We start from the raw sequence: 55,793 nt of genomic DNA, 5'->3' as shown, positions 1-55,793 counted from the left end.
TTGGCCTAATAGGTTGGGTGAGAAGCTAGAAAAAGGGACATGAGGAGAGGTACTCTTCGGTTTGTCCTAATCATCTGTTCACACCCGAAAAGGAGTGATTTGAAGTGGCGAAAGTTCTTGTGATCGATTCAAAGATGTCGAAAATAAAACCGGACTGGCTAGGGCCTGGCTATGAAGTTGTCCAACCCAAAGGCTATGAGGACGCGGATATACTACGCGAGCTTTCAGGGATTGCCGGCTTCTTTACTGCGTTTCGACCGGTGCCTGCAGAACTGATTGAGGCGGCCCCTGATCTCAAGGTGGTGGCGAGACCCGGCGCGGGAGTGGACAATATTGATATTAATGCGGCCACCCGCTGCGGGGTCATGGTCTGCAACGTCACTGGCGTTAGAGGCCGCTCGCTGGCCGAGCACGCTTTTTTCATGATGCTCTACATCTCGCGAAATGCCTGGATGAAGGATGACCAGGAAACTTGGCTAGCGACGCCGCCTATTCAGCTCACCGGCAAAACGCTGGGCGTCGTCGGCCTTGGCGACATCGGCGGGAACATCGTGAAGATAGGCCATGGTTTCGGGATGAATATTCTGGTCAATACAAGAACGCCCGATCCGGGGCGGGTGCCGGGTGTTGATGTCGAATTCGTTTCGTTCGATGAGATGTGTCCTCGTGCCGATTTCATTGTGCTGGCGATGCCGCTTGTACCCGAGACGGAGGGGCTTGTTCGGAGCGAGACGCTTGGAAAAATGAAAAAGAGTGCCGTTGTCGTCAACCTCTCTCGGGGGCAGGCTATCGTCACCGACGATCTGCTTGAGGCCATTCAGGCAGGGCGAATTGCCGGGGCGGGTCTCGATGTAACCGACCCCGAGCCCCTGCCCGATGGGCATCCTTTATTTTCGATTCCCCAGGTGCTCATCAGCCCGCACAACGGCTCAAGAACCTCCGAGACCACGGCTGCGGCCATGGGGCGGTCAGCCGACAACATCCGAAAAGCGATAGAGGGCTTGAGACCAATGGGCTTGGTCAACACCGAGGTGCTTGGCTAGTGGCGCCCGATGCCATTCGAAGGACACCCTGGTTCGCCTATTTCCCTGATCATTACGCCTGGTCGTTCCATATTGCCATCACGCTCTCGCGCGTGGCGGCGGGTGCAGCGGACACCGCCGAGGTGTTCGAGGTCTGCCGCCGGGTGTCGAGAAGGGTGGGTGATAACAAGCTTTGGTTCCGTGAATGGGGTGCGGATGGGGGATCGTCTCCGTGCGATGGCGTTTAGCGATGCGCGGCGGGCAGTGTCCGAACCGCTGCCACGGGCGATCAACTCGCCTGGGTGTTTAACGAGAAAACCCCCAAGGCGATTATCGACTGGACCCATTGGTGTGGGCTCTCAAAGGCCGAGGATGTTTGAAAAATGCTTGAAATATTTTCGAATCTTCTCTGTGATTTAGCCATGTAGCACAAGGTCAGACGAGGGGCTCCTAATCCCATCTTGGGCAAGGAAAAGCGGTTTTTGCCCGAATGGAAAAGACTTTATCGAAGATTTTTCGGGTCGCTTTATCGCGGGGATTGACGCCGATGGCCGACCTCGTAGCATAGAGGGATGTGATCGGCGCGTGAAGAAACTCCGCCGTGCGCTTGGGAGTCTTTCGCCCGCCGCCGCCCGAAAAGTTGCCACCGGAAATTTTCGCCGTCTTATAAAAGTGGGTCTTAATAAACGATCTGTTCCTTAAGTATACTCCGGTTTGAGTTTGTTCCTCGCGTTACTCTCCTTTCAATCTGCCGCCTGTTTAGATTTCCCCCGAAACCGGATAAAATTCCGTATACATACCAACATTGAAATTTGATTTGGAATTTTGATCAGATGATCTGAGAGATGGCAATGCTAGAGACAATACACCCCAACCTCCTGGCGTTGACCGGGGCATTGTGCTCGGCTATTGCCCGCATGTTCTACAAAAGCGCCCTGAGTCATCTGAGCCCGACATTTGTCACCGTTTTGGTGAATTTTATCTCCGTCTTGTTCGCGGCCCTTTTCTATTTTCTCGGAGACGGCGTCTCAGATTGGCCCATCGAGGGGCTCCTTTGGTTTGCTTTTGTGGGGCTCGTCGGCAGTCTCTTCGGGCGCTATATGAGTTTACTGTCGATACGCCTGACGGGCGTAGCCCGGGCAACGATCGTGATGCAAACGGTGCTCATTTGGTCGACAGCCATCGCCATCATCTTTCTTGGAGAACGCTTGAGCGTCGGGGTGGCTGCCGGGTCCTTGTTGATCATGTTTGGGGGCGTTCTCCTCGTTTATGAAAAAGAAGAGGTGCGAAAGAGGATTCCCCTGGTCTACTATCTGGCGCCGCTGCTGGCCGCTTTTAGTTTGGCGTTCACTTTCTTGCTCCGCCGTTACGGGCTGCTCCTGATTCCCTCCTCCCCCTTGGGGATGGGAGTATCCAACTTGACGGCTCTCGTCGCTTTGTCCGCTGCCCTTCCGTTCACCGATGGGGGTATGCCGGACACCCGGGAGACGCGGGGATTTCTCATCGCGGCCCTGGGCGGCGTTTTTAACGCCGGGGCCGTACTGTGTTTCTGGACGGCGGTGCAGACGGGCAAGGTGGTGGAGGTGGTTCCCATCAATCGCCTGTCCGTTCTTTTCGTGATTCTTTTTTCGTGGCTTTTTTTTCAGCGGCAGGAGCTTATCTCACTGCGCGTGGTACTTGGCGGGCTTCTCTCCGTGGCGGGAGCTTATGTTATCGTCGTGGGACATTAAGCCGGGCCGGTTTAGAATAGCGGTGATGAAACTTTTCCTATCGGACAATCGCTATCGCCCGTTAGCCCGGTATTTACGGAATCCGGATAAAAGACTGAATTCATTATGATAACGGAGATTCGATATGGATGCTGAACTGGAGGGAAAAGCTTGTCTCGTAACGGGCGCGAGCCGGGGCATTGGGCGCGCCTGCGCAATTTTTCTTGCGAGGCAGGGATGCCCGGTGGCGGTGAATTACCGCGAGCGCGAGAAGGAGGCTGAGGAAACCTGCAGGACAATCGAGTCAGAGGGGGGGCGGGCACTTCCGTTTCAGGCCGATGTTTCTCAAACGGAGGAGGTCGAGGCCCTCGTTGCGAGTGTGAGGGATAAGTTTGGGCCCGTTTACGTCCTAGTTAACAATGCTGGAATTGCCCCGATGCGCGCGCCCGATGAACTGACTGAGGAAATCTGGGACGAGACGATAGCCGTGAATTTGAAATCCACCTTTCTCGTGACGCAGGCGGCCCTTCCCAATATGCGCAAGGCCAAATGGGGTCGGGTCATAAACGTATCCTCGAACGCCGCTTTCACAGGCGGGCGAGTGGGGCCGCACTATGCCTCGTCCAAGGCGGGAATGAACGGTCTCACCCACTCCTATTCGAGTTTTTATGCCAAAGAGGGTATTACGTTTAACTCGCTCGCCCCGGCGGGCATCTGGACCGATATGATTGAAAACGACTTGAAAATAAAGGAGCCCTATGCCCCGGTGCGCCGATTCGGGCACGTGGACGAGGTGGCCGAGGCCGCCGTGATGTTCGCCCGGTGCGGCTTCATCACGGGCCAAACCCTCCTCATCAACGGCGGAGTTCACATGTCCTGAGTTTCCATGCGTTGCGGTTTAGTCAGGGGCAAAGAGCACAGAATTGAACTGGAGAATCGGCCAGGTTCTAATGAGAAAACGACTAGCTGACTTGCTGATAAAATCGGTGAATGTTCGCGAGGATGAGGTTCGCGCGCTACTCCTCTCGTTCGCGTATTTCTTCTGCCTTCTTTGCGGCTACTATATTTTGCGGCCGCTCAGGGAGGAGATGGGTGTCGCCGGTGGAGTTCGCAATCTACCTTGGCTCTTTACGGGAACCTTCCTCGTCATGCTGGCGGCGATTCCGGCTTTCGGGTCGGCGGTGGCGCGCTTTCCGAGGCGAAAGCTTGTCCCGTTTATTTACCGATTTTTCATCGTCAACATTCTACTCTTCTATCTGTTGTTCTCCCTTGGTGCGGGGCGGGTCTATCTGGCGCGCGCGTTTTTCATTTGGGTGAGTGTCTATAACCTGTTCGTGGTCTCGGTTTTCTGGAGTTTTATGGCCGATATTTTCGAGAGCACGCAGGGAAAGCGCCTCTTTGGCTTCATTGCGGCGGGCGGCACCGTTGGCGCGCTCCTGGGCCCAGCGATCACAACTTTTCTTGCCGTGCCGCTCGGGCCGATTAATCTTTTGCCCATTTCGGCGCTCTTCCTTGAGTTGGCCGTGCAGTGCATTCGGCGGCTTCTTCAATCGCCAGGGGTGAAGAATAGCGCCGCCGCCCCAGTTGAGAATGCAATTGGCGGGGGTGTTTTCGCCGGGGCGATAGGGGTATTTCGCTCGCCCTATCTCCTGGGAATTTGCGTATATATCTTGCTGTTCACAACAACCTCGACCTTCGTCTACTTTCAGCAGGCCCATATCGTCTCGGCGGCGTTCGATTCTCCGGCCGAGCGCACACGTGTGTTCGCCCTGATCAATCTCATTGTCGGTTTGCTCACGCTTGGGGTGCAATGGTTCGTCACTGGCCGGTTTATGGCTCGCTTCGGGGTCGGTCGGTCGGCGGCGTTTTTGCCGTTGGTGGTGGCGGCAGGATTCCTTGCTCTTGCGGTATCGCCTGTGCTCGCCGTTCTCATCGCGTTTCAGTCGATTCGCCGGGCCTCGAACTTCGCTATCTCAAAGCCCGCGCGGGAGGTGCTCTTCACGGTGGTTGGACGCGAGGAAAAATACAAGTCCAAAAATTTCATTGATACTGTGGTCTATCGGGGCGGGGACGCGGTTAGCGGCTGGGCCTATGCCGCCCTCTCGGGCCTCGGTCTGGGATTGTCTGGTATCGCCGTGGTAAGTGTGCCGCTGGCGCTCGGGTGGGCCTGGGTGGCGCTGGCGCTCGGGAAAAAACAGGAAAAGCTGGCCGATAGCGGCTAGAATTTAATTGTTCAACTTCGCCGTCAATCATGGGAGAGTGGACTCTATGAAAAAAGACAATTCGCTGGGACTGAATTTCACACGTGGTGAATTTTTCCGTCTGGCCGCCGGGGCGGGTGCAGCGTTGGCTCTGGGCACGGATGCCGGGGCGGCGGGGCCCCAACTGATGCGGACGATTCCGTCGAGCGGGGAGAAAATCCCCGCCGTCGGGCTGGGGACAGCCCACACCTTTAACGTTGAGCGCGATGCGTCACTTGTTAATCCCCGACGAGAGGTTGTTCGCCTCTTTTTTCGCGAGGGCGGCAAGGTGATCGATACCTCGCCCTCCTATGGTGCCTCCGAGGCGCTGGCGGGTGATTTGGTTCGAGATGCCGGGGCGGGGGATCGCGCATTCGTTGCCACCAAAATTTCAACCTGGGGCGGGCGTGAGGCAGGCGTCGAGCAAGTAAACGAATCCATGAAACGATTTCGCCGAAAAAAGATTGACCTTGAGCAGGTTCATAATCTCAAGGACACCGCGATACACCTCAAAACGCTCCGCAAATTGAAGGATGCGGGCCGCGTGCGCTACATCGGCGTTACCAACCACCGCCCCTCGTCCTTTGGGGACATCGCGGCCCTCATCAAAAAAGAGCCTATCGATTTCGTACAGATTCAATACAACATCCAGGTGCGAGTCGCCGAGAAAATGCTGCTTCCTCTCTGCGCGGACAAAGGGGTGGCGGTGATGGTGAATCTTCCCTACGCACGGGCCCGGCTGTTCCGAGCCGTCAAAGGAAAGGGGAAGCCCGAGTGGCTTAAAGAGTTTGGCGCCGATAGCTGGGGCCAGTTCTTTTTAAAATACATCCTTTCGAACCCGGCTGTGACGGTGATTATCCCGGCCACCCGGAAGCCCAAGCACCTGCTCGACAATATGGGGGCGGGGCGCGGGCCTCTTCCCGATGCCGCCGGGAGGGCGAAAATGCTCAAGCACTGGAAGCAAATCACAGCCTAAAGGAGATGAAGATGGGAGATAAGCGGAGCCTGACCCGTGCAGAATTTTTCCGCTTGGCTGCGGGTGTGGGTGCATCGCTGGCGCTAGGTGCGGATGCCGAGGCGGCGGGACCACAGCTTTGGCGGAAAATTCCATCGAGCGGAGAGAAAATTCCCGCCCTCGGGCTGGGGACGGCGCGCACTTTCGATGTGAGACTCTCCCCGGCCCTGCTCGCGCCAAGAAGAGAGGTGGTTCGCCTATTCTTTAAGGAGGGAGGCACGCTCATCGACTCATCGCCCATGTATGGCGAGGCCGAGCGCGTGACGGGCCACTTGCTCTCGGAGCTTGGTCTTCATTCAAAGTCATTTCTCGCCACGAAAGTGTGGACTAAGGGAAGGGAGGCCGGGGCCGCCCAGATGCGCGAATCGATGCGCCTATTGGGTGCCAAGAAGATTGATCTCATGCAGGTGCATAACCTCTCGGACACCGCGACCCAGCTTCGCACCCTGCGCGAATGGAAAAGTAAGGGCCTCATTCGCTACATCGGCATTACCCACTACGGCACGCACGCATTTGATGAGATGAGTGAATGGATAAAACGCGGGTCTATCGATTTTGTTCAGTTTCCCTTTTCCATTGCCGTGAGAGACGCCGAAAAACGGTTCATGCCTTTTTGCGCGGACAATGGGGTGGCCACCCTGGTGAACCGACCTTATGAGAAGGGTGGTCTTTTCCGCGCCGTGAGGGGCCGAAAATTGCCGAAGTGGGCCAGCGAATTTGGCGCTGCGAGTTGGGGGCAGTTCTTTCTTAAGTACATTTTATCAAATCCGGCGACGACCAGCGTCATTCCAGCCACGCGAAAACCTAAGCACCTGCTCGACAACATGGGTGCAGGAAGGGGGGCGCTGCCCGATGCACGAATGCGGCAAAAGATGGTGCGTCTATGGAAGAATGTTTAGGGAAGGGCTTTCGATGAATAACTTGTTGGGGGCTTAATCCCGAAACTGACCGTCTCTTCCGACCTCCGGAAATGCTGCTTTTAGCGCCTCTTTGAAACTCGATTGAAAATTTGGCGGCACTTCGAGAGACATTCCGGTCGTCCAGGTGGGAGTTTCTTCGTCATTTTCCTCCACGCGCACCACGGTCATTCGGCAACTCTCGAATACATTGTTCAGGATATCAACTTCGCAATCGATGACCTCGCCTAAATCTGGTTTATCGTGAAGCAGGACGCTGAAGCCGCCCAGGCTGACATCCATCGGCTCAAGCAGCACTTCTGAATGTGTGGGCGCATCAATCAGAACCACGAAAGCGGCGTTGGGCTGGCGGGATGAAATTCGTTTGTTCGAACTATCTACCATGACAGTTCCTGTATGATTAAGAGACTCTCAATAATCTGAAATTATAACAAAAATGAAAGCAAGAAAGCACTCTTTTCCTGTTTATTTAGGATAAATACATCTGTTTTTGTTCGCTTTTACAGATGAGATTTTTTATTAAGATTGCTTGTATTTACGGTAGGGGCTCTAGGTGGTTTTCACCACGCCTGAGTCGAGAAGGGCTTTAATTTTGTCGTCTTCATAGCCCAGAATATTTTTTAATATCTCCTCAGTGTGCTCGCCCAGGGTAGGCGGAGGAGCTGGGTCCGGGTTTCGCGGCAGCGTAAGGTCGCGTATGGGGTTGCCGACGACGCGCACCCTTCCTGAGCCCGGGTAGTCGAACTCGCGGATCATCTCGCGAGCCTCGACCTGCTCGTTTTCAAGCGCACGGTCGAGTTTGTTTACGGGTGCGGCGGGGATGCCCGCCTCATCGAAGATGACGAGCCAGTCTTCAGCAGATTTTTCGAGTAAAACTTTTTCCATCACCGGAAGCAGCACATCCTTATTTTCGTGGCGAAGCTTGTTGGTGAGAAAACGCGGGTCCTCGCCATACTCGGGAATTCCCATTGCATCGCACATGCTCTTATAAAATCGGTCCTCGCGCGGGGAAAGAACAATGTAGCCCGTCGCGGTGGGGAAGGCCTGATAGGGGACCATGTATTCGTGTGCGTTGCCCGGTGGCTCCGGGAGGTCGCCCTTGTTGAGATACATGGTCGAGATGTAGCCGAGCATGACAAGCTGCACGTCGAACATGGGCACTTCGAGGTGGACGGGGCTGTGTCCTTTGGCCTTTGCCAGAAGGCCCACCATGCAGGCGATGGCCTGATAAAGCGCAGATGAAATGTCGGCCGCAGGGGTGCCTGCCCGTGCGGGGGGACGCCCCGGCTCACCGGTGATGGACATATGTCCGCTCATCGCCACCTCGACCAGGTCGAAAGCCGGTTTGTCGCGCCAAGGACCCTCATTGCCGTAGCCGCTCGATTCAACGTAGACGATCTCGGGGTTGTGCTCCTTCATCTGCTCGATGCCGAGGCCCAGCCGATCCATTGCACCGGGGCGAAAGTTTGTCAGTACGGCGTCAGATACTTTCACAAGTTCGAAAAATATTTTTTTCCCCTCTTCCGACTTGAGATCAATCGAAAGACTTTTCTTGCCTCGATTAAATGTAAGATGAATGCTAGACACATCACCGACACCGGCAATACTGGGGTTGCGGCCCAGGTCGCCGTTTGGAGATTCTATTTTGATGACTTCGGCACCCATGTCGGCGAGAATCAGGCCGCCGATGGTGCCGGCGATGACTTGTCCCAGGTCCAGTATGCGATAGCCTTCGAGCATGTGAGTCTCTTTCCTGAAATTATAAGGCCGGCGCCGCTATGGCGTGGCTTTTAATAAGTGTATCGCCGTTCTGGGAGAGGGCCTCTGCCTCAATTTCGACGAGCCGCTCGCCTCCCTCCTCAAATTGGCGGACAACTTTTGCCGTACAATTCACCATGTCGCCAGGCCAGGCTTGTGCCGAGAAGCGAATTCGAAAAGTGCGGAGCGCTCCGGGGCCTACCCATTCGGAAATTACGCGGCCCAAATAGCCTCCCTGGAGCATACCGGGGGCAAATATTTTGTCGAAGCCCGCGCGAATGGCGTAAATTTCATCGTGATGATTCGGGTTGAAGTCGCCGTTCGCCCCGGCGAAGCGGACAAAATCTGTCCGGGTGAGTGGGCCGATTGTCACCTTGCGCTCGGCCCCCTCGGCAAGATCTTCCCATTTCGCGTAAGCAAAAAGCTCCGGCACTTTACTCTCCTAGTCTTTCGGTGGTGCGGCGGTTTCGATGAGCGTGCGTCGAGCCACCTGAACAAGCTCTCCTGTCTTGTCCGTGAACCTGGTCTCTATCACAACGAAGGTCATTTTTCCGCCGCGCCGACCTTCCTTCTCCTTGGTCGAGATTATGACATTTCGACCTCTGATGGTCATTCCGGCGACTAGTGGCTTGTGGTACTCGAACTCTTGCTCGCCGTGTAGCCGCCTCTTGGGGTCATAGCCCAAGTGGGGCATCGGATCATTTCCATCATTTTCGTGCCAGAACTGGCGGGTGAACGTGGGCGGGGCCAGTAGATCGCTGTAGCCCGCCGCTTGCGCTGCCTCAACGTTCGTGTGCACCGGGTCATTATAGCCCAGCACCATGGCAAATTCGCGGATCTTGCTGCGATCAACCTCGATCTCAAACTCGGGAAACTCTCTTTTAAGAACCGCTGGATCAAGGGGCATTCATCGTTCTCCCGTGAGGAACCACCCTCGATGCACTCGCGGGTGATATGTTCAGGTGGCTTACTAGTTATCCGATCCGGCTGGAGATATCAATCGTCCGGGGCTTGTAGCGTGAATACAGGAATTTCATTATGACGCGAATCATCAATGCAAATGAGGTGGCCAGGGGTCTTCGGTTCAAATCCGAAATCAAAAAGGATATTCGCCTGCCGCGCTATCCGGGATGGCTACTCGTTGTGATGCGGCTTCGCTACTACGTCCCGGCGCTGGTTGCCTGGTTGTCCGTCGGTGCGATTTTCGGTGCGGGGCCGCTGTGGTGGGCGGTGCTCATGGCGATTTTCGTCCTCCACTGGGCGGCGCACCGCGCTGTTCGGCGGAAAGCGTATCATGGGGAACTGGGAAAGCTTCGGGAGATATGCGGCACCGGCAGGGCTCCGATCGAATCCTATTATCGCCGCGAGCGCGAGGAGGCCCCGATCGTGAACCCGGTGCCGGATCGTGAACGATCTTTTGGAGATCATCTGGTTTCCGAGACCGATCCCATACACCAAATGCGCAAAATACATGCGCGCAGGATTTTAAAAGAGCTCGTCCGCCCAAACGCCCGCTCCGCCGATGTAGGCTGCCTGGCCGGGGATATCAGTGAGGAGCATATCCAAGCGGGCTGCACGGCCTTTTTGTTTGATCTGGATCTGGAATCCCTGCACCTGGCGCAATCAAGAACCGGCCGCCCGGCGGCACGGGCCGATGTGGGCAGATTCCCTTCCCGCCCCGGTGCGTTTGATTTCATTTCTCTATTCGAGGTGATCGAACATGTGGCCGACCCAATGGCGGCCATCCGCGAGTTGGCGGATGCACTCGCTCCCGGCGGGCGCATGGTGTTGAGCACCGACAACGCGGGGTTCCTCTTGGGGGTCCATCTTCTGAACCCGCTGATACTGCTCGAGCGCATAGCCGGGCTGTATCTTCCCTCACTCCTTCCGCCCCGGAACCTGGTGAAGACGGATTTGCCAATGGGCAAGGAGTATCCCCACGTAAGTTTCACCTCGGCGCATATCCGCTCGCTGATCGGTGAGGCGGGGCTGAAGATTATTTGGATGAAAAGCTACTATTTTCTGCCGGGGATGCACCGCCCGGCGGCGCGGCTATTTCCTTCATGGACGGACGCCGATTACGCGCGTTTCGCGTTGCCTCTCGAATTCGCCCTTCAGAAGATCCCGATTATCTCCTGCCTGGGGACGCACTGGGTTGTCGCCTGCGAGAAACCGAAAGAGAAATCGAAGATAAGTCCGGGGTCGGGGCCCTAGAGCCCGAGCGCCTTGGCGATGATATTGCGCTGAATTTCGCTCGTGCCCGCGCCGATGGTGGCGAGCCTGGCATCGCGGTAGTGGCGCTCCATCGGAAACTCCGCGCTGTAGCCGTAGGCGCCCATTACCTGAACGCCCAGATCGGACACCTTTTTATACGCCTCGCCAGCAAAAAGTTTGAGTGTGGCGGCCTCGATGCGGCCATGCTTGCCTTGAGAGACCAGCCACGCGAAGCGGTAGACCTGAAGCCGTGCCGTATCCACAAGGGTGTGCATTTCGGTGAGCATGTGGCTCACCGCCTGGAATTTTCCGATGGGGCGGCCAAATTGTATGCGCTCCTTGGCGTGGTCGAGGGCGAGCTTGAGCGCCGCCGCCGCTGCCCCGGTCCGCGCGGCCGAGAGGCAGAGCCGCTCGGTCGTGATGTATTCCATGAGCCCCTGCCAGCCCTCGCCAATCGGGCCCAGGGCTTCTGTCTCGCTTGCCTCGACGCCGTCGTAATGGACCTCGCAGGTGCCCATGGCCCGATGCCCGAGGAGAGGCAGTTTTTTCCATTGAATCCCCTCGCGGTCGGCGGGAACGATGAAGTTGGTGATGCCCTCGTGCTTGTCACCTGAGTTGTCGGTGCGCACGGCGACGAGGATGTGTGTCGCAATTGGCATGCCCGAGGTGAAATTTTTTGTGCCCGTGATGCGGAAGGTGTCGCCCTCGCGGTCGGCTCCGCCCTCGCGGTCGGCGCGGGTGATGATGGCCGCCGCGTCCGAGCCTGCGTCGGGTTCGGTGAGGCTAAAGGCGAAAAAGGCATCCCCGCGCACCGCCGCCGGGACGAATTCTTTTTTTTGTGCCTCTGTGCCGCTCATCAAAATGGCCTCGCAGCCGTAGCAAACGTTGCGGAAGATCATGGTGGCCAGATCGAGATAGTGCATCCCAGCCGTTTCGAGGACGACGGCGAGGTCGAGCGCGTCGCCTCCCATGCCCCCGTATTCTTCGGGAACGGAAACGCCGATCCAGCCATCTTTCGCCATTGCCGCGTAGGCCTCGACCGGCGCCTCGCCCTTTGCGTCGCATTCCATCGCGTACTCTGGCGGGCAAACACGGCTTAAAAGCTCGTGAAGGGTGCTGCGCATTAATTCCTGTTTTTCCGAGAAGGCAAAATCCATTTTTTTCTCCGGCTATTTCAAAACTTCGGGGTTGATAACGTCAATCGGGTTTCCTTCGGCGAAGGCCACGACCCGGTCGAAGGCGCCGCCGACATATTGCTCCATCGACTCATTGGAGACATAGCCAAGATGGGGCGAGCAAAGACAGTTGTCCAGCTTAAGCAGGGGGTGGTTCCCGTTAAGGACGGGCTCATCCTCGTAGACATCGACCGCCGCGCTTCCTGGGCGCCCGGCCTTGAGGGCGGCCTCAAGCGCACCCTCCTCGACGAGACCCGCCCGGCTCGTGTTGACGAAAAGGGCGGAGGGCTTCATTCGGCCCAAGTCACCTGCGGTGATGATCCCCCGTGCGTCGGGCAGGAGGGGGATGTGGATGCTCACGACGTCGGAGGTCTCGAAAAACGCCTCGCGGCTGGCCGCCATTTTAAATCCATCGGCCTCGGCGCGCTCCCGGCTGCCCTCTCTGCCCCAGGCCAAGATATTCATTCCGAAAGCGGCGCCGACCTTGGCGACGATGTTGCCGATGCCGCCGTAGGCGTAGATGCCAAGTGTCTTACCGGTGAGGCGGGTGCCGTAGGTGGTCTGCCAGCGGCCCTCTTTCATGTTCTGCACCTCGGTGGGGATGTTCCGCGAGGCGGCGAGAATCAGCCCCCAGCAGAGCTCGGCGGTGACGTTTTTGTTTCCTCCGCCCGCAGCGACGACGATACCCCGGCGCGTGCAGGCCTCAAGGGGGATATGTCTCGCCCCGCGTGCTGTCTGGGCAATTAGTTTCAGGTTGGGGAGTTTTTCCAAAATCTCATCGGAAATAGGCGTTCGCTCCCGGATAAGAACCACGGCCTCGGCGTCTTTATAGCGCTCGGCGATGGCGTCCACCCCCTTCACCGTGTCGTTGTGAATGGTGACATCGTGGCCAGCCATCTTCGAGAAACACGCAAGGCCTCTTATGCCGTCCTGATAATCGTCGGATATGACTACTTTCATCGAAGTATCCTTCTAATTAGGTTGAATGGCGTAAATTTTTACCCTTATAGGGGTATTTTCCGCCTCTGCGGTGCAAATTGATGTTGTTTCAGGCACCCAATATGAACCCGCTCGGCGGTGGTTTCAAGCATGGGGAAGTGTTTTGCACACGTCTTTAAAGCCAAAGCCCATCCATGGTATAAGCCGGTTGGGAGTTTCGTATTCATGGCTCCTTCGGGGAGCAAGGGAGATAACAGTGGCTACTAGTTCAGAGAACAAGGTTCTGCTGACCAGCCTGGTTAAGGCGGGCGGCTGAGGCTCGAAACTGGGTCCGGAGGACCTGCGAGAGGCATTGAGCGGTTTTGAGCCGTTCACCGATCCCAATCTACTCTATGGCACGAATGCCGGGGACGACACGGGCGTTTATAAGCTGCGCGAGGATTTGGCCCTCGTCCAGACGGTGGATTTCTTCACGCCGATTGTGGACGACCCGTATGACTTTGGTCGCATTGCGGCGGCAAACGCGCTGAGCGATTGCTTCACGATGGGGGCCAAGCCTGTTACGGCGCTCAATCTGGTGGCTTTTCCATGCGACCTGGGGCTCGATGTCCTGGGCCGAGTGATGGCGGGCGGGGCCGATGTTGTGCGTGAGGCAGGCGCAGTCATCATCGGCGGGCACAGCGTGGACGACCCCGAGCCCAAGTACGGCCTCTCCGTCACGGGCACGGTCGATCCGCGTGAAATGATCACCAACCAGGGCGCCAAGGTGGGCGACAAGATCATCCTCACCAAAAAAATTGGCACCGGAATCGTCACCAACGTCACCAAGGCGGTAAACCCGATTGTTCAGGCGGCGAGAAGTATTTTTGGCAACAGCGGCAAGCTTAAAGAAGGCGTATATGAGGAGGCGATTGCCTCGATGTGTTTCCTCAACCGTGCGGCAGGCGAAATCATGGCGCGCGGGGGGGCACATGCCTCAACCGATATCACGGGTTTTGGCTTGGTCGGTCACCTTCACAATGTCATGGAGGCGAGCGGGGTGCGGGCAAATGTTCGTTTCGGGGATGTGCCCCAGTTCGAGGATTTGCTGCCGCACGCGATGGTGGGAACGGCAGGTGGCGGGGATCGCAACCGTGAGTGGACGAAGGGTTTCGTCGAGCCCGGCCCGGGTGTGAGTGAGGAGATGGTCGCGATTCTGAACGACGCGCAGACCTCGGGTGGTATTTTGATGACGGTGGCGGCTGATCGGGCTGAGGGGATTCTTGGAGAATTGCACGCAGCAGGCGTCACGGCGGCGGGAATCATTGGCGAGGTCATCGACGGCCCCTCCGGCACCGTCGAGGTGGTTGCCTGAGTAAAATATTTTTCACGAGTAGAATTTCACGCAAATAAAATGCCCACTCGGTTTTTTGAGAAACTCGGGTGGGCGTTTTTTATCTGGACACCTTCGTTTGGCTTAGCTCCCTTGCTTTCTTTGGGCCGCTAATTCGGTGCTGAGAATGGGCTGATAAACCTCGTAGAGATATCCCGTCTCCTCGCTGAGGAGAAGGACGTTGTGCGGGACGCCGGGCTCGACGTAAATCACATCGCCTGGGCCGACGCGGCGGGTTTCATCGCCCGCCGTCATTTCCCACTCACCCTCCTGAATGAGAAAGAACTGCTCTAATTCGGGGTGATCGTGGAGCGGGGCCGGATCGCCGCCAGGCTCAACGGTGAGGCGCTGGACCTGGACATTTTTTCCGAACAGGCGGCGGTGGGTGACGCCGGGGCGGTTTGCCTCGGCAGGTACCTCGTCCCAGTTAGTGAATGTCATCACGTGCCTCCATCGCTGCACTTTTCTTTGAGCATACCCACCGACCAACTGCGGCGGTCTAGCGGACGCATTTCCCCACAGAGCCTTTTTTGCATTTTTTGCCGTCTATCCAGGTGGCGTCTCGAAGGCGGGCGCTGCGGAGCTTGGCTTTTTTCATTTTCGCACCCTGGAGCTTGCTGCTCACCATCATGGCCCTGCGGAGGTTTGCGCCGCGGAATTGAGCGCCCTGCATGTCGGCGAAGCGAAGAACGGCGCGCCGCAAGTCGGCGCCGGTGAAATTGACCTTTTTAAGGTTCGCATAGCGGAAGTTGGTTTCAAGAAGAAGGGCGTCCGTGAGGTTTGCTCCCTCAAGATTGGCGCGCCAGAAAACAGCCTTTTGAAGATCTGCGCCAGATAGATTCGCCCCCCTGAGGTCTGCCTTGTAGAAGCTTGCTTTTTTGCCGCGCAGTTTGACGCCGCTCAAGTCACAATTTGGGCATTTTTTCGTTTTCTTGAAGCGCTCAAAATCCGCTTCGTTGTATGCCGATGCAGAAGTGGCCAGAGCCAGTGTGGCTATTAGCGTGGCGGCGAGTATGGGAATTATTGTTTTCATGATTGCTCCCCCTATGACGACAGCGGCTTTTCCCGATTCATCTTATAGGTTATTTTAGCCCCGGTTCCTGATAATTGCACCTTGTGGCAACAAGCTCGGCGGGCTTCCCGGAGCGGGGCCCCCGGAGCGGCAGCGCGATTTTGGAAAAAAGTCCTGATTCCCTTATTAAAAGGAGATAGAAATGAGTGCATTCGTGGTAGTCCATGTAACGGTAAAGGATCCGGAAAAATTCAAAGCCTATGGCCAGGGGGCCCAGCCCACGGTTGCGGCCCATGGCGGCGAGTTCATTCTGCGCGGCAAGGTGGCCGACGTGTTCCAGGGGGAGCATGCCTATAAGCAGGCTGTGGTTATCAAGTTTCCCGATCAGGCCGCAGCGAAGGGTTGGTACAATTCGCCCGAATATCAGGCACAGATACCGAACCGCAATGAGGCGGCCGACATGGTGTTCATCAGCTTTGATGAGCCCCCTGCGTAGGTCCTGTAGATAATAAAGTAATTCCCCCTTCGCCGGGATGCACTCCCGGTTGGAGGGGCTTTTTTTATCCGGCCCAGAGGATGGCCATACCCCCCGAGAGGGTAATGATGGCCCCAATGACGACACGCCAGGTGATCGTGTCCTGCTTGCCCATGAAAAGCCATGAGAAGAGCACCACCAGAAGCACCGAGACCCGGCGGATAGGCACCACCTCGATCACCTCGCCGAGCCGGAGCGACACCCAGAAGGTCATCGCGGCTGCAGCATTCATCACCCCGCCTACGATACAGAGGAGCACGGGGCCGAACTTCATCTTGTATTCAGTCTTGCGCTCGGTGATGGGCATGATCGCGGCTTGAAGAAACGAGGCTACAAAACAAGCGACGGCGAGACCGAAAGTGGCCGAGGGAATAAAAGTGAAGGCGTGTTTGCGCATGGAGGGCGCTGTCGCCATGACAAACGCCGCTAAGATTGGAAGAAGGTAATAGATGAACTTTACATTGGAGTCCGCCTTTTTGCGTTCTCCCATAATGAGTATTGCGCCGCCGACGATAAGCAAAGTTCCCGCTCCGACTTCCAGGGTGGGGCGCTCGCCCAGAAATGAGATGGCCACAAGAGCAGACCACAGCGGGGAGAATTGAAAGAGCACCTGGGTGCGCGAGAGGCCAATGAGTTGGATTGCCAGGTACATCAAGTAGCGGGCGGCGAAGTTCGCAGTTACGCCTGATATGGCGAACAGGATGACAGCGTAGAGGGGCCACTCGTCCACCCCGCTTCCCAGGAAATAGAAGATGGTGGCGACGATGGTAATCACGATGTTGGCGATGAGGGCCACCATCCCGGGGCTGAGCCGACCAATGGATTTGCCCAAAAGGGTCTGAGCCGTGGCTGTGAAGACTGCGGAGATGAGTGCTATATAGTTGGGATGCAGGGATTCGAGCAATCGACCACCGTTTGATGTTAAGGGGATAGTTACAGAATAATTACCTTATTATGGCACGCAGGCCCCTCTTAAGTCATGTAGAGCGGCTGCCGAAGTGGGTCTGCGAGATTGCTGGATGGCCTCCAGGCGGATATGATTTACCCAACCAGAGAAAAACTGAGATGGCCTTCAGCTGGAAGGTGATCCCTGTACGATTAACTGAAATATTCTTCCACTCATTAGGATAGGAGGCAGAAACATGGAAAAAAGAATGCTTGGAAATACGGGACTCGAAGTAACGGTTATTGGTTTTGGCGCGATGACCATCGGCGGCGCCTTTGGCCCGGTGGATAATGATGAGAGCAACCGGGCTCTCCACGCAGCCATCGATGGCGGCATGAATTTCATCGATACCTCGGATGCCTATGGCGCGGGGCTGAGCGAGAATGTTATCGGTAAATTCTTAAAGGAGCGATCTGATCGCCACGACATCATCATCTTCACCAAGGGCGGCAACAACATGACTACGGGCGATCGAGATTTCACGCCCGAGTACATCTCGAATGCCCTTGAGAACAGCCTGAAGCGCCTTGAGGTTGAGGCCGTTGACCTCTATCTGCTCCACAATCCGAAGCTCGACAACATGCAGGCCGAGGATAGCTACGCCGTGCTCGAAAAGGCCAAGGATGACGGCAAGCTCAAGAACTGGGGCGTTTCGGTCAACACGGACGAGGAGTGTGACTACGCCGTTTCGCAGAGCCGCCCCTCGGTCATGCAGATGGAGTACAACATCCTCAGCCAGAGCCCGGCGGATTCTTTTGCCCGAGCAAAGGGGGCGGGCATGGGTGTTATCTCGCGTGTTCCGCTCAAAAGAGGTTTTCTCAGCGGCAAGATTGATGAAACTTTCGAGTTCGCCGAGGGCGACCGGCGGAAGAACGCTCTCTCGCCCGAGAACATCAGAAAATTCCAGGACCAGTTGAACCGGGTGCGTGATGTGGCGGGCCAGCTCAACATCAGCCCCGCAGCGGCAGCTCTTCGTTTCTGTGTCTCGAACACGGATGTCTCCTGCGTCATCCCCGGCATTCGTACCGCAGAGCAATCGACCCAGAACGCGGCCTGCGGCGAGGCATTGCCAGCCGAGGCTGTTGCCCGGCTCAGGGCGCTTTAAAAAGAAAGCCCTGTCATGCCAATGACAAGGTGTGTGTAGCTGGAGGTTGAGCAGCAACTAATAATGGTTTTCGGGCGGCCGTCTTCGCATTTGTGGAGGCGGTCGTCTTTGTTCTTAGAAAAAGTTCGGCCCCTGGTTGGGGCGGGAGGCCTTTTGGGGGTGATTTTTTGGTCTGGCACTGGGTCTCAGGTCTTATTTAAGGCCATAGCGGGGGTGTTCATGCTCAAAAATAGGGATAGTATGCAAACGTAGACCTTTCGAAATTACTACCAACGCCATTATTTAAAAAGGGGAGAAAAATCATGGACAACGGAAACAAGAGGTACAACTTCCTGCTCGTTCAGCCTTTTCATGTGCCGGACGACAGCCGCTACTACGATCGTAAGATGAGCGGGACAAAAGAAGAGAGCCTGATGAACTACGAGATGGTCAAGCACCATCTTGATGATGTGAACTGGGAGTTTAACAAGGGGACCCTCGCCACCTATGGTGACTGGGCGGTTGAGAATCGCGAAGAGTTCGGCCTGGTGTCGGGCGGGCGGCTAACTATCGTGCGCGAGGCCTGCGAGAGTGGCCAGTACAACGGCATTATTCTTCTCGGCGGCGGGGAGCCCGGCTTTTTCGAGTGCCGCGAGATAACGCGTAAATATGGCGTCGTCGTCACAGCCAACGCGTTCGCTCAGATGTACTTCGCCACCATGCTCGGAAATAAGTTCAGCGTCATCGATTTTGCCGAGACCCACAACATGTATTACCGGAACCTCGTTTTTCAGCATCGCCTTGAGCACCGCTGCGCATCGATCCGCAATTTTGGCTACTATCATCCCCGGCCCGGCTTCGAGGGCGAGGCCTCGCTGCACGATGAGCGGTTAAAGGCGCTGCGCGGGGAGCCCTCAGAGGCCGTCAACCGCGCCATCGAGGAGGCCGAGGCAGCGATTGAGGAAGACGGCGCCGAGGTCATCACCTTTGGCTGCTCGGGTTGTTTCTGGCTCAAGCCCTTCGTCGAGGCGGGCTTGAAGGAGCGAGGCTGGGAGGTGCCCGTCATCGAGGGCTATGGCGCCTCGATCGAACTCGCCAAGATGATGATTAACATGGGCGTTAATGCGAGTGGTGTTACCTTTCCGGTGGATCGGCCAAAGCGCCGCCCAAGGCGGGTGACGTTCTAGGGATTAGCTCAAAAAAATCAATAATAAAGCCGCCCTCGGGAAGCCGGGGGCGGCTTTTTTTGTTCGATCCCGCCCAGGCAAGGGGGAGAATCCACTTTAGTTTAGGCGTATTGGGCCGATAAGAAGTGTATTGGAACGGGAATCTCTGGTGAGGTTCCCAAGCGTCTTTGAATCGCCCTTGCACCAGGAGGAGTTGACGAAATGTTTTCCATCTCATCCCGTCGCCGACGACGAGATCGCACCAGCGCCAGCGAACTGGCCACAAAGAGCAAGAACATGAAAAACCGTATCACCCCGCTCAGCTTCGAGCGCAGCAATGACGATGAGTACCTCAACCAGGTCGGGCTTAAAAGCTGGATGAAGGTCGAGGTTAAATCTCTCGAAGAAGAAGAAGAAAGGCTTGCCAGCTAGGCATCTGCTCGCCATCGTCATCCGCATTGGGTGACACCCGGCTTTCCTCCTCCCGTGGGGAGCTTCCGAGGTCGGGAACGATACAAAGATTTGCTAGGTCAAAACCTTCCCATAACAGCATTTTCTGAAGTCGAAGCATCTCCATGATTTTCCTGGATAGCCCATCAATTTTTTATCGAATAGAAAATCCAAACCGCTCGCACGATTTCGATGTGCCCAACCTTTGCGCAAGGCGAGGGCGATTAGCGCTTTTCAGTGGAGCGCCTCAAGCGTTGCCCTCGTCCCCGTCATCATTCTGAGACAGGGGATAATTGGCTCGAATTTGAAGGATGGTGCGTATTGTTGTATAAAAATTATTAAATCTGATTTAACCCTTCAATTATTCAAAGGAAGAATTTATCATGGAAAAAAGTCGTGTAGCGTTTGTGGGGCTGGGTAATTATTCGAACCGGTTGGCTGGCTCTGTAGAGCGGGCGGGCAATCTGGAGATAGTCAATTGTTTTACGCGTACCGCTGCGACCCGAAAAGATTTTGCCGAGACAAATGGGTGCCGCGAATCGGATAGCCTCGATGGCGTTCTGAATGATACTGAGGTCGAGGGTGTGATCGTCGTGACGCCCCACTCCACCCACGCCGATATTATTTGCCAGGCAGCTGCAGCCGGGAAACACGTTTTTATCGAAAAGCCCCTGGCGCTAACCGTCGCCGATGCCAGCAGAGCGGCCGATGCGGCTGAAAAAGCCGGGGTGACGCTACAGGTCGGGCATCATCGCCGTTTTCAGGGCGCAACGCGCCACATCCGTAAAATGATTGATGCAGGGGAGCTGGGCGATCTTTATCAACTCGAGGCCAATCTTTCCATGCCGGGCGGGCCGCGAACGGGATGGCGGGGCGACCCTGCCGAGTGCCCGGTGGGCTCGATGACCGGCCTCGGTGTTCATATGGTGGACAATCTCCATTACCTGGCCGGCCCGGTGAAGCAGGTCTCCGCCTTCAGCACGAAACTGGTGGCGACCGGCAACCTGGACAACGTCACAAGCATAGTGGCCGAATTTGAATCCGGGGTGCTCGGCTATATCGGAACCTGCTCGGGCATTCCCAAGCTGTTCAGCACCGCCGCCTTCGGGACCGAGTGCAACGCGTGGTGTGAGGATGAGGGCAATAAACTCTTCCTCCAGAAAAAAGGCGAGATGGTTCGCTCCGAGGCGCCCATCGAGGGCGGCGACGCCATTGTTGAGGAACTGGCCGCATTCGGAAACAGCATCCGCACCGGCGCCAAAGCCGAGGTTGGCGGTCCCGAGGGGCGCGAGGTAATCGTCTTTCTTGAGGCTGTAATCGAGAGCGTCAAATCGGGAAAAGCGGTGGCCTTATCTGATTATCGCTAGGGGATTGAATTTTGTAGCTTGATCAGACTGTCCCTGATTCGGAACTTGATTGGGTGATTCCCGCCTCGTATGGCGGTGTCCGCCCCACCGAAGTTTCCGGCGGTGGGTGAGGGGGGGTAGGTTTTTTCGATTTGAAGTGAAAATAAAGAGCCGCAGGTAAAAAATTGGAATTGCCCGGATTTCAAGGTGCTCTCCGGTGGTCTCACGAAAATGTGGATATGTTAAAATTCGGCTACCCAAGGATCCGCCCTGGAAATGGCGGTTAAAAATTGGTTGTCCCAATGGTGCGCCGATTTCGGTTGCAAATTAGACAAGAGAAAATGCCTGATGTGGAAATTTATTCGAATTAATCTAAAAAATTCCAAGGCAGCCCGGGATTTAATCGTAATCGGAATAATTGCCGTCATCCTTTTTTCGCTTGGGGTTGTCTTCGATTTAGTGGAAGAGCTCCACGAAATAACCCGTGAATACGAATACTGGGAAATTGACGAAATTATCCTTCTCTTCATGCTCTTTTCTTTTTCTTTTGCCATTTTTTCCTGGCGCAGATGGAAAGAACTTCAGTTGGAGGTATTTGCACGTCATCGCTTGGAAATTCAGCTGCGAGAAACCATGGATGAACTCATCGAGGGCCGAGAGGCCCTCATTCGGACTGAAAAGCTTTCATCCATCGGCGTTCTCGCGGCGGGCGCCGCCCACGAAATTCTCAACCCCGCCGCCGTCATTCAAATGCGGGCCGAATTAATTGCCTTGGACACCCCGGATGATAGTCCGGAAAATTTATCCGCCGATATTATTATCCAACACATCGCTAGGATTAAAAATATTTGTAACGAAATGCGCGTATTTTCCCGCGAGGAAAATGCGCCGATGGAGCAATTCGACCCATGCGGCCCGTTAAGGTCGAGCCTTAGCCTGATCAGCCATGAATTTTCTCCCGCTGGAATTGAGACGGCACTAAATTTAGGTGAATCGAATTTTGTCGTCATGGGAAGCCAAGACCAGCTCCAGCAGGTATTCGTCAACTTGTTTAGCAACGCACGCGATGCGATGCCCAACGGAGGGACCATCTCCATTTCATCCGGGGACATCGAATCCAGAGACAAGCGATACTGGGAGCTGAAAGTGTCGGATACAGGGTGCGGGATTTCGAAAGATGTTATCTCCAAGATATTCGACCCGTTTTACACGACCAAAGAACCTGATAAGGGGACCGGGCTAGGGCTGTCCGTGGTGCATGGAATCGTGAAAACCCACGGCGGCGATATTTTTGCCGAAAGCGAGGAAGGACAGGGGGCAACGTTCACCGTCCGTCTTCCCTATGCCATGGGGAAAGATGCCTGAAAGGAGGCTGATGTTTTCCCTGGAAGCCGTTTTTATGCCTCCCGGTTGCATTTTCCTTCCGGCTTCCAGTTACGCGCCTTTTTGAAAGTGTGCTGAGTATCATGAAATACGGCCTTTAAATCCGTTGCCCATCCAGATATTTGTCTTTTGATCCCCATTTCGCTTTTGGCATGCAAGCCGTTCGTGGTTTACAAGCTAGGATGAGATTTTCAAATCTCCCCCCGGCCCATTCTTCACCCCCACCGGATGAACTTCCAAGAAAGGCTTTGATACGGGGCGCTTGCCGACGTTGATCTCCTGAACTTCGGTTGTCGCTAGCGCGCGGTAGATCATGTCTTCGGCGGGGCAGCCACATTTTCGCCAACACCGTTCACCGCACCGAAGTCCTCGGCGTGGCGGCCGCCCGCCTCTGCGTCAAGGACACCAGCCGGGACCGCGCCGGCCGCGTGGTGGGGGAGGGCTCAGCGTGAACATGAAAATACGGGCAAATCGATTTCTGTTCTTGTGGGATTAGGTCAGAAAGTTTCTTTGAATACGGCGCGAAGCCGGGATATCATGCTTGAGAAAGCGCGGCCATTACCATTTAATACGTTCTCCACACGGCTGTGATGTTTAATCCATTTTTCGGTTTCTGTGCAAATCCAGCCGGTTGTCTTTAAAATATTTGAGTAATCCTTATTAAGCGCCCGATTGAATATAGGTTCATGATGAGCTATTCGATTTCTAAAAAATCGCAGATAATTTAATGGGAAATGTGCTTGTTTCCTTGAAAGCTTTGCATGGGGAAACGCTTTGTACAGAATTGGTCTCCACAATTTTTGACTGTAACTGTCTTTCGGTCCCTTTCCGAGTAAAGCGATCCAAAATCCAAAGGAAAGCTCGGCGACTATATGTGGAGGATCTATGGGTTTTTTGGATCTTTTTAGGTTTTCCTTTACGCTATCAATTCTTTCCATGGTTTGAGGGGTAAGTGATGTAGAGGGGTTATCATACCAATTTAATCCATATGCCCTTGAGAGTTCGCGGTGCATGGAATTCCTCAAGGCGACTTCTAGCCCTTGGAGAGGCCCATAAAAGGCGGAACTCAGCGCAGAATTCCATGTGTAGAGTTTTAGAGCTTTTTCCAAATCATTGTTTGTGGCGGCCATATAGGCGGTCAGCCGATCCGGGGTGAGAGTCGCCTCAAGCGCTATTTGGGTTTTGGTGTCGTATTGGAATGCCATAACCTATTGATTACTAACCTCTTGCGAGAAGTATTGACTTTTAATCACTTAGTACCTATCTTTAACTCGTAAGCCCCGGTACCGCCTCTGCTTCGCATGCGGCCGGGGCGAAGCTTTTTGTGCCTGCATATTATCACCAAATCCCAAATATCTGAATATTTATTTTCCTGTTTGCGGCATGGTTTAATGTGTCATAGGAAAAGCTAGCCTGCGAGAGCTTCTAGTTGGGCGGGAAAACCCACCGTTGTTGGCTGGAGTAAGCCGCGAAGCGGGACCGCTTACCGCAGCGAACGGGAGAATGTAGGTGATTTTGGAAAATAAGCTGGATCACATCATTTCAAGCCAGCAATGGCGATTAGCGCAAAGAGAATTATTGCAACAAATATCCGATGGTTTTATTGATGTGAGTAATTATGACTTGTGGGGAAAATACGCGGGAGAAATTGATCGTGGATTGGAAATAAATTGGAGCGCGCGCGAAACATTTTGGCGAGCCTTGAACTCCGCCGTTCGTCAAGCGGAGTTAGTAGATGATATTCAAACTCATAAAGGTCTAATTTATTTTAAAATTGGTGGTCTATCCTTACTGACAGGTCGTAGTTTTAAGACAGCCATGAAATGGCTTAACGAAGCTCACAAAGAGGATGAGCGGCTATGGGAAATACATCACGAAAAATTACCCCAAGAACAGGCGGCTCGTAGGCTTTTCATTATATTAAAGGCATTTGACCAATATTGTAAGAAAATTCGCAACGTAAATGTGAAATCCTTAATCATGAATCACTTATTGTTAAATCGGCTTGAAATAGCGCAACAATTCATAATAATTTTCGATAGAAGTATTCAAGAGCAAAATTCATTAGACCCAATAAGTTTTCGTGGAGTGGGAGATAGGACATTTGAACGATTGTTAGGCAGAAACAAATTTCGAGTAACCGTACAACAAAACTATGATGCAGCTCGTTGGCTTTGTGGACACAAGGAAGAAATTAACAAACCTCCAACTCTTGAAAAGTACGGTCTTGCTCAGGCGACAATAGCTCTTTGTGGAGCAACTTTAGAGGGAGTTCTTTTCTCTATGCGTTCCTTGAGAGAGCAAATTCGCAAGTCGCCCTTAAAAAAGCCGAAACGAAAGACTTCTATACAGAAAAAAAATAATAGAAAATTGAATTATAATCTGAGCTTACTGCTTGGATTTTATCTACAAAATAAGCATGTTTCTCCTGATCTCGCCGCTAGTTTAATTTTCATTTGGTTCGCACGTGACGAGGTTCATCCCGAATTAGCTAATAAGAACTACGACCTACATATAGATATGTATTTTGCGGATTTTGTTTGGACTTTAACCGGAAATGTTCTTGGTCAATTAGCAAAGAAAAGTCGTCGGAAAATCTAATTTATTGAACGAGTGTGTAGGTGACTTGTCGAGAGTAAATAAATGCCGCCTCCGGGAAACCGGGGACGATTTTTTTATTCTTTCGCCCCATCCTTCACCTCTTCAGAATGCACCTCTCCAAAAAGCCTGCTCACCGGTCTTTTCCCCGCATTGATCTCAAGAACTTCACTTTCGGCAAGCGCGCGGTCGATCATCTCCTCTGCGGGCATCTTGGACTCGGCGCGACGAAGGAAGATGGCCTTGGATTTTGTGGCCGGGTGTTTGGGAACGAAAAGGGTGCAGCAATCCTGATCGGGCTCGATGGATATCTCAAAACTGCCAAGGGCGCGGGCCTCGGCGATGATTTCTTCTTTGTCCATGCCCACGAGGGGCCGGAGGATGGGAAGGGTGGCGGCCTCCTCGACGGCAGCCATGTTGGAGAGGGTTTGGCTGGCGACCTGGGCGAGGCTCTCGCCGGTGACGAGGGCGAGGGCGCCCTCTAAGGCGGCGATGCGCTCGGTGATGCGGACCATGAACCGGCGGTAGATAACAACGCGGTCGGCCGCCGGGGCAGAGAGGACGACGTCTTTTTGGAGCGTGCCGAAGGGTACGAGGTAGAGGCGCGAGCCGAGCTGGTAGCCATCGAGGATTTCGGCGAGATCGCCTGCTTTTTCGGCCGAGGCGCGGCTGAGGTAGGGCGCGCCGTGAAAATGGACGAAAATAACCTCGCAGCCGCGCCGCATCATGCGAAGGGCCGCGACGGGAGAATCGATGCCGCCTGAGAGGAGGGCGGCAACCCGGCCGCTGGCTCCGATGGGCAGCCCGCCGGGGCCGGGGATTTTTTCGGCATAAGCGATGGCCCGGTCCTTTAGGGCCTCGATGTGGACGGTGGTGCTGGGTTCGCTCAGGTTGACGGGCAGGCGGCGGCGGGCCTGGATTCGCGCGCCGATGGCCGGGTCCCACTCGCGGGAGCTGGCGGGCACGCCTTTGTGCTCGCGGCGGGTGCGGACGGCGAAGCTGGTGATTTTCATGGGGGCGATCATTTCGATGACGCCCTCGGCGACGGTTTCAAGATCGAGGGGGAAGGTTTTTGCGGGGGCGAAGTAGGCGAGCCCAAATACGCGGGAGAGGGCGGAGATTAGCGCCTCGCGGTCGGTGTCCTCGGTGATGTCCAGGATAAAGCGGCCATGGAGGCGGTGGAGCCTCCCCGGGTTGTGGGGGGTGGCGGCGCGCTCGATTCTTTTGGCCAAAAGGCGGATGAAATGGGGGCGATTTTTGCCCTTGAGGCCGATTTCGTTGTAATGCAATATAAAACAATTACTTACTTGTATGTTCTGGGTGCCGTTGGTGGTCATTGTGCCCTCGTGATCGAGATATTCGCCCCGCCCGCAACCGAGCTAAACGCCTTGGCGTCGCCGATGATTCGCCCTAGGGGGTTCACTGGGCTTGCGGCGCGCGGGGCCTCGTCGGTGCTGGACGGGGTCTGGCCAAAAAAGATACAAAACGCGTTTCCCGGTGGCCAGTAGGCTATCTCGCCAATTTCCATCTCTTCTCTGGCAGTGGGCTCTACAGGGGTCTGAAGAGGGATGGCAAAGTAAATCTCCTCGCCCCATACGTTTGTTTTCTCCTCAAATGGCAGGGATTCCCAGAGTAGCTCCGCCGTAGGGGTCTCTAGAAGATCTGCCTCCACCTCGACACTCCCTGTCACAATTCGTATTTTCCTTGTCATCGGCGCCTTCTCCTGATAGGACCTCTCGGGGGGGTGCTCCCTTATCGAGGCTGCTAATTTAGCGGACAAGGCTCCTGGAGTCACCCTTGGCGAGAAGGTGATTAAATCCCTAGTCTCCTTGACATGCTTGCCTCGCGCCTTTGAATATAATGCGTTATTCTGAGTTTCCTTATTTTGAGTGAATTTCTCGGGCGCTGGCTGCCCGGCTTCGGAGGCACGATGAAGTTTTCCGAAATAGTGGAGAATCTTTCTGCCGATCTTGGGCGAGTCGAGGATGCGATTCAGGAAAATTTTCACTCCGATGTCGTCCTGATCCCAGATGTAAGCGGTCATCTAAGTAACTCTGGTGGAAAGCGAATTCGACCGTTGTTAATGCTTCTCTCCTCAAGGGCCTGTGGATATGAAGGTCCTCGTTCGATTACCCACAGTGTTGTTGTCGAGTTTATTCATACGGCAACGCTTTTGCACGATGATGTGGTAGATGGTGCCGAGGTGCGGCGAGGCAGCGAATCGGCCAATACAAAATGGGGGAACGAGGCGAGCGTCTTGGTGGGCGATTTCCTGTTTGCCCGCAGTTTTTCGATTATGGCCGAGGATGGAAACAGTGAAATATTGAAAACAATGTCTGATGCCTGCACGTTACTGTCCGAAGGTGAAGTTCTCCAACTTGTTAACATGTACAATATCCGGGTTACCGAGGGTCAATACCTGGATGTTATTTATCGCAAGACCGCTGCACTAATTGCGGCAAGCTGCCGAGTGGGCGCTCTGCTTGGAGAGAGTTCCCCGTCGATCGTCAATGCGTTGGATCAGTTTGGTGCTCAGGTAGGTTATGCATTTCAGTTGGTGGACGATGCGCTCGACTATATGGGTGATGTGGAGCGCACTGGAAAAGAGGTTGGCAAAGATCTTAGAGAGGGCAACATCACGATGCCTTTGCTCCGCGTTTGCTCTTCAGCGACTCCTGAAGAGTTTGAGCGGATAAATAAGATTGTTATCCAGTCTGATGAAATCGCGCCCGATGATTTCAGTTTTGTCATGGAACTGATGGGAAAATACAAATCCATTCCCTATACGCTTGATAGAGCGCGAAGCTATGTCGAGGCAGCCAAATCTGCGTTGTCAGCTCTACCCGATTCGACCCATGTTGATTCTCTGCGCGCCATTGCCGACTATGTAGTGGAGAGGGATTATTAATCCCGCTCCCTGATTCTCCTCTTTTGCATATTCATCCACTTCCGGAAGAGAAATGATAGAACACATTCAACCTTTGGTGCTGGCATCGGGTTCGCCTCGCCGCAAGGAGTTGTTGGAAGGCGCAGGTCTGGCTTTTGAGGTTCTGGCTCCGCCAGAGGGAGAAGAGGAAGGTGTGGATCCCTCGCTGCCGCCGGGAGAAGGTGCAATTGCGAGGGCGCTGGCCAAGGCAGCCTGGGTTGCTCGCCAAAGGTCCGAGTTCTTGGTGCTGGGTGCGGATACTGTTGTCGTTCTTGAGGATGAGGTCTTGGGAAAGCCTCGGGATGCCGAGCATGCCCGAGGGATGTTGGCGAGCCTCTCTGGCCGCTCGCATAAAGTGCTCACCGGATTCGCTGTGGTTTTCGATGGCACAGCTCGCACCCGAATTGTTGAAACGCAAGTGAGCTTCCGTGTGTTGGACGAGGTATCCATCGGACGGTATGTTGATAGTGGAGAACCCATGGACAAAGCGGGCGCCTATGCGATACAGGGCCTAGGTGGTGGTTTTGTAGATCGTGTGATTGGAAGCTATACCAATGTCGTCGGGCTACCCTTGCCGGAGGTGTTATTAGAACTGAGCCGGGCTGGGGGCATTGCTTAAATACGGTGTAAACCAGGAGGGAAATAAAATGCGGTTCGCCGAGCGGATGAATTTACTCAAGACCGAAAGCGCTTTTGTGGTGCTCGCCAAGGCGAATGAACTCCAGCGTCAGGGGCGCGATATCGTCCATTTCGAAATAGGTGATACTGATTTTGATACGCCCTCGAATATCGTTGAGGAGGCATACGCGCAGCTCAAGGCAGGACAAACGCACTATTGTCCCTCTGCAGGAGTGTTTGAGTTGCGGGAGGCTTGTTGTGAATTTTTCCGGCGCATGGGGCGGGGTGAATACACGCCCGATGAAATTGTCGTTGGCTCGGGCGGCAAACCGTTTCTCTATTACACGATAATGGCGCTTGCCGGTCCCGGCGACGAGGTTATCTATCCTGATCCCGGTTTTCCAGTCTATGAGTCTGTCACCCTCTACGCTGGGGCGAGTCCGGTGCCGCTCCCCATTCTTGAGGAAAAAAACTTCCGCTTTACCGCCGACGATCTCCGCAAAAGGGTGACGGATAAAACTCAGTTGTTGATTCTCAACTATCCGCATAACCCGACGGGTGGAACACTAGATCGAGAGGAGCTCGAAGCTATCGCCGAGATTGCTATTGAAAATGATATCGTCGTCCTCTCGGATGAGGTGTACGCTCACATGCTTTTCGACGGGGAGCATATCTCCCTCGGCACACTGCCCGGTATGCGCGAGCGGACGATCATGCTTGAGACGTTCTCGAAGACCTACGCCATGACAGGCTGGCGGCTGGGTTTTGTCGCGGCGCCATCTGAAATTGCTGATAAGCTGACCCAACTAATCACAAATTCTGTGAGTTGCGTGCCGCCGTTCATCCAGCATGCGGGGGTGAAAGCAATTCTTGATGACCAGGCCGAGAGCAAGACGATGATGGAGGATTTCAAGCGCCGCCGAGATTTTTTCGTCTCGGGTCTTAATGAGATACCAGGTATTTCCTGCAAAATGCCGGACGGTGCTTTCTATGCTTTTCCGAATGTGAGTGGGGTGGACATGAGCGCAGAGGATTTGTCGGATCATTTGCTCGACACTGCGGGGGTGGCGACGCTTCCGGGCTCCGCATTCGGTTCCCACGCCTCAAAGCATTTGCGTATGTGTTTTGCGAACAGCATGGAAGACCTTGAAAAAGGCCTCGACAGAATTGCAGGTGCCCTCGCCAAGCTGAGGAAATAATGCCCCCCTCGGGTAGTAAAGCTCTTCCGCAGGTATTCCTCTCCCGGCGATTTCGATCGGAATATTTCGATAAACTCCGCGCTTTTTCAGAACTAAAGGTTCACAAGGGCGAGAGTGCGCCCTCTTTTTCCGTTTATCGGCGCGCGGTGAAAAATGTCCGGGTGGTGATCCCCATGGTGGAGGATCCCATCGACGCTGATTTCATGGACGCGGCACCTGGTCTTGCCCTTGTGGCGAACTTCGGCGTCGGATTCGATAATATCGATCTCGCTGCGGCGACCGAGCGCGGTATCTTGGCGACCAACACGCCGGGCGCAGTAGTTGGACCCACGGCTGAGACGGCGATGGGCCTACTCCTCTCAGTCGCCCGGCGGATACCCGAGGCCGATGCCTTCATGCGCTCGGGGCGCTGGAATAAATGGACACCCAATCTTCTAACGGGGAAGAGCTTGTCTGGTCGGGCTCTGGGTATCGTGGGCTTGGGTGGCATCGGTTCGGCGGTTGCCCGAATGGCCAGTGGTTTCGGGATGAAGGTGAGCTACTGGAGCCGGAGCCGAAGAGACCCTAAGGAGGAAGCTGCGTTGGGTGTTGGCTATCTTCCGCTAAAGCGGCTTTTGTCGGAATCCGATTTCATTTCTATTCATGTGGCATTGAACGATGATACGCGGAACATGATTGGGGAGGATGAGTTGGCTCGCATGAAGCCGGGGGCGATTCTTATTAATACTGCCCGGGGCGCGGTCGTGGATGAGAGTGCGCTTATTCGTGCACTTCGCTCTAGTCATCTGGCTGGCGCAGGTCTCGACGTTTACGAGAAGGAGCCGATACAAAAATCGCCTCTCTTTAAAATGAAAAATGTGGTTATGCTTCCCCACATTGGCTCCTCGAGTGACAAAGGCCTGGGAGATATGGCAGACCGGGTGGTGCTGAACATTCGAGCGTTCGTGTCGGGAAAACGCCCGCAGAATCTCCTCAACCCCGAGGCGTGGCCGCGTCGGCGGCGATAAGGCAATCATCTTGAATAAGAAAACAAATTCGACCTCGGTTCGTATCGGAGTGGATACCGGCGGCACTTTCACGGATTTTATTCTCATCCGAGGTAGCCGTGTGCGTGTGCACAAAGTGCCCTCGACGCCGGATGATCCCTCACGGGCCATTTTGAATGGCATCGCCGATTTGGCCGAGAGTGAATCACTCGGTGGAATTGACCTGACTCACGGCTCGACGGTGGCGACGAACTCGCTCCTCACTCGCAGGGGGGCGAGAGCCGCGCTGATCACGACCGCCGGTTTCGAGGATGTCATTGAGATAGGACGCCAGAGTCGCAACAACCTTTACGATCTGGCCTATCATCGCCCGCCCCCGCTCATTCCACGCCCCCTTAGATTCGGCATCAAAGAGCGTCTCGATGAACTTGGGAATGTTGTTGAGCCAATTTCCAGTAGGGAAATTAAACGGCTCACCGAGAGGATAAAAAAATCGGGGGCCGAAATTGCCGCAGTTTGTTTTCTGCACGCCTATGCCAATTCGGCGCACGAGGAAAAAGTGGCCGAGGTGCTTGAGCGGGCGGGCATCGCGGTCTCTTTGTCGAGCCATGTCCTTCCCGAATACCGAGAGTATGAGCGGACTAGCACCACCTGCGTGAACGCCTATGTTTCGCCCATGATGAGCCGCTATCTGGGTGAGCTTGAAAGAAAAATGGGGCCTGGTCGTTTGCGTATCATGCAAAGCAACGGGGGGGTCATCTCGTCGGAAACGGCCTCGCGTGAGGCGGTTCGCACCATTCTTTCGGGTCCCGCTGGAGGCGTTGTGGGCGGCTACGAAGTGGCGCGCCGAGCGGGGTATGAAAAAGCCATCACCTTCGACATGGGTGGGACGAGTACGGATGTATCTCTCTTAGAGGGCGCAATTGGTTTCACCTCGGAAACCGAAGTTGCCGGGTGTCCCATCCGGGTGCCCGTTATTGATATTCATACAGTTGGTGCCGGCGGCGGCTCAATTGCGAGGCGTGACCCGGGCGGAGCGCTCACCGTTGGCCCTGAAAGTGCGGGCGCAGACCCTGGCCCCATCTGCTATGGCAGGGGGAGCGATGTTACCGTAACCGATGCGAACCTGTATTTGGGCAGGCTCGATCCTGAGCGTTTCCTCGGCGGGCAGATGCGCCTGGACGCCGTTGCCGCCGCGCGGGGAGTCCGGAAGTTGGGAAACTCCCTAGGTCTCGACCCCGCCGCAGCAGCAGAGGGGATCACTCGAATTGCGGATCAGCATATGGCCGGAGCTATTCGGCTCATATCTGTGGAGCGGGGATTTGACCCGAGAGATTTCACCCTCATCTCTTTTGGCGGGGCAGGCGGGATGCATGCGGTTTCGCTGGCGCGAATTCTGGATATACCAACAGTGATTGTGCCCCGAGAGCCGGGGATTCTATCTGCGCGGGGGATGCTGACTGCCGATGTCGTCAAGGATTTTGCGCGCTCAATCCTTCTGCCAGCCGGGCAGGTTGATCAAAAAACGCTCACCCGCCACTTCGGTGCTCTGACCAAAGAGGCGGGGCGCGATATGCGGGCCGAGGGGTTTGCGCGTTTTCGAACTGAGCGTTTCGCAGATTTGAGGTATCTCGGCCAGTCTTATGAGCTAACGCTGCCTCTCGGTAGATCTAGCGTCTCTCCTGCGCGCCTTAGGGCCGCCTTTGATAAGGCACACCATGAACGATTTGGCATATCTAATCCTGAGCGTCCCGTCGAGATTGTCACAATCCGGCTCAGGGCGTCGGGAAGTGTTCGAAAGCCCTCTGCCAAGCGGGTGAAGACAGGGGGGCGAGGCGCCGCTCAGGCCCTCGCCGGGGTGCGCGAGATGATTTTTGATGGGAAAAAAATGAAAGGCCGCCTCTATGAGCGCGATCTTCTTCTTGCGGGAGACCGATTTCGAGGTCCGGCCGTTGTGACTGAATTCAGTGCGACTACAGTTCTTCCTCCCGGTGCGGCCTGCCGGGTGGACGAGTGGGGAAATTTGATACTTGATGTGACTAGTGGGGGGAGGGGGCTAAAGTGAAGAGACGAGCTGCATACGATCCGGTCCTCCTCGAGGTGTTCCGCAACCTGTTTTTCGCCGCTTCTGAGGAAATGGGCGTGGCGCTTTGCCTCTCCTCATTTTCGCCGAACATCAAGGAGCGGCGGGATTATTCGTGTGCCATCTTCGATGCCGAGGGGAAAATGGCCGCCCAAGCGGCGCACCTTCCCGCGCACCTGGGCTCGATGCCCATGTCGGTAGAGCACGTAATTGAAACAATGGACCTGAATCCGGGCGATGTGGTGGCGCTCAACGATCCATTCCACGGCGGAAATCACCTGCCCGACATCACGATGATCTCGCCCGTGTTCATGGCGGGAAAAAATAAGCGTCTTATCTATTACGTGGCGAATCGCGCCCATCATTCTGACGTGGGTGGAACGGCGCCGGGCTCGATGAGCATTACGACTGAGATTTTTCAGGACGGTGTTGTAATTCCCCCCGTTCGGCTTGTACGCGAGGGAGAACTCGACGGGGATGTGCTCCGTCTCATTCTCGCCAACGTGCGCACCCCCGAGGAGCGGGAGGGGGACATTGCCGCGCAGATAGCGGCCAATCGGGTAGGCGAGCGCCGCGTGCTCGAAATCGCCCGCCGCCACGGCCTTGCCCGTACGCTTCGCTACACGCGGGAGCTTCAAGCCTATGCCGAGCGGATGACGCGCTCGGCTATCCGGGGCATCCCGGACGGGGTGTATCAGTTTGAGGACGCGATGGAGGACGATGGTTTTGGGAGCGGACGTGTTCCCATTCGGGTAAAGCTGACAGTGAAGGGAGAGCGCCTCCTGGTGGACTTCACCGGCTCTGCCCCCCAAACGCGAGGCAGCGTGAATGCAGTTGAGAGTATCGCCCGGACGGCTGCTTATTACGCCGTTCGTTGTCTTGTTCCCTATGATATTCCGAATAACTCTGGATGTATGGACCCGATAAAAGTCATCGCCCCCGAGGGGACTGTAGTGAACGCTTTGTTCCCGGCCGCAGTGGCCGGCGGGAATGTCGAGACGAGCCAGCGAATGGTGGACGCGATTCTAGGAGCGCTGGCCAAAGCGTGCCCAGGAATTATACCGGCGGCGTCCTGCGGCTCGATGAGTAATCTTTCCATAGGCGGCATCGACCCGAGGCCGGGTGTGCGGCAGGGAAAACCATTTGCCTACTACGAGACCACGGGCGGCGGTATGGGCGGCGGCCCGTTAGGGCCCGGCGAGGATGCAATTCACTCCCATCTGACGAACACGATGAACACGCCTATCGAGGCCCTTGAGCACGCTTATCCCTACCGTGTGCGCCGCTACGGCGTCAGGCGGGGCAGCGGGGGCCGCGGCAAACACCGGGGCGGGGACGGAATTGTGCGCGAGATAGAGGTGATGGTTGATGCGACGGTTTCGTTCATGACCGAGCGCCGGGAGATGGCCCCCTATCCTCTAAAGGGCGGGGAGCCGGGCAAGCCGGGGCGCAATGCTATTTATAGGGGAAAAAAGAGGCTTCCTGTGCCCGGAAAGGCGCGGTTAGAGGCGAAGGCGGGGGATGTCATCTCTCTTGAGACGCCGGGCGGCGGTGGGTGGGGGAGGCCCACAGCCAAGAAAAAACGACGCTAACCCTTGAATCGAAATTTGGCGACAATTGTTTTGTTCCTAGTCGGTCCAGTCTCGTACGCTCCCAAAATAGCGGATTATTTTGGTCCGGGGCACGACCCGAACGACCTCTATTTTATCGATGTTCATGGCCAGTCTTGAGCGGTTGTTGAAAAGGCACCCAGACCATCCATTTGCGCTTAATAAATTAGTCAACTTTTTCATGCTGAGGCCGCCCGTTCGCCCAAAACGCATCGAAATATTCATTTTATCGCCTACCCTGATCGATTTATTTTTGCTCTCGACATGGTGCGGGATAAGCACTGGCGCAAGAATAAATACCGGCGGGCGGTAAGGTATTTCACCAAGGCGCTAAAGGAGTTACCCACCCGAGCAGCTCACGCCATTGCCCATGGCAATGCCGAGCGTTTGTGGAAGCTAATGCCCAAAGGTCGATAGGCGCGAAACTCCTTATATTTCTGCTAGATGTCTTGTTTTTCTCCTTGAATACGACTTTCCTTGATGTATAGAATTTATGTATAATGGATTTACTATCCCGGAGGGGGTGGTTTTTATGAGTGCGGCTGATCCAGTGTGAATCCGGATTAGTCGCACTTTCTTGTACAGAAAAACAAGAGGTGAATATCGGTGGTAGGCGAGCGCGTACTTTATCTGAACGGTGAAATTGTCGAGGAGAGTCAGGCAAGGATATCTCCGTTTGATCGCGGATTTCTCTGGGGGGACGGGGTCTATGAGGTGACACCTTGCTTCGATGGCCGTCTCTATCGATTGAGCGATCACATTGATCGCCTTTATCGCTCTCTTCGCTATGTGCGAATCGATCCGGGCATGAGCCGTGAGGAGATGGAGAAGGCAACGCTCGACACCCTTGCCGCTAATGAAAGGAACCTTGAGCCGGGCAGTATGTACCGTGTTGGACACTGGGTGACGCGGGGTGTGGATGATGCCTCGATGTCGGCTGGCTCGGCTAAGCGGGCGACAGTGGTGATTTTTTGGCGCCCTGTGGACGTGGGGAAAATTGCTCGAAACTATGAGGAAGGTGTTCGCCTGGCGGTGACCGCCACCCGGCGGAATCCGCCCGAGTGTGTAGAGACGCGTGCGAAGGTGACGAGCAAGATGAATCAGATACTTGCCGAGCTCGATGCTGCAGCGAGCGGCTCGCTTTCGCTCATGCTCGATATTCACGGGAATGTTGCTGAAAATTCTTCAGCGAATTTCTTTATCGTTCGCGATGGCGCCCTGTGGACGCCGCCAGAGAGAAATGTGCTTCAGGGCGTGACACGGCAGGCCGTGTTTGAATTAGCGGGGCGGCTGGGGATTCCCGTCGAGGAGCGAAATTTTACGATGTACGATGTGGCTCAGGCACAGGAATATTTCATCACATCGAGCGCTATTTGCGCTGTGCCGGTAAGGGAAGTGGACAGTTTTAAACCGGAGCATGGCGTGCCTGGTCCGGTGACCAAACGCCTGATCGATGCGTTCTCCGAGGATACTGGTTTTGATTTTAGGAATCATCTTTTGACTACCGGAGAAAAAAGCCCCCGGGCTTGAGTCTAGCTTCGCGCACTGCCCGGCGCGGGACAAAGAGAGAGGTAACGATGCCCCCGTATTATACGACGAAAAATAGCCTTGAAATCATGAAGGAAAAAGTGGATGAAATTACTCATCGCTTAAAGACTGAAGTGGCGCAGGAGTTGGCCAAGGCGGCGGACTACGGCGACCTGAGCGAGAACTCCGAGTGGGAGGCAGCCCTTGATTTGCAGTCAAACCTCAAGCATGAGGTGAGCATCTTGATGGACAAGGTCAAGAGTGCCGAGTTGATAGAGGATTTGCCCATTGCCGGCGACAAAGTGACGATCGGAACCGAAGTGACCTTGTTCGATTTGGATAAAGACGAGGAACTCACCTACAAGATCCTTGGTGAGCAGGAGAGTGATTTTCAAAACGGCATTCTTTCGTTTCAGGCCCCTCTTATTCGCGGGCTGATGCAAAAAGAGCCGGGCGATGAGGTGGTAGTCAAGCTTCCGGGCGGCACGCGCAGCTTTGAAATTTTGGAAGTAAAGAAAATCGAATTTTCCTGATCATATGAAGCGACCGGATATCAGTGATCGCTTTTTGGCCTATCTGATATTTGCGGCCACCCTTGTTTTAATCACATGGTTCGCATTTCTCTCCAATAGATCTCCTGATTGGCGGCTTCCGGGGAGCCCCCGGCTCTATCGGATTCCGGTGGCGAGCGAGGACGCCCCCGAGCAAGAAACACTTTATCTTAAGGGAACCACAGCAGCAGGCCAGCCCGAGGGCTATCGTTTTCCGACGCCGAGCGGGAAGCTCGAATTCTGGACCGAGGCGCTGGAGGTAAAATTTTCGACTCTTGGCCTCTCGGCGCTACCCGAGTTTTACTCAGATCCCGAGCAGTTGGTGGACATGCCCTTTGCCAAGACGGCGCACGGTGATGGCGAGCTTGGCGTAATTTCACCTTTCCACAAGGCCGCACCCACCGGGGCTGCGCGCTGCCGAATCGTGCCGCCGGGAGAGGATAGCCCCGGCGCGGTGTTGCGCGAGGCAGGGTTTGATAGCGAGCTTATAACGGCTCGCCCCCCCGCTCCCCATTTCCATAGTTGAACGCATTACTTCTGGCAGGCGCAGGAGATGTGGCCCGATCTTTACTGCCAAATTCACCCGAATCGAGCCGGGCGGCTTGGCATCTCGGATGGCGACAGGGTTCGCGTCGAGACGCCAGGTGGGCGCATCGAGGCAATGGCCTGGGTTAGCGCAGGCATTCGAGAAACGGCTGTTTTCATTCCTATTGGGTGGGGTGAGCGGCAGCCCTATCATCCATGGCGCTCGGTGAATTTTTTGACCGACAAGAATCAGCTAGACCCGGTGTCGGATCAGACGAACTTGAAGAGTCTTCTGTGTCGTGTGTCGAAGGCGTGAGGGGGAGAGAAATTATTTCGAGAGGTCTCCATTTTCTGAATACTTGATTTTGTAGATTGGAACGGGCTCCGGCACCCCTTTGAGGGAGACGGGCGGTAGCGATTCGACGGGAACTTCGTAGCTGTCTCCCAGGTGTTTTAAGATTGACTCGGAAAAGACAATTGAGCCCGAATCGGCGCAACCCTCAAGCCTTTTTGCGATATTAACGGGCATTCCCATCACCGAAAATACTTTTTTGTTCGATGTGCCGAAAAGGCCTTCGACGACTTCTCCGCAGTGGAGCCCAACCCCGGCCCCCAGATCGAACTGCCCAAGATAAGGCGTAATTTTAGCTTGGAGGGCTCTTGTGCACTGAACGGCCTTCCGTGGATCGTGAAATATGGCCATGACCTCATCGCCCGTCAGGTTGTTCATCAGTCCGCCGTACTCTGCAATAATAGGCCCCGCAATTTCGTAATATCCGTTTAGCAAGTCGCCCACCTCGGTTCCCATATGAATACTCGACCAGTTCGTGAATCCACGGATGTCCATGAAAAGCACAGTCCGCTCGGCGCGCTTCGTGGCGGCCTCTCCCCCCGTTTCAACGAGATTTTCCATCAGGCTCGAATCGATGAACCACGAACTGTAATGGCGCAGCCGCTCTATGAGAACGAGAAGAAACGATCGATTCCGAGCCAGGAGAACCTCATTGACACCGTAGAATATGCCGATGATGAAAATGGCCTGGACCAGGAAATGGTGGGAACTCTCGTTGAAGAAGGAAACCAAGGCAGTGGGGAAGTCTGATTTCGAGATCTTTATCAGGCTGATGAAATAGACCGCCGGGATGATCATGGTTCTGATCGTGTTCTCGGCGGTGCGGAAAAAGTCCTGGCCCCTCTGTGACTTCTTTTCCATCGCTATGCGCCCGAATTGCGCGAGGGCGATTGAGATGGCGAAGGCCCAGTAGGCGATGTGCTCGGGCTTTTCGAAAAATTCCAGCCCCTCTCCCCCTAAATCGACGGCGGTATAGAGAGCGACTCCGATCAGATTGCCCAGAAAAATCTGCCATGCTTTCGTGTGTGTTCCAGACAGGTAGATAGCCTGTACGAAGGGGGATATGAGGAGCGCCCAGTGAGATAGATTTTTGAAATAGGGAATAATTCCGATATGGTTGATCTCGAGGAGGATCAGGAGAAACGGATAATGCGCCGAGTTCGTGGCCAGTTCCCTGAGCGTTCGCCAGAGCGAGGTGCCCTCGGATTGTTGAAATGCGTATCTGTTGTTTTTCGTCATTTCGGCTGGTCTCACTTGTCCGTAACTATTTTCATCGTATAGGTTCAAACCGATGAAGGTAAACGCCCTACTCGATCGGGTCGGGTGCGACGGGAAGGCAAATCTCGGTGCGAAGCGCCTCCTCGGGCGTCTCGCGCGGATCGTTCAAGTAGCGCTCGACTACAGGTCCTTTGGCTCTCCTGAATCCGCCGTGCGGCAGCCACTCGTCAACCATCGTGGTGATTGTATCTCCAATTCTATCGTATCCTCCCTCGTGGACCGCCACGGCGTACCAGCCCCCGGGCATATCTGCTGGGATAAGGCCCTCGGGCGCAGATCTTCCGCCGGGAATGATCCAGCAGGCGGCGTATCCGCCATCGTCCTCTTGTAAACCAAAGGCGTTATCCGGGGCGAAAGAGTTGCCGCATATATTGAATAGCTGACCCCAGAGTCGTCCCGCTTCGGCGGGCCCTGCCCCACTGGCGAGCTTTAGCCCTGCACCCGATGCCGCCTCACGTTTTTCGACCTTCACATTCAGCTCGGTGCTCATGGTTTGTATAGTCTCACTTGATTATCAGCATTCTGAGCCCGGCGATGACAGCAATCGCGCCCACCGAGCGCCGGATGGCTGTGCCGGGGAGGTTTCTCAGTAGATAGGCGCCGATAACGCCGCCGATAATCGCGCCGGTGGCGATGAGGGCCGCATATTTCCACTGCATGTTGCCATGGCGAATATTCTCGAAGGAGGCGACCGATACGTTGAACAACGAGGCCAGCATGGAGACGGCAACTACCTGCTGGGCCTTGATGCCGGGGATAAGGAAGAGCGCGGGCACGGTTATGACGCCCCAACCGACACCTGTTGCCGCCTGTATGGTGCCCACCACGAGTCCGAGCATAAGCAAGCCGAGAGAGAATAAATCCAATGGTTTTTCCTTTCTTAATTTCCGCCTGGCTTAAATGGGATAGAAGAGCGAGGCAATAATGGCTTTTACCTTGGCGGGCTCGCCATCGGTGCGAAGCACACCGGCGGCCTCTTTGGCATCGATATCGGCACGCCCCGTGGCCATTAAAATCATATCGCTGGCGGGAGCGGATATAGAAGCGTCGAAATTGCTGCTCAGATCTTCGAGGAACGAGGCTTTTTCCTTTTCGATGGACATCGCCCAGACATCTCCCGTGTCGGGTGTCTCGAATCGAAAGCGGCCCTCTAGCTTCAGATCGGGCTGTGTGTTGTAGAGGATTGGAAATCGCCAGCGCAAATTTTTGGCCGCAACGCCGAGCGCTGCAGGATTCAGCGGCGAGTCGGGCTCGTTTCGTATATCCCACTCATGGAGAATGAACTCGTAGATGCGCTGAATGATGAAATAAGGGATAGGGATGACGCCTCTTCGGTGCCACCCGACTTTGTCCAAATCCTCGGGGCCCATTGATCGAAAAAGCGAGACCACTTCCTGCGTGTCTTTGTTAAACTTCTCCACTAGTGCGCCGCCATCGAGGGCAGCGATATCGTTCATGATCGAAGTGCGAAGCCCCATGAACTCCTCTTTTGTTTTCGCGCCGAGGGGGAAGCCGTGGTTGCCCACGAGTCCGTTCGATACCGTCGAGGCGTAGAATTGTGCGCCGAGGGTTAGATGCCCAACTACCTGGCCGGTGTTCCAGTCCGAGCAAAAGGTGGGCTTTTTCCAGTCGGCCTCACTAAAGGTCTTGAAGAATTCTGTGAGCCGTGCCCGCTCGCTGTCTATGGTGTCAATCGTTAAACGTATCTGTTCTTCAAACTCCGGCATAAAGCCTCCCGTGTCGAATTGGGGAATGATTTTCCGGGTCCAATTATTGTCCTATCCGGCCCTTTGTGCGACGGTATTGAAACTCACGGGCATACTACAAGATTTTCCTGATTCCGGGGAGCTACTTGCCCCACTTCAATTCAGCAAAGGAGGCAGCCGCGAATGCTCTACGAAGTACGGGCTTATACGTTTACGCAAGGGAGTCTCGATGAGGCGGTGGCAGGTTTTGGGGATATTATCGAGGAGCGGGTAAAGCTCTCGCGGCTTATCTGTTTTTTCCGCTCGGCCATTGGCGAGCTGGACCGAATTTTTCATATATGGGAGTACGAAAATTCCGCTCATCGTGAAAGCGTTCGTGATAAGGCGCAGTCCGCATCTTGGTGGCCGCCTTTGAGGGTTGAAAAAATTCTTTATCAGCAGACCCGGCTGATGGCGGCCACGTCATTTTGTCCAGAGCCCCGCACCGGGGCTATGGGCAGCGTCTACGAGGTGAGGAGCGATATTTCCCAGGCAGGCACCATGGGAAATATCAGCGCCGCATGGGCCGAGCATCTTCCCGAAAGAGAAAATCTCTCGCCTCTGGCCGCCGCCTTCGCGAACCCCGCGAACGAGTTCGCCTCGGGCATCCTCAACGAGTTTTTACATATCTGGCCCTACCGCGACCTGAACCAGTGGGCAGAGGTGGATGAGGCCACCAGTAAACTCGCTGGCTGGCGAGATTGTTCGGACCCTTATCTCGTGTCGCGAAAATCCGAAATCTGGCGCCCCGTAGACTATTCGCCGATGCGCTGAGATCGGCTTTGCGGGGTGCGCCGCCCCTCTGGTATGCGGCATAATTGTCGTACTAAATATTTGATTGTCTCTCCCCGCTCCGACCGGCGATTCTTACCGAGGGGGCAAGAAAGGAAATTGCGTGAAAAAAATCACTGATCGCATCTATGCCGAGACTGGATACGACTGGGCTAACGTGGGCGCGGCTGTTACTGAGCGTGGCATCGTTCTGCTCGATAGCCCGGTTCGCCCGACGGACTCTGCCCTCTGGCAGGCCGAGGTCAGACCCTTAAGCCCCCAAGGGATTCGTTATCTCATTGCGACTGATTATCACGGCGACCACACAGCAGGCGCCTCGTTTATCGAGGGTGAGATAACCTTCATCGCGCCGCAATATGTCTTTGATGAAGTCTCGAAGGGTGACAATGCGTTTTCGAAGAAAATATTCACCGACACCCTCGAAGATTTGGGGTTCAAGGAGGAGGCACGGCAGATTATCGATGCAGCGATTCCAGCGCCGGATATATGTTTCGACGATACGATGGTGCTCCACTTAGAGCCGCTGACTTTCGAGATTCGCCGCATGGGTGGCCATTCACCCGCCACTTCGATGGTGTTCATTCCCGAGGAGGGGCTAATATTCGCGAGCGACATCGTGATCAATGAACCGTGTCCGGGCCTCAGGGACGCGAATGTGCGGGAATGGATCGACGCGCTCGCTTATATCGAGGGCATGTCGGCCGAAATTGTTGTGCCGGGACATGGGCCCGTCGGCGGTATGAAGGAGGTGGGCCAGCTCAAAGGATATTTGAGTGAAGTGCTGGGTCTGATGGCGGAGATGGCGAAAGCAGGCCGGAGTAAGGAGGCGGCCGTTTCTGATGCCGCATTCGATAAGTTTTTCTGGGCCGATCCCTCGCGGGGTGAATTTTGGCTGCAGCAGAGGAAGGACACATTTCGGGGCGGGCTTGAGCGCGTCTACGATGAAGCTGTAGGTGCCGCTTAGCGGAGAATTTATTTTTTCATAATTTTGTAAAATCGGGAGACTCCAATGCAAGTAGTCGAGAAAAAACTGGGCCGCATCTTTCAATTGAAACTAGAGGAAGGGGATGATTTTTACGGGGTCGTCGATGCTTTTGTGATCAAAGAGAACATTCGTTCGGCCTCGTTGTTCCTCTTCGGGGCTCTTCAGAAGACCCACATGCTCACCGGCTTTAAGGACATGGACGGCTTTAACGTGGACAGCCGCCATTTCGATGATTGGCGCGAACTTGTAGCACTGGGCAATATTTCATGGCCCGATGAGCCGCCCCTGGCGCTGGGCGATGTGACCTGGGACGAGCCCCAGCCTTATGTCCATCTCCATATGGCCATCAGCGGGGGGCCGGGCAAAACAGAGGATGTGCTCGTCGGTCATCTTTCGGGCGGCAATGTGAAGGGGATGTTCATGGACATCTATGAGTTGGTGTAGTCATGGTTAATAAAACTTCTAAGACCTGCACATTTCTCACTGGTGGCGACGTGGCGCCGGATCGCAAAAGCGGGCGTGGTCTTTTGGGCAAGACTGCCCTGCTATTTAAAAAGGCGGACTACGCTTTTTTGAATCTTGAGCACAACCTGTCCACAAGCGGCCTGATGATGAAGGGAAAGCCCACCCACCACCGGGGCAAACCCGAGTTGATCGAAGGATTCCTTGAGGCAGGCTTTGATGCGCTCTCCATCGCCAATAACCATATGCTCGACTTCGGGGTTGAAGCATTTTTCGACACGCTTGCTCTACTCAAAGCAAAAAAAGTTCCCTTCACGGGAGGGGGCAAGAATATTCGAGAGGCGAAAGAGCCGGTTGTTCTCGTTAGAAATGGTTTGAAAATCGGTCTGCTTGGCTATACGACGACGCTGCCGCAGGGCGCTGCCGCCGGACCAAGGGAGCCGGGGGTGAACCCGATGCTGGTCGATACTTCGTATACCCCGAGGCGAAACCCGATTGAGTATCCGGGCTCCGAGATGCTGATAACAACGAAAACGGCCCCCGCCGATCTGGCCCGGATGAAGCGCGAGATCGCCTCGCTCAAGAAAAAAACGGATGTGGTTCTGGTCTGCAACCATTGGGGGGCGAGCATGTCCCACGACGTTCAGGACTATCAGCGCGAAATCGGACGCGCCGCCATCGACGCCGGGGCTGCGGGGATTTTCGGCGGCCACCAGCATGTATTGCAGGGCGTTGAGTTTTATAAGGGATGTCCCATCGTTCACTGCACCGGAAATTTGATCTTCGACATTGTCGAGCCCTTTTTCACCGAGGCGACGCACCAGACGTTTCTGTTCGGCGGCAACTTGTCGAAAAAAGGGATAAGCGATCCCTACGTAATCCCCTGCCGCTGCGGCATCGGAAACGCCCCGGCGATTCTGTCCCCCCGCAAGGGGGATGGAAAAGAAATCATCCGCTTTCTGGCTGAGCTCTCAAAACCCTTCGGCACCGGCCTCAAGGTGAAGGGCGATAAGGTCGTGCTCACTCCGGGGAAGGGGTAGCCCCTCTACTCAGGTGGACATGCCGCCGTCGATGCGCAGGACGATTCCGGTAACGTAGCTGGCCTCCTCTGAGGCGAGAAAAACGAAGCCGCCCACCATTTCCTCGGCGGTGCCCCACCGTCCGAGCGAAATGCGTTCAAGGTATTTCGCCGTGAAGCGCTCATCGGTTCGGATGGTCTCGGTCATCGGCGTGATTGCTGCCGGGGATATCGCGTTCACGGTGATGCCGTAGCGGCCAAGCTCGCGCGAGGCGCTTTTCGTGACGCCGACGATACCCATCTTGGCAGAAGAATAATTGATCTGGCCGATGGCCCCGCGCAGGCCCGCGCCAGAGGTGACGTTGATGATGCGCCCGCTCTTGCGGGGTATCATCCGCTTGGCGGCAGCCTGGGTGCCGGCCCATGTGCCCCGCAAGTGTACGGCGATGACCTGGTCGAACTGCTCTTCGGCCATTTTGTGGAGCATGGCGGCGCGGACGATGCCTGCGTTGTTCACCATGATATCGATTGGCCCAAATTCAGCCTCGCAGCGGTCCATCATGCCCTCGACATCGGGCACCTTGCTCACATCGGCGCTATGAAAAACGGCCTCGCCGCCAGCGTCCCGGACCAGCTTGGCAGTCTCCTCGCCGCCCTCTTCATTCAGATCCACCACTACAACGCGGGCGCCCTCATTGGCGAATGCCTGAACAACTGCACGACCGATGCCCTGTGCGGCGCCCGTGACGACCACCGATTTACCCTCAAGACGCATGAAAAACTCCTTTCTCGAAAAATATCCGGATAATTCCGGTTAATGATCAGATGGGCCGCTGCCTTCAAGTATGAGGATTATACCCGAGGGAGCCTGTTTTGCCTCCCGTCCTGGCGGCCTCAGGAGAGGGGCATTCATCCGAAATAAGTGCTAATTTATGGGTATCCGTTTCATTACCGGTATCTTTTAAGTCGTGGCGCATGGCGTCGCCACCCGTGGGGGAGAGAAAATATGGGCTTTGTCGATCTGAACGATATGCCGTTTGATGTGTTGGAGGGAACGAATCGAAAAGTGCTCCAAGCGGACAACATGACGATGCTGTTCATTGATCGCGAGCCGAACGTGGTCCAGGACCACAGCCACCCGCAGGAGCAGGTCGTCTTCCTCAGAGAGGGCAGGCTAAAGGTCAGCATGGGCGGCGAGGAGCGTATCGTCGAGGCGGGCAACGCGATTCAAATTCCCGGCGGGCTTCAACATCGCATCGAAACCCTTGAGCAGTCGCTCATACTTTCGGTCTACAGCCCGGCCCGCGATCTGAGCGCTCTGACGCAGCCGAAATGACGGGCTCTGGTAAAGTTCGCATCGCCTCGGTGGGCCTTGGTGGATGGGCGCGCACCCTGGCCGCCGCTGCTGGGCGAAGTGGGGCGGTCGAGATTGTGCGTTGCTTTGATCCGCTGGAGGATGCGCGAGCCTCGTTTGCGGATGAGACAGGCGCCCGCCCGACATCGAGCTATGAAGAGCTTCTTCAGGATGAATCAGTCGAGGGCGTGATCGTAGCCACCCCGCACTCGACTCATGTCGAGGTTGCCTGCCAGGCTGCCTCGGCGGGAAAACACCTTTTTGTTGAAAAGCCCTTTACGCTCAACGCCGCCGACGCAAAGAGAATTATCAGTGCGGTCGAGGCTGCGGGCGTAACCCTTCAGGTGGGCCACAAGCGCCGCTGGTTCGGGGCGAACCGGCGAATTCTTGAAATGATCAAGGCGGGCGAGCTTGGCATGCTCCACCAGCTTGAGGGCAACTATTCACGGCCCTCGATGCAGGAGGCAAGAACCGGATGGCGGAGCGACCCGGCGGAGTCCCCCTTGGGCGGAATGACGGGGTTGGGCATCCACATGGTTGATCTGCTTTCTGCTTTTTCCGGCGGGCGAATCGAGCGCCTCGCGGCATTCAGCAAGCCGCTTTGGGGAAAATCCGGCCTTGACGATGTGACGAGCATGATCCTTGAGTTCGAGAGCGGCCCATTAGGCTACGTGGGCGCCTCGACGGTTGTCCCGATATTCGTGACCGCCGCCGCCATGGGCACCGAGGCTTCGGCCTGGAGTGAGGGGGACGGCTCGAAGCTTTATGTGCAGAAAAAAGATGAGCCTGCGAGGCGCGAGGTTCCGGTGGATGCAGGTGATGGCGTGGCCGAGGAGTTGGTGCATTTTGCCCATTGCATCCGCACGGGCGAGAGCCCCGAGGCCGGTGGGGCCGAGGGGTTGGAGATTGCCGCCTTGCTTGAGGCCATGCAGGAGAGCGTCAATACCGGTCGAGTGGTGGAGATGAAGGATTTTCGATAGAGGAGATGAGAGATGAGCGATAAACGGAAAATTGAGATTTTCAGCGCGGGTTGCTCTGTTTGCGAGTCTTTTGTGGCGCAGGTGAGGGAGGAGGCATGTCCTTCTTGCGATATCGCGGTTCTCGACATGAAATCGCCCGAGGTGGCCGAGCGGGCAAAGAAGTTGGGGGTGGGCTCGCTTCCCTCGGTCGCCATTGATGGCGTACTCGCCAGTTGCTGCACGAGCGGTGGGCCCGACATGGCTGTTTTAAAAGAAGCCGGCCTTGGGCGACCAGTTTAGTAAATAATGTTTCAGGTTGTTGCGGTATTCTTGATCACCCCATCCACGCCTCGACCATGCCGTTGGTGACAGTATCACCGGCAGAATTAACAGCCTCTATCTCGCAAACGGCCAGCTGGCGTCCCGACTCTTCGCGGACCTCGGTGACCTCGCCGCGCAGGGTGATGATTTCCCCTGCGTCCACCATGCCCCGGAAATTCACCTCAAGTTTGCGGGTCGAGCCCGCCCCGAAGGCGGCCTCGGCGAGTTGTCCCAGAAAACCCATGGAGAGCATGCCGTGGGCGATGACGCCCTTTAGGCCCCGCGCCTGAGCGGCCTCATCGTCGGTGTGGATGGGGTTGAAATCGCCGCTGGCGCCTGCGTACATGACTAGCTGCACTTTTGCTATAGGGTCCTTGATGATCTCGGGAAGTTTGTCGCCTGCCTTGTAGCTCATTTGCTGAACCTCCTGAGCGAGATCCACTTGCCGCCGCCGACTTGCCCGCCATTTTTAGCGTCGGTGAACTCATATTCGCGCTCGAGGAAAACAAGATCACCCGAGCGCCCGCTTTTTTCATAGATTTTCACAATAGTGAACGAGGCGTCTATCTCATCGCCCGCCCGCAAGGGGCGCTCGAACTCATAACACTGGGAAGCGTGGAGCCCCACATCGCCATAGTCCGTCGGAACATCTGGATAGGCATCATCGGGCCGAAACGTGGTGGGAAACGTCGGGGGTGCTATGGCATCAGGGCCCCGGTAGGCCGGGTTTGAATCGCCAATGGCGTCGGCGAATTTCCTGATGGCGCCCGCCTCGATGGTGATGCGAAAAGGCCCATGTTTCTGACCGACGAGGTTTTCGATCTCGGGGGTGATTCGGCTCATGTGGTTTCTTTGCCTCCCGTCAGGTTTTTCTGATGCGGACATCGACCGCAACGGATTTTTCTGGTCCGGCAATGAGGGGGTTAATGTCCAGCTCTGCGATTTGATCGTCGAGCTCTGTCGCCATCTCAGATACACGCGCTAAGATTGATGCCGCCGCAGGGATGTTCACCGGTGGCGCGCCTCTGAGTCCCTCCAGTACTTTTGCCGAGCGGAGTGCGCGAAGCATTTGCTCGGCCACGGTTTCATCGAAGGGCGGCAGCCTTCGCGATACATCCCCCAGCGCTTCGACAAATATTCCGCCGACCCCTGCCGTGACACAAGGGCCAAAGGTGGGATCCTTCGATATGCCGCAGATAAGCTCGACGCCTGCCGCTGCCATTTCCTGGACGAGTATGCGAGCACCCGGTGCGAGAGCAAGCAAGTGTTCCGCCGCCTCGCGGATCTCCTCCTCAGAGTTCAGATTCAGTACTACGCCGCCCACATCGGTTTTGTGCACGAGGGCATCCGAGACGACTTTTAAAACTACGGGGCCGTTGATGTCGCGCCACGCCGCTATGGCGTCCGCCATCGAGGCGGCGATGTGCTCCTCTGCGCGGGAAATGCCGTAAAGGTCGAGAAGGGCTGTGCACGTTTGAGTGTCGAGCATGCCTTCTGTCGATGCGGTGGCCTTCTCAATAAGTTGGATAGCCTCTTTTTGGCGGGCCGGGTCGATTGGTGGCGTGCCTCGGGCCGCCCGCTCCGCTGCCTCGTCGATGAGGCGTCTTGCCTCAAGTGCACGCACCGCCAAGGGGTAGTCATCGAACACCGGGGTGCCCGAGCGCCTGAGCGCCTCGATGTGTGCGTGTGGGCCCGTCACCCAGACGCAGGCGAAGGGCGTGGGGCTCTCCTTGAAGAGTGCGGTCATGTCCTCGGCAATTTGATCAGCGACGTGGTGATAAATACCCATGATCATCAAAGTGGCGTCGATATTTGGGTCGGAAAAGACAGCTCGCCCGACACTCTGGAGTGGTTTCGTTTCGGGGCGGCTCACCATGAGCGAGACGAGATCGACTGGATTGCTTACCGGAGCGTAGTCGGAGAGGATTTCTCTCAATTTCCCCCGGGTCGCCTCTGCGAGGCCCGGAAGCTCGAAGCCGCCGCGCACGGCGTGGTCGGCGGCGAGCGAGCACGCCCCGCCCGAAAAACTCAATATTCCCAGCCCGCGCCCCTTGAGGGGTTTTGAGCGGCAGAGGAAATCCGCCGTGCTCAATATCTCATCGAAGGAGTCGCAGATCCGAACCCCGTATTGCTCGGCGAAGGCAGAGAAAACATCGTGCGAGGTTGTGAGCGCCGCCGTGTGGCTCATAGCCGTGCGCGCCCCCTCCTCGGTCGTTCCTGCCTTGAGGAGAACGATGGGTTTTCCCGCCTCAAGGGCGCGCTCGGCGGCGGCGCGGAGGCGCGCGCTTGCCCGGACGGACTCCATGTAGCCGCAGATGACTTTCGTGTGTGGGTCATCGATGAAGTATTCGACGCACTCGGCGAAATCGACGTCCGACTCATTGCCGAGGCTGACGAGCGAGGAAATGCCTGTGCCGCTGGCCTGGAAACCGGTGAGGAGGCAAGCGCCCAGCGCCCCGCTCTGGGTGATGAGAGCCACGCTGCCGGGGATAAGCGGGTCGTCTTCCATGATCGAGATGGTGAAGGAGGCCATGAGCTTTGGGCGCACATGAACGACGCCCATGCAGTTGGGCCCGAGCAGGCGAATCCCACCCTCGCGGGCAATCTGAAGGAGTTCTTCTTGAAGCCGCGCGCCCTCCTCGTCCACCTCGGCGTAGCCTGAGCTCATGACGGCCGCCGCGCCCACGCCACGTGCGGCACACGCCCGCATGGCCTCGGCATTATTCTCGCGCGGGGTGCAAAAGAGTACGAGTTCGGGCGTTTCGGGCAGCGAGGCGATGTCCGGGTAGCTCTTGAGGCCTCCGATCTCATCGCGATTCGGATTGATGGGATAGATGGGGCCCTCGAAGTCGTAGTCGAGAAGCAGCTTGATCGGTCGCCCGCCAGTGCGATTCAGGTTCGAGGATGCACCGACGACGGCGATGGATTTTGGCTCAAGAAGGGGACGTAGATTGTGTCGATGTGTCATGATGTTATTAGTATTAACACATCCTAATTGATTTCGTCATTGATCGAGGCGGTTTTTTAGGCTGCCGATGAAGGAGGGGATATGCCAGCGAACAGAACGGTTGGAATCGTCGGGGTGGGACGGATGGGCGGGCCCATTGCACAAAGGTATTTAAAGGCGAGGGTGCCTCTCATGGTGTGGGACGAAGCTGAGGCTTGCCGCGCGCCGTTTGAGAAAAAAAGGGGTGTCACCATCGCCTCTCCCGGCGAGATGGCAGAAAAATGCGCGATCATTCTTTTCGTCGTTCCCTCCTCGGCAGAGATTGCGGATTGTTTTAAGGGAAAAGAAGGTGTTTTGAAGAGGGCGCGAAAGGGGCTCGTTCTCTATGATTTGACGACCTCGAACCCGGCTGTGACGAAAAAGCTTGCGGCCCGGGCGGCCCGAGCGGGGATACCCTATCTCGACGCCGGGATGAGCGGTGGGCCGGGTGGTATTCTAAAAGGCAAGCTAACCTTGATGATTGGCGGGGACGAGAAGGTTTTCAAGCGGACGAGGAAACATCTTGACCCGTTCACCGACAAGCTTTTTCATTTGGGAGAGCTTGGCACCGGCCACGCCATGAAGCTTCTCAACAACATGGTGCTCCACACAATTTTTCTAGCCACCTGCGAGGGCGCCCGCCTTGCCGAGAAGATGGGTGTCGATGTCGCGAAGATGATCGAGGTGTTCAACGTCTCCTCGGCGTTCAGTTATGCAAGTCAGCACCGGTTTCCTAACAACATTCTCAACGGAAGCTGGAATGCGCAGGCGCGCATATACAATCCGCATAAGGACGTGGGCCTCGCCGTCGCAATCGGCAAGTCGCTCGGCGCAGATGTGGACTATGCCGAGCGAACCTATGAGATTTTGCAAATGGCTGTCGAGCGCGGAATGATCGAGGAGGATTATTCCCACCTCTACCGCGATTGGCACGAGATTAAAAAGGTGAAGCTGGGCAAGAAGGTGAAATCCGGGAAGAAAATAGCGCGGCGCTAGCCCCGGTTGCTGAGTGCGCTTAGGACAACCCGCTGGGCGAGCTGGGCGCAGTGGCGCTTGTGCTTGGGGAGCCCCCCGAGGGAGGCGGAAATTTCCTCGTGGGTGATCGCCTCAAGCTCGCTCGTCGTTTTTCCGCGCACCAGGTCGGTGAGTGCGCTCATCGATGCTGTGATCGCCCCGCAGCCGAGAACCTCCATTTTTGAGTCCGATACGAGATCGCCATCGAATTTTAGATAGAGCGTTACCTCGTCGCCGCAGGCCGGGTTGGTCCCCGTTCCCACGCTATCGGCACCCTCTAGCTCGCCCAGGTTATGCGGCTCGGCGATGTGTCCGAGTACGGTGTCGTTGTAGTGATAATCGTCGGTGGCCACTTTGAAATTCCTCCTGGTTGCTAGTTGTCTGAACCTGCGCGAGTGCGAGGCGCCATCTGCCGCACCCGCTCGACGGCCCCGGGCAGGATTTCCATGAGGCGGCGCACGTCGTCCTCGGTGTTGCCCCAGCCCAGGCTAATGCGCAGCGAGCCCCTTATGGCGTCTTTGGGCAGACCCATTGCAAGAAGCACGTGGCTCGGCTCGGTCGAGCCCGAACTGCAGGCCGAGCCCGTGCTCACAGCGAAGCCTTCAAGATCCAGCCGGATGAGCATCGTCTCCCCCTCGGCGCCGAGAAATCCGAGGTTGCTTGTTCCGGGGAGGCGGTGGTCCGGGTCGCCGTTCACCACGACATCGGGTATGCGCTCCAAGATTTCATTTTCGAGCATGTCTCTGAGTCGCGCTGTTTTTTCGACAGCGCCAGCAAACCCTTCCTGCGCCAGACGGCAGGCCTCGCCAAGGCCGGCGATGCCGGGGACATTTTCGGTTCCCGAGCGAAGGTCGCGCTCCTGGCCACCCCCGGTGATGATGGGTTCGATGTGGACGCCTTCTCGAATATAAAGAAAGCCCGCACCTTTTGAAGCATTGATTTTATGGCCGCTTACCGAGAGCAGATCGACACAGGTGGCCTCGACATCGATGGAAACTTTTCCGGCCGCCTGAACTGCATCGGTGTGGAAGAGAACCTCCCGCTCCCGGCAGGCAGCGCCGATCTCGGAAATCGGCTGTACGGTGCCAACTTCGTTGTTGGCCCACATCACCGAGACGATTTGCGTGTCAGGGCGAATGGCAGCGATTATTTCATCTACCGAAATGCGGCCCTTGCCGCTTGGTTTGACGTAGCTGACCTCGACGCCGGTTTTCTCAAGCACCTCGCAGGTGCCAAGCACAGCGGGATGCTCGATGGCAGAGGTGACGATATGGCCGCTGCCGCCCGCAGACAGGAGCGCGCCGCGGAGCGCCCAATTGTCGCTCTCTGTGCCGCCAGAGGTGAATACGATCTCCTCGGGGCTCAGTGCACCGATGAGAGATGCAGCATTTTCTCTTGCCCCCTCAACCGCCCCGCGTGTTTCCCGGCCGAAGCGGTGGATGCTGTTCGGATTTCCGAAGGCTGGGCCAAGATGGCGGTTTATGATTTCGGCCACTTCGGGGCGAACCGGGGTCGTGGCGTTATGATCTAGATAGACGGGGGTGACTGTGGTCATGTGGTCTGGTCCGTATCGATTTGGCGCGCCCGCTCAATTTCTTTTTCGAGCTCCGAGATTCGAAGGTTCAGGGCGTGGAGCGCAGACTCCACTGGGTCGGGAAGGTTGGCGTGCTCGAAGGCGGCATATTTTTCGCTCTCGTTCCGCTCCTCTCCCTCGCGGTAGACGACACGGCCCGGCACACCGACCACTGTGGAGCCGGGGGGAACCTCGGTAATCACGACCGAGGCGGCGCCGATTCGGCTTCCGGCGCCGATGGTGTTGGGGCCCAGGATCTTTGCGCCGACACCAACAATGACATTGTCCTCAAGGGTGGGGTGGCGCTTTCCCTTATGAAGGCTTACGCCGCCAAGGGTGACGCCTTGGTAGATCGTGCAGCCGCGCCCGATTTTGGTCGTCTCGCCGATGACCACGCCCATTCCGTGATCGATGAAAAAATTCTCGCCAATTTCGGCTCCCGGGTGAATTTCAATGCCTGTGAAAAAGCGACTTACGTGACTCACCCAGCGACCGAGAAGATATAGCTTCTGGATCCAGAGAAAATGTGCCACCCGGTGGACCAAGACAGCGTGGAACCCCGGATAGCAAAGCAGAACTTCGGCCACAGAGCGGGCGGCGGGATCCCGGTCGATAACCGCCTGGATATCGCGGCGGATGTACCGCAAGGCAAGGCGGAGGTTTCTTAGAAGCGACTTCATCAATATCTCCTCAAAGGCGCAAATGGCTACGCCTAAGTATTTGAAACTCTAAAGCGACCGTAAGGTCGCCTAAAACGCTGAATATTATCGCACTAACAAATAGCCCGCGCCACCCGGGATGGATGAGGGCCCATTCGGTTGCATCCGCTCGATCTTTGACAACCAGGTCAGATGGGCGGACGATAAGTTAACTTTGAAAGACATGAAAAAACTGGTATGAATCCCAAATCCGACTAACCTCCGCCACACATGGACTGAATTATGGAACAGAAGACCTCCGCAATCGTCATGAAAGGAAAACCTGTCGCCGAGAAGATGACAGAAGGGCTGGTGGCCGAGATCGAGTCGCTAAGCGGAAAGGCTGGGCGCCAACCGGGGCTCGCCGTCGTCCTCGTTGGGGAGGATCCGGCTTCTCAAGTTTATGTGCGAATCAAGGGGCGCACAGCCGCGAAACTCGGCATCGAAACTTATGACCACCGCATTCCCGAGGATACGCCGCAGGCTGAATTGATCTCCTTGATTGAAAGCTTGAATGCAGACCCCAAGGTGGATGGAATTTTAATCCAGCTTCCCTTGCCACCTGGTTTGAACGAGCAAGAGGCGCTTCGTACGGTCGCCCTCGATAAGGATGTGGACGTTTTTCATCCCGAAAATTTTGGGCGCCTGGCCTTGAAGCAGGGCATACTTCGCCCCTGCACCCCCGCCGGCGTGATTGAGATTCTCAAGCATTACGATATCAATATAGAAGGAAAAAAAGTCGCTCTCATAGGACGATCAAAAATAGTGGGGCTGCCATTGTCTCTCATGATGATTCACGAGAACGCGACGGTCACGGTCTGCCATTCACGGACGGGCGATATTCCCGCCGTCACGCGCGAGGCCGATATCGTGGTCGCCGCATTGGGTCGGCCTAAATTTTTGACCGCCGACATGGTGAAAGAGGGCGCGGTGGTCGTTGATGTCGGTATCAACCGGGTGGATGAAAAACTGGTGGGCGATTGTGACTTTGATGCACTCGTTGACAAGGTCTCGGCGATAACGCCCGTTCCGGGCGGGGTGGGTCCGATGACGGTGGCCATGCTGATGGCCAACACTGTTCGGGCGTTCCGCGAGCATGTCGCTGGTTAGCTTTCAAACCCTTTGTATGAAATTTAATCAGATGGGGCTCAAGCCTTGACCGCAGATCTGTTAGGCCCTGCTGTCTCAGCCGGAGGCGAGGCGGGGAAAACCGTTTATTCCGTATCGCAGCTCAATGCCCGAGTGAAGGGACTGCTTGAAGAGGAGTTCTCCGAGGTTCTGGTCGAGGGTGAGCTCTCCTCTTGGCGGACCTATCCTTCGGGACACGCCTATTTCGACATTAAAGATCAGAGCGCAAAAATAAGCGCAGTGATGTTTGCGGGTCGAAGGCGTTTTTTGCGCTTCGAGCCCGAGGTGGGGATGCGCGTTCTGCTGCGCTGTCGGGTGACACTTTACGAGCGGGACGGGCGCTATCAGCTCTCGGTCCTCTCTATGGACCCAATGGGCGAGGGCGCCCTTGAGGTGGCCTTTCGGCAGTTGATGGAGCGGCTGGAGAAAGAGGGGCTCTTTGAGGATGCGAGAAAGCGCCCCCTTCCCGAGCGGCCCCGGCGGGTGGCGTTGGTCACGAGCCGCGAGGGTGCGGCGGTAAGGGACATGCTCCGAGTTCTGGGCGAGCGGGCACCGATTGTAGAGGTGGTGCTTATTCATACGCTGGTTCAAGGAGAAGGGGCTGGCGCTTCAATTGCGGCAGCCCTTGGCCGTGCCGACCAGGGACTTCGGAATCTGGGCCGCCCAGCAGATTTGATCATCGTGGGTCGGGGCGGCGGGAGCCGGGAGGATCTCTGGGCGTTTAACGAGGAGGCAGTTGTCCGCGCTATTGTGGTGTCCGAGACACCGGTACTCTCGGCGGTGGGCCACGAGGTGGATACCTCGCTTAGCGATTTGGCGGCGGACGCCTCGGCGGCTACGCCTACAGCGGCGGCCGAGGAGGCGGCGCGGGGCTGGCAGGTGTTGTCTCGCGATTTGAACCGGGTGCCCGTGGCGCTGGAGCGTCTTGTGGCGAACAAACTTGCTGAGCTTGAGGCTCGCCTGGAGGATTTGGCGGGCGAGCGGGTTTTTCAGCATCCAGAGGACACACTCGGGACTCTTGCCCAGCGGGTGGACACGCTTTTCGAGCGTATCCGGCGCGAGGCCCGGCATCGGGAGAGCGCTCGTGCATCGCGCCTGTCCGGGCTCGGGCCCAGATTGGCGGCGGCCTCGCCGGGAGTGATGGTGCAACGGGGCGAGGAGGCGCTGGCAGGGGTGATGCGTCGCCTCGGTCGGGCGGATGAAGCGGGGCGCGAGCGAAAGGCGGCTGGGCTGGGGGCTGTTATCGGTCGGCTTGAGGCCGTCTCGCCGCTCGGCGTTATGGCGCGAGGCTATAGTCTCGCTTACAAGGAAAAGGACGGCACCCTGCTCAGGCGGGCAGAGGAGGCCGCTGCAGGTGATCGTGTGCGTTTGCGACTCTCCGAGGGCATGTTGGCATGCCGGGTGGAGGAGATCTTAGAAGAAGGAGAAGGCTCTTGAGTGCGGCAAAAAAATCTGCGGGAAAGAAGGCCCCTGAAAATTTCGAGGCGGCTGTGGAGCGTCTTGAGGAAATTGTCGAGACGCTTGAGGACGGCGACGCTTCCCTTGAGGATGCTGTTGGCCTCTATGAGGAAGGGGTGAAACTCTTCCGCTATTGCCGCGAGCAGCTCGACTCGGCGCAAAAACGGGTGGAGGAGCTTGCTGGCGAGGCAGGCGAGGTTCTATCTCTTGGTGCGTTTGAGGATGACGATGAAGAAGAGGAAGGGTAGGGCTCGTGTGCGCTGATACTTCCCACGGCGAGGTGGACGCCGAAGAATACATGAAGCGCTGGACCGGGCGGGTGGAGGAAACTATCGACCGTCTGGTTCCCGAGTCGGGCGGCGAGCCACCCGAGATGTTCAAGATCATGCGCTACAGCCTTTTTGCCGGCGGCAAGCGGCTTCGCCCGATACTTTGTGTGGCAGGCACCGAGGCGGTGGGCGGCGAGCCCGAGGCGATTCTTCCGGCGGCCTGCGCCCTTGAGTGCATTCACACCTACTCGCTGATTCACGACGACCTTCCTGCGATGGACGACGATGATTTTAGGCGCGGCAACCCGACGAGTCATAAAGTGTTTGGCGATGCGGCGGCGATACTGGGCGGTGACGGCTTGCTGACCCTTGCCTTTAAGATGATGACTGGCGCAGAGATGACCCGCGCGGCAGGAGGGGAGCGAATTATCGAGGCGATAAAAGTACTCGCCGATGCGGCGGGTGCATCGGGCATGGTGGGCGGTCAGCTTCTAG

General features: G+C 56.1%; 60 protein-coding genes and 1 pseudogene. 37 read left to right on the top strand and 24 right to left on the bottom strand.

All coding sequences use genetic code 11. The annotated features are described in order from the left end of the window. Window positions 1–104: 104 nt before the first annotated feature. The 7 genes from HOJ95_15670 (at window position 105) to HOJ95_15640 (ending at window position 6,885) form a co-directional block, all read left to right on the top strand. Entirely contained in the window at window positions 105–1,043 is a 939-nt protein-coding gene (locus HOJ95_15670) for a dehydrogenase (GenBank protein ID MBT6396137.1), read from the top strand. Continuing rightward, window positions 1,043–1,270: a hypothetical protein gene (locus HOJ95_15665; protein MBT6396136.1), complete on the top strand. Its 228-nt coding sequence runs from the start codon at window positions 1,043–1,045 to the stop codon at window positions 1,268–1,270. The genes HOJ95_15670 and HOJ95_15665 overlap by 1 nt, the downstream gene beginning before the upstream one ends. Before the next feature lie 603 nt (window positions 1,271–1,873). After that, window positions 1,874–2,752, top strand: coding sequence for a DMT family transporter (locus HOJ95_15660; GenBank protein ID MBT6396135.1), 879 nt, complete (start codon window positions 1,874–1,876; stop codon window positions 2,750–2,752). Window positions 2,753–2,876: 124 nt separating this feature from the next. Continuing rightward, window positions 2,877–3,611 carry an SDR family NAD(P)-dependent oxidoreductase gene (locus tag HOJ95_15655; GenBank protein ID MBT6396134.1) on the top strand — a complete coding sequence of 245 codons (735 nt, stop codon included), beginning with the start codon at window positions 2,877–2,879 and terminating at the stop codon, window positions 3,609–3,611. A 70-nt stretch (window positions 3,612–3,681) separates the two neighbouring features. After that, complete coding sequence (locus HOJ95_15650; protein ID MBT6396133.1) at window positions 3,682–4,953, top strand: MFS transporter; 1,272 nt, start codon at window positions 3,682–3,684, stop codon at window positions 4,951–4,953. A gap of 46 nt (window positions 4,954–4,999) precedes the next feature. Continuing rightward, the gene (locus HOJ95_15645) at window positions 5,000–5,947 is read left to right on the top strand and encodes an aldo/keto reductase (protein ID MBT6396132.1); all 948 of its coding nucleotides are present in this window, start codon (window positions 5,000–5,002) and stop codon (window positions 5,945–5,947) included. Between the two features lie 5 nt (window positions 5,948–5,952). Then, window positions 5,953–6,885, top strand: coding sequence for an aldo/keto reductase (locus HOJ95_15640; protein ID MBT6396131.1), 933 nt, complete (start codon window positions 5,953–5,955; stop codon window positions 6,883–6,885). A gap of 33 nt (window positions 6,886–6,918) precedes the next feature. On the opposite strand, the gene HOJ95_15635 is transcribed toward HOJ95_15640, so the two are convergent. From HOJ95_15635 to HOJ95_15620, 4 genes are all read right to left on the bottom strand, one after another. Next, window positions 6,919–7,287, bottom strand: coding sequence for a hypothetical protein (locus HOJ95_15635; GenBank protein ID MBT6396130.1), 369 nt, complete (start codon window positions 7,285–7,287; stop codon window positions 6,919–6,921). A gap of 165 nt (window positions 7,288–7,452) precedes the next feature. Next, a complete protein-coding gene (locus HOJ95_15630) occupies window positions 7,453–8,643 on the bottom strand; it encodes a CoA transferase (GenBank protein ID MBT6396129.1) in 1,191 nt (396 codons plus the stop codon). A 19-nt stretch (window positions 8,644–8,662) separates the two neighbouring features. Continuing rightward, the gene (locus tag HOJ95_15625) at window positions 8,663–9,094 is read right to left on the bottom strand and encodes a hypothetical protein (GenBank protein MBT6396128.1); all 432 of its coding nucleotides are present in this window, start codon (window positions 9,092–9,094) and stop codon (window positions 8,663–8,665) included. A gap of 9 nt (window positions 9,095–9,103) precedes the next feature. Next, on the bottom strand, window positions 9,104–9,568 hold the full coding sequence (locus HOJ95_15620; GenBank protein ID MBT6396127.1) for a MaoC family dehydratase: 465 nt from the start codon (window positions 9,566–9,568) through the stop codon (window positions 9,104–9,106). A gap of 131 nt (window positions 9,569–9,699) precedes the next feature. On the opposite strand from HOJ95_15620, the gene HOJ95_15615 reads away from it, so the two are divergent. Further along, the gene (locus HOJ95_15615; GenBank protein ID MBT6396126.1) at window positions 9,700–10,875 is read left to right on the top strand and encodes a class I SAM-dependent methyltransferase; all 1,176 of its coding nucleotides are present in this window, start codon (window positions 9,700–9,702) and stop codon (window positions 10,873–10,875) included. On the opposite strand, the gene HOJ95_15610 is transcribed toward HOJ95_15615, so the two are convergent. After that, complete coding sequence (locus tag HOJ95_15610; protein ID MBT6396125.1) at window positions 10,872–12,032, bottom strand: acyl-CoA/acyl-ACP dehydrogenase; 1,161 nt, start codon at window positions 12,030–12,032, stop codon at window positions 10,872–10,874. The two genes, HOJ95_15615 and HOJ95_15610, sit on opposite strands and share 4 nt — an antisense overlap. Before the next feature lie 12 nt (window positions 12,033–12,044). Then, window positions 12,045–13,010: a D-2-hydroxyacid dehydrogenase family protein gene (locus HOJ95_15605; protein MBT6396124.1), complete on the bottom strand. Its 966-nt coding sequence runs from the start codon at window positions 13,008–13,010 to the stop codon at window positions 12,045–12,047. A gap of 331 nt (window positions 13,011–13,341) precedes the next feature. On the opposite strand from HOJ95_15605, the gene selD reads away from it, so the two are divergent. Then, window positions 13,342–14,343 carry a selenide, water dikinase SelD gene (gene selD / locus HOJ95_15600; GenBank protein ID MBT6396123.1) on the top strand — a complete coding sequence of 334 codons (1,002 nt, stop codon included), beginning with the start codon at window positions 13,342–13,344 and terminating at the stop codon, window positions 14,341–14,343. Window positions 14,344–14,445: 102 nt separating this feature from the next. On the opposite strand, the gene HOJ95_15595 is transcribed toward selD, so the two are convergent. Both HOJ95_15595 and HOJ95_15590 read right to left on the bottom strand, forming a co-directional pair. Next, window positions 14,446–14,802, bottom strand: coding sequence for a cupin domain-containing protein (locus HOJ95_15595; protein ID MBT6396122.1), 357 nt, complete (start codon window positions 14,800–14,802; stop codon window positions 14,446–14,448). Window positions 14,803–14,860: 58 nt separating this feature from the next. Then, window positions 14,861–15,394, bottom strand: coding sequence for a pentapeptide repeat-containing protein (locus HOJ95_15590; GenBank protein MBT6396121.1), 534 nt, complete (start codon window positions 15,392–15,394; stop codon window positions 14,861–14,863). Window positions 15,395–15,575: 181 nt separating this feature from the next. Between HOJ95_15590 and HOJ95_15585 the strand changes: the two genes are divergently transcribed. After that, a complete protein-coding gene (locus HOJ95_15585; GenBank protein MBT6396120.1) occupies window positions 15,576–15,869 on the top strand; it encodes a DUF1330 domain-containing protein in 294 nt (97 codons plus the stop codon). 64 nt (window positions 15,870–15,933) lie between these two features. Here HOJ95_15585 and HOJ95_15580 read toward each other — a convergent pair whose 3' ends face one another. Next, window positions 15,934–16,812, bottom strand: a complete 879-nt coding sequence (locus tag HOJ95_15580) for a DMT family transporter (GenBank protein ID MBT6396119.1) — start codon at window positions 16,810–16,812, stop codon at window positions 15,934–15,936. Between the two features lie 238 nt (window positions 16,813–17,050). Here HOJ95_15580 and HOJ95_15575 point away from each other — a divergent pair, with 238 nt between their 5' ends. From HOJ95_15575 to HOJ95_15555, 5 genes are all read left to right on the top strand, one after another. Then, window positions 17,051–17,959 (top strand): aldo/keto reductase, encoded by a 909-nt coding sequence (locus HOJ95_15575; GenBank protein ID MBT6396118.1) that lies wholly within the window; start codon window positions 17,051–17,053, stop codon window positions 17,957–17,959. A 302-nt stretch (window positions 17,960–18,261) separates the two neighbouring features. Further along, the gene (locus tag HOJ95_15570) at window positions 18,262–19,125 is read left to right on the top strand and encodes a hypothetical protein (protein ID MBT6396117.1); all 864 of its coding nucleotides are present in this window, start codon (window positions 18,262–18,264) and stop codon (window positions 19,123–19,125) included. Between the two features lie 201 nt (window positions 19,126–19,326). Next, entirely contained in the window at window positions 19,327–19,536 is a 210-nt protein-coding gene (locus tag HOJ95_15565; GenBank protein MBT6396116.1) for a hypothetical protein, read from the top strand. A gap of 401 nt (window positions 19,537–19,937) precedes the next feature. Further along, window positions 19,938–20,921 carry a Gfo/Idh/MocA family oxidoreductase gene (locus HOJ95_15560; protein MBT6396115.1) on the top strand — a complete coding sequence of 328 codons (984 nt, stop codon included), beginning with the start codon at window positions 19,938–19,940 and terminating at the stop codon, window positions 20,919–20,921. 327 nt (window positions 20,922–21,248) lie between these two features. Then, the gene (locus HOJ95_15555) at window positions 21,249–22,265 is read left to right on the top strand and encodes a hypothetical protein (GenBank protein MBT6396114.1); all 1,017 of its coding nucleotides are present in this window, start codon (window positions 21,249–21,251) and stop codon (window positions 22,263–22,265) included. 515 nt (window positions 22,266–22,780) lie between these two features. On the opposite strand, the gene HOJ95_15550 is transcribed toward HOJ95_15555, so the two are convergent. Further along, the gene (locus HOJ95_15550; protein ID MBT6396113.1) at window positions 22,781–23,488 is read right to left on the bottom strand and encodes a hypothetical protein; all 708 of its coding nucleotides are present in this window, start codon (window positions 23,486–23,488) and stop codon (window positions 22,781–22,783) included. 304 nt (window positions 23,489–23,792) lie between these two features. Between HOJ95_15550 and HOJ95_15545 the strand changes: the two genes are divergently transcribed. Then, the gene (locus tag HOJ95_15545) at window positions 23,793–24,884 is read left to right on the top strand and encodes a hypothetical protein (protein ID MBT6396112.1); all 1,092 of its coding nucleotides are present in this window, start codon (window positions 23,793–23,795) and stop codon (window positions 24,882–24,884) included. A gap of 74 nt (window positions 24,885–24,958) precedes the next feature. Here the strand turns inward: HOJ95_15545 and thiI are convergent, their stop codons facing one another. Then, on the bottom strand, window positions 24,959–26,218 hold the full coding sequence (gene thiI, locus HOJ95_15540) for a tRNA 4-thiouridine(8) synthase ThiI (GenBank protein MBT6396111.1): 1,260 nt from the start codon (window positions 26,216–26,218) through the stop codon (window positions 24,959–24,961). Next, the gene (locus tag HOJ95_15535) at window positions 26,215–26,592 is read right to left on the bottom strand and encodes a hypothetical protein (GenBank protein ID MBT6396110.1); all 378 of its coding nucleotides are present in this window, start codon (window positions 26,590–26,592) and stop codon (window positions 26,215–26,217) included. Before HOJ95_15535 ends, thiI begins: the two co-directional genes overlap by 4 nt. Before the next feature lie 219 nt (window positions 26,593–26,811). Here HOJ95_15535 and HOJ95_15530 point away from each other — a divergent pair, with 219 nt between their 5' ends. The 6 genes from HOJ95_15530 to HOJ95_15505 are packed head-to-tail and all read left to right on the top strand — an operon-like array spanning window position 26,812 to window position 34,285. Then, window positions 26,812–27,789: a polyprenyl synthetase family protein gene (locus tag HOJ95_15530; protein MBT6396109.1), complete on the top strand. Its 978-nt coding sequence runs from the start codon at window positions 26,812–26,814 to the stop codon at window positions 27,787–27,789. Window positions 27,790–27,841: 52 nt separating this feature from the next. Next, a complete protein-coding gene (maf, locus tag HOJ95_15525; protein MBT6396108.1) occupies window positions 27,842–28,426 on the top strand; it encodes a septum formation protein Maf in 585 nt (194 codons plus the stop codon). 28 nt (window positions 28,427–28,454) lie between these two features. Beyond that, window positions 28,455–29,624 (top strand): pyridoxal phosphate-dependent aminotransferase, encoded by a 1,170-nt coding sequence (locus HOJ95_15520; GenBank protein ID MBT6396107.1) that lies wholly within the window; start codon window positions 28,455–28,457, stop codon window positions 29,622–29,624. After that, window positions 29,624–30,631, top strand: a complete 1,008-nt coding sequence (locus HOJ95_15515; GenBank protein MBT6396106.1) for a D-glycerate dehydrogenase — start codon at window positions 29,624–29,626, stop codon at window positions 30,629–30,631. Before HOJ95_15520 ends, HOJ95_15515 begins: the two co-directional genes overlap by 1 nt. 10 nt (window positions 30,632–30,641) lie before the next feature. Beyond that, a complete protein-coding gene (locus HOJ95_15510) occupies window positions 30,642–32,675 on the top strand; it encodes a hydantoinase/oxoprolinase family protein (GenBank protein ID MBT6396105.1) in 2,034 nt (677 codons plus the stop codon). Then, window positions 32,672–34,285, top strand: a complete 1,614-nt coding sequence (locus tag HOJ95_15505; GenBank protein ID MBT6396104.1) for a hydantoinase B/oxoprolinase family protein — start codon at window positions 32,672–32,674, stop codon at window positions 34,283–34,285. Before HOJ95_15510 ends, HOJ95_15505 begins: the two co-directional genes overlap by 4 nt. A gap of 36 nt (window positions 34,286–34,321) precedes the next feature. Here HOJ95_15505 and HOJ95_15500 read toward each other — a convergent pair whose 3' ends face one another. Further along, window positions 34,322–34,528: a hypothetical protein gene (locus HOJ95_15500; protein MBT6396103.1), complete on the bottom strand. Its 207-nt coding sequence runs from the start codon at window positions 34,526–34,528 to the stop codon at window positions 34,322–34,324. 381 nt (window positions 34,529–34,909) lie between these two features. Here HOJ95_15500 and HOJ95_15495 point away from each other — a divergent pair, with 381 nt between their 5' ends. From HOJ95_15495 to HOJ95_15485, 3 genes and pseudogenes are all read left to right on the top strand, one after another. After that, window positions 34,910–35,833, top strand: coding sequence for a branched-chain amino acid aminotransferase (locus HOJ95_15495; GenBank protein MBT6396102.1), 924 nt, complete (start codon window positions 34,910–34,912; stop codon window positions 35,831–35,833). A gap of 47 nt (window positions 35,834–35,880) precedes the next feature. Next, complete coding sequence (locus tag HOJ95_15490; protein MBT6396101.1) at window positions 35,881–36,363, top strand: transcription elongation factor GreA; 483 nt, start codon at window positions 35,881–35,883, stop codon at window positions 36,361–36,363. A 4-nt stretch (window positions 36,364–36,367) separates the two neighbouring features. Beyond that, window positions 36,368–37,222: pseudogene (locus tag HOJ95_15485) on the top strand (hypothetical protein). 12 nt (window positions 37,223–37,234) lie between these two features. Here HOJ95_15485 and HOJ95_15480 read toward each other — a convergent pair. From HOJ95_15480 to HOJ95_15465, 4 genes are all read right to left on the bottom strand, one after another. Next, window positions 37,235–38,497, bottom strand: coding sequence for an adenylate/guanylate cyclase domain-containing protein (locus HOJ95_15480; protein MBT6396100.1), 1,263 nt, complete (start codon window positions 38,495–38,497; stop codon window positions 37,235–37,237). 67 nt (window positions 38,498–38,564) lie between these two features. Beyond that, window positions 38,565–39,026 carry a GyrI-like domain-containing protein gene (locus HOJ95_15475; GenBank protein MBT6396099.1) on the bottom strand — a complete coding sequence of 154 codons (462 nt, stop codon included), beginning with the start codon at window positions 39,024–39,026 and terminating at the stop codon, window positions 38,565–38,567. 13 nt (window positions 39,027–39,039) lie between these two features. Beyond that, complete coding sequence (locus tag HOJ95_15470; protein ID MBT6396098.1) at window positions 39,040–39,402, bottom strand: sulfite exporter TauE/SafE family protein; 363 nt, start codon at window positions 39,400–39,402, stop codon at window positions 39,040–39,042. Between the two features lie 30 nt (window positions 39,403–39,432). After that, a complete protein-coding gene (locus HOJ95_15465; GenBank protein ID MBT6396097.1) occupies window positions 39,433–40,263 on the bottom strand; it encodes a maleylpyruvate isomerase family mycothiol-dependent enzyme in 831 nt (276 codons plus the stop codon). 162 nt (window positions 40,264–40,425) lie between these two features. On the opposite strand from HOJ95_15465, the gene HOJ95_15460 reads away from it, so the two are divergent. From HOJ95_15460 to HOJ95_15445, 4 genes are all read left to right on the top strand, one after another. Next, entirely contained in the window at window positions 40,426–41,055 is a 630-nt protein-coding gene (locus HOJ95_15460; protein MBT6396096.1) for a hypothetical protein, read from the top strand. A gap of 121 nt (window positions 41,056–41,176) precedes the next feature. Then, complete coding sequence (locus HOJ95_15455; GenBank protein ID MBT6396095.1) at window positions 41,177–42,037, top strand: MBL fold metallo-hydrolase; 861 nt, start codon at window positions 41,177–41,179, stop codon at window positions 42,035–42,037. A gap of 45 nt (window positions 42,038–42,082) precedes the next feature. Further along, window positions 42,083–42,502, top strand: coding sequence for a DNA-binding protein (locus tag HOJ95_15450; GenBank protein ID MBT6396094.1), 420 nt, complete (start codon window positions 42,083–42,085; stop codon window positions 42,500–42,502). A gap of 2 nt (window positions 42,503–42,504) precedes the next feature. Beyond that, window positions 42,505–43,560, top strand: a complete 1,056-nt coding sequence (locus HOJ95_15445; GenBank protein MBT6396093.1) for a CapA family protein — start codon at window positions 42,505–42,507, stop codon at window positions 43,558–43,560. Between the two features lie 9 nt (window positions 43,561–43,569). On the opposite strand, the gene HOJ95_15440 is transcribed toward HOJ95_15445, so the two are convergent. Beyond that, entirely contained in the window at window positions 43,570–44,313 is a 744-nt protein-coding gene (locus tag HOJ95_15440; protein ID MBT6396092.1) for an SDR family oxidoreductase, read from the bottom strand. A gap of 231 nt (window positions 44,314–44,544) precedes the next feature. On the opposite strand from HOJ95_15440, the gene HOJ95_15435 reads away from it, so the two are divergent. The 3 genes from HOJ95_15435 to HOJ95_15425 are packed head-to-tail and all read left to right on the top strand — an operon-like array spanning window position 44,545 to window position 46,151. Beyond that, a complete protein-coding gene (locus HOJ95_15435; GenBank protein MBT6396091.1) occupies window positions 44,545–44,874 on the top strand; it encodes a cupin domain-containing protein in 330 nt (109 codons plus the stop codon). Continuing rightward, complete coding sequence (locus HOJ95_15430; protein MBT6396090.1) at window positions 44,871–45,872, top strand: Gfo/Idh/MocA family oxidoreductase; 1,002 nt, start codon at window positions 44,871–44,873, stop codon at window positions 45,870–45,872. The genes HOJ95_15435 and HOJ95_15430 overlap by 4 nt, the downstream gene beginning before the upstream one ends. Before the next feature lie 12 nt (window positions 45,873–45,884). Then, the gene (locus HOJ95_15425) at window positions 45,885–46,151 is read left to right on the top strand and encodes a hypothetical protein (protein MBT6396089.1); all 267 of its coding nucleotides are present in this window, start codon (window positions 45,885–45,887) and stop codon (window positions 46,149–46,151) included. 34 nt (window positions 46,152–46,185) lie between these two features. On the opposite strand, the gene HOJ95_15420 is transcribed toward HOJ95_15425, so the two are convergent. From HOJ95_15420 to HOJ95_15410, 3 genes are read right to left on the bottom strand one after another with little or no spacing between them, the layout of a single operon-like run. Then, entirely contained in the window at window positions 46,186–46,587 is a 402-nt protein-coding gene (locus HOJ95_15420; protein MBT6396088.1) for a dehydratase, read from the bottom strand. Continuing rightward, on the bottom strand, window positions 46,584–47,015 hold the full coding sequence (locus HOJ95_15415; protein ID MBT6396087.1) for a MaoC family dehydratase: 432 nt from the start codon (window positions 47,013–47,015) through the stop codon (window positions 46,584–46,586). Before HOJ95_15415 ends, HOJ95_15420 begins: the two co-directional genes overlap by 4 nt. 19 nt (window positions 47,016–47,034) lie before the next feature. Next, a complete protein-coding gene (locus HOJ95_15410; GenBank protein ID MBT6396086.1) occupies window positions 47,035–49,140 on the bottom strand; it encodes an acetate--CoA ligase family protein in 2,106 nt (701 codons plus the stop codon). An 81-nt stretch (window positions 49,141–49,221) separates the two neighbouring features. On the opposite strand from HOJ95_15410, the gene HOJ95_15405 reads away from it, so the two are divergent. Beyond that, complete coding sequence (locus HOJ95_15405; protein MBT6396085.1) at window positions 49,222–50,154, top strand: NAD(P)-dependent oxidoreductase; 933 nt, start codon at window positions 49,222–49,224, stop codon at window positions 50,152–50,154. On the opposite strand, the gene HOJ95_15400 is transcribed toward HOJ95_15405, so the two are convergent. The 3 genes from HOJ95_15400 to cysE are packed head-to-tail and all read right to left on the bottom strand — an operon-like array spanning window position 50,151 to window position 52,425. Next, the gene (locus HOJ95_15400) at window positions 50,151–50,525 is read right to left on the bottom strand and encodes an iron-sulfur cluster assembly scaffold protein (protein MBT6396084.1); all 375 of its coding nucleotides are present in this window, start codon (window positions 50,523–50,525) and stop codon (window positions 50,151–50,153) included. The genes HOJ95_15405 and HOJ95_15400 overlap by 4 nt on opposite strands. A 20-nt stretch (window positions 50,526–50,545) precedes the next feature. Beyond that, the gene (locus HOJ95_15395) at window positions 50,546–51,727 is read right to left on the bottom strand and encodes a cysteine desulfurase (protein MBT6396083.1); all 1,182 of its coding nucleotides are present in this window, start codon (window positions 51,725–51,727) and stop codon (window positions 50,546–50,548) included. Next, a complete protein-coding gene (cysE, locus tag HOJ95_15390) occupies window positions 51,724–52,425 on the bottom strand; it encodes a serine O-acetyltransferase (protein ID MBT6396082.1) in 702 nt (233 codons plus the stop codon). Before cysE ends, HOJ95_15395 begins: the two co-directional genes overlap by 4 nt. A 261-nt stretch (window positions 52,426–52,686) precedes the next feature. Between cysE and folD the strand changes: the two genes are divergently transcribed. The 4 genes from folD to HOJ95_15370 all read left to right on the top strand — a co-directional run. Beyond that, window positions 52,687–53,553 (top strand): bifunctional methylenetetrahydrofolate dehydrogenase/methenyltetrahydrofolate cyclohydrolase FolD, encoded by an 867-nt coding sequence (gene folD / locus HOJ95_15385; GenBank protein ID MBT6396081.1) that lies wholly within the window; start codon window positions 52,687–52,689, stop codon window positions 53,551–53,553. Between the two features lie 45 nt (window positions 53,554–53,598). Next, on the top strand, window positions 53,599–55,008 hold the full coding sequence (gene xseA / locus HOJ95_15380) for an exodeoxyribonuclease VII large subunit (protein ID MBT6396080.1): 1,410 nt from the start codon (window positions 53,599–53,601) through the stop codon (window positions 55,006–55,008). Further along, a complete protein-coding gene (xseB, locus tag HOJ95_15375; protein MBT6396079.1) occupies window positions 54,966–55,277 on the top strand; it encodes an exodeoxyribonuclease VII small subunit in 312 nt (103 codons plus the stop codon). Before xseA ends, xseB begins: the two co-directional genes overlap by 43 nt. Before the next feature lie 50 nt (window positions 55,278–55,327). Further along, a partial coding sequence (locus HOJ95_15370) for a hypothetical protein (GenBank protein MBT6396078.1) occupies window positions 55,328–55,793 on the top strand: 466 nt, incomplete at its 3' end.

This window comes from Nitrospinaceae bacterium, assembly GCA_018669005.1.
In the GTDB taxonomy this organism is placed as follows: Bacteria; UBA8248; UBA8248; order UBA8248; family UBA8248; genus UBA8248.
This window is presented reverse-complemented; position numbering and strand designations above follow the sequence as displayed.

Coding starts and splice junctions, on each gene's coding strand:
- xseB (MBT6396079.1), top strand. CDS start 54,966: ATGCCGGGTGGAGGAGATCTTAGAAGAAGGAGAAGGCTCTTGAGTGCG.
- HOJ95_15590 (MBT6396121.1), bottom strand. CDS start 15,394: ATGAAAACAATAATTCCCATACTCGCCGCCACGCTAATAGCCACACTG.
- HOJ95_15520 (MBT6396107.1), top strand. CDS start 28,455: ATGCGGTTCGCCGAGCGGATGAATTTACTCAAGACCGAAAGCGCTTTT.
- HOJ95_15555 (MBT6396114.1), top strand. CDS start 21,249: ATGTGGAAATTTATTCGAATTAATCTAAAAAATTCCAAGGCAGCCCGG.
- HOJ95_15605 (MBT6396124.1), bottom strand. CDS start 13,010: ATGAAAGTAGTCATATCCGACGATTATCAGGACGGCATAAGAGGCCTT.
- HOJ95_15640 (MBT6396131.1), top strand. CDS start 5,953: ATGAAGATGGGAGATAAGCGGAGCCTGACCCGTGCAGAATTTTTCCGC.
- HOJ95_15430 (MBT6396090.1), top strand. CDS start 44,871: ATGACGGGCTCTGGTAAAGTTCGCATCGCCTCGGTGGGCCTTGGTGGA.
- HOJ95_15460 (MBT6396096.1), top strand. CDS start 40,426: ATGCTCTACGAAGTACGGGCTTATACGTTTACGCAAGGGAGTCTCGAT.
- HOJ95_15650 (MBT6396133.1), top strand. CDS start 3,682: ATGAGAAAACGACTAGCTGACTTGCTGATAAAATCGGTGAATGTTCGC.
- HOJ95_15565 (MBT6396116.1), top strand. CDS start 19,327: ATGTTTTCCATCTCATCCCGTCGCCGACGACGAGATCGCACCAGCGCC.
- maf (MBT6396108.1), top strand. CDS start 27,842: ATGATAGAACACATTCAACCTTTGGTGCTGGCATCGGGTTCGCCTCGC.
- HOJ95_15615 (MBT6396126.1), top strand. CDS start 9,700: ATGACGCGAATCATCAATGCAAATGAGGTGGCCAGGGGTCTTCGGTTC.
- HOJ95_15530 (MBT6396109.1), top strand. CDS start 26,812: ATGAAGTTTTCCGAAATAGTGGAGAATCTTTCTGCCGATCTTGGGCGA.
- HOJ95_15490 (MBT6396101.1), top strand. CDS start 35,881: ATGCCCCCGTATTATACGACGAAAAATAGCCTTGAAATCATGAAGGAA.
- HOJ95_15405 (MBT6396085.1), top strand. CDS start 49,222: ATGCCAGCGAACAGAACGGTTGGAATCGTCGGGGTGGGACGGATGGGC.
- HOJ95_15465 (MBT6396097.1), bottom strand. CDS start 40,263: ATGCCGGAGTTTGAAGAACAGATACGTTTAACGATTGACACCATAGAC.
- HOJ95_15610 (MBT6396125.1), bottom strand. CDS start 12,032: ATGGATTTTGCCTTCTCGGAAAAACAGGAATTAATGCGCAGCACCCTT.
- HOJ95_15415 (MBT6396087.1), bottom strand. CDS start 47,015: ATGAGCCGAATCACCCCCGAGATCGAAAACCTCGTCGGTCAGAAACAT.
- folD (MBT6396081.1), top strand. CDS start 52,687: ATGGAACAGAAGACCTCCGCAATCGTCATGAAAGGAAAACCTGTCGCC.
- HOJ95_15570 (MBT6396117.1), top strand. CDS start 18,262: ATGGACAACGGAAACAAGAGGTACAACTTCCTGCTCGTTCAGCCTTTT.
- HOJ95_15595 (MBT6396122.1), bottom strand. CDS start 14,802: ATGACATTCACTAACTGGGACGAGGTACCTGCCGAGGCAAACCGCCCC.
- HOJ95_15645 (MBT6396132.1), top strand. CDS start 5,000: ATGAAAAAAGACAATTCGCTGGGACTGAATTTCACACGTGGTGAATTT.
- cysE (MBT6396082.1), bottom strand. CDS start 52,425: ATGAAGTCGCTTCTAAGAAACCTCCGCCTTGCCTTGCGGTACATCCGC.
- HOJ95_15420 (MBT6396088.1), bottom strand. CDS start 46,587: ATGAGCTACAAGGCAGGCGACAAACTTCCCGAGATCATCAAGGACCCT.
- HOJ95_15480 (MBT6396100.1), bottom strand. CDS start 38,497: ATGACGAAAAACAACAGATACGCATTTCAACAATCCGAGGGCACCTCG.
- HOJ95_15425 (MBT6396089.1), top strand. CDS start 45,885: ATGAGCGATAAACGGAAAATTGAGATTTTCAGCGCGGGTTGCTCTGTT.
- HOJ95_15450 (MBT6396094.1), top strand. CDS start 42,083: ATGCAAGTAGTCGAGAAAAAACTGGGCCGCATCTTTCAATTGAAACTA.
- HOJ95_15475 (MBT6396099.1), bottom strand. CDS start 39,026: ATGAGCACCGAGCTGAATGTGAAGGTCGAAAAACGTGAGGCGGCATCG.
- HOJ95_15630 (MBT6396129.1), bottom strand. CDS start 8,643: ATGCTCGAAGGCTATCGCATACTGGACCTGGGACAAGTCATCGCCGGC.
- HOJ95_15585 (MBT6396120.1), top strand. CDS start 15,576: ATGAGTGCATTCGTGGTAGTCCATGTAACGGTAAAGGATCCGGAAAAA.
- HOJ95_15440 (MBT6396092.1), bottom strand. CDS start 44,313: ATGCGTCTTGAGGGTAAATCGGTGGTCGTCACGGGCGCCGCACAGGGC.
- HOJ95_15435 (MBT6396091.1), top strand. CDS start 44,545: ATGGGCTTTGTCGATCTGAACGATATGCCGTTTGATGTGTTGGAGGGA.
- HOJ95_15410 (MBT6396086.1), bottom strand. CDS start 49,140: ATGACACATCGACACAATCTACGTCCCCTTCTTGAGCCAAAATCCATC.
- HOJ95_15445 (MBT6396093.1), top strand. CDS start 42,505: ATGGTTAATAAAACTTCTAAGACCTGCACATTTCTCACTGGTGGCGAC.
- HOJ95_15560 (MBT6396115.1), top strand. CDS start 19,938: ATGGAAAAAAGTCGTGTAGCGTTTGTGGGGCTGGGTAATTATTCGAAC.
- HOJ95_15535 (MBT6396110.1), bottom strand. CDS start 26,592: ATGACAAGGAAAATACGAATTGTGACAGGGAGTGTCGAGGTGGAGGCA.
- HOJ95_15575 (MBT6396118.1), top strand. CDS start 17,051: ATGGAAAAAAGAATGCTTGGAAATACGGGACTCGAAGTAACGGTTATT.
- HOJ95_15515 (MBT6396106.1), top strand. CDS start 29,624: ATGCCCCCCTCGGGTAGTAAAGCTCTTCCGCAGGTATTCCTCTCCCGG.
- HOJ95_15620 (MBT6396127.1), bottom strand. CDS start 9,568: ATGCCCCTTGATCCAGCGGTTCTTAAAAGAGAGTTTCCCGAGTTTGAG.
- HOJ95_15660 (MBT6396135.1), top strand. CDS start 1,874: ATGCTAGAGACAATACACCCCAACCTCCTGGCGTTGACCGGGGCATTG.
- HOJ95_15635 (MBT6396130.1), bottom strand. CDS start 7,287: ATGGTAGATAGTTCGAACAAACGAATTTCATCCCGCCAGCCCAACGCC.
- thiI (MBT6396111.1), bottom strand. CDS start 26,218: ATGACCACCAACGGCACCCAGAACATACAAGTAAGTAATTGTTTTATA.
- HOJ95_15500 (MBT6396103.1), bottom strand. CDS start 34,528: ATGAATATTTCGATGCGTTTTGGGCGAACGGGCGGCCTCAGCATGAAA.
- HOJ95_15395 (MBT6396083.1), bottom strand. CDS start 51,727: ATGACCACAGTCACCCCCGTCTATCTAGATCATAACGCCACGACCCCG.
- HOJ95_15655 (MBT6396134.1), top strand. CDS start 2,877: ATGGATGCTGAACTGGAGGGAAAAGCTTGTCTCGTAACGGGCGCGAGC.
- HOJ95_15550 (MBT6396113.1), bottom strand. CDS start 23,488: ATGGCATTCCAATACGACACCAAAACCCAAATAGCGCTTGAGGCGACT.